Raw genomic sequence first — 43,713 nt, forward strand, 5'->3', positions numbered from 1 at the left:
TTGGCATTGGCAATCGCGCTATTGGGCGGCACATAGCCAGGTCGGAAAAAATTGAAAACGGAGGGTGAACGTAGCGGACTTTGCCCCAGTTTAGTGCCTGCATCCGAAGTGTCGCCGACGCGCCAGGTGTCGCTGGCGGAGGTGGCGTTGAAAGCGCGAGCCCAGTTCAGAAATCGAACTATTGGTTCACGTACTTTGCCGAAAGTGGGATTCGTTATATTGATAGTATTACGCGCTTCGTCATCGAGAAAAATCGCTTTGATGACTGCTTTTAAATCGCCCTTAACCCCAATATTATTACTACTAAACACCGAACTGACGCGCGCCACGTAAGCGGGGCTCGGATTGCTGGTGACCAGCCGTTGTATCAGTTGGCGCGAGATAAATGGCGCGACATTGGGATGCTTAAAGATGATGTCCAGACTCATGCTTAAAGCCGCTTCACCACTCAGACCCGCTGGGACGGTTTCGCCTAAAAAGCTGGATGCACCTGTTTCATGTTTGCTGGGAACTTGCTTGAGTGGGCGACGATGGTAATCGGGTGTACTCAGATTGCTGCTACTTAAATCAAAATCCCAACCGGTGAAGACGCGGGCAAGACCCGTGATGTCGTCGAGCGTGTAAGTTTCTTGCTCGACACCATCTCGCAACACGGCCGTTCCGTCGGGATGTAGTTGCAGTAAACCGATGCTGAATAACTGCATGAGTTCACGCGCATAATTTTCATCGGGAAGTGCGCCGGTACTGGGATTGTATTTTGTATTGCCACGGAAAGTTAGATACAAACTCATCGCGCTTGAGGTACTGACTTTTTGCAGTAAGTCGCGGTAGTTGCCAAAGCAGTTTGCTTCCAGCATATCTAGGTAACTGGCGGCGGCAAAAGCCTTCCAACCGCCACCGTTGACCAAACCATTGATGCTGATGACCAAAATTTCTGATAAGGCCAGCGTTACTCTTTGGCGCAAAGTATCTGGGGAATTGAGTAATTTACGCCAGGCACAAGAATCAAAACCCGCTTGTGAATTGCGCAGGCTGATATCGTTCATGCCTTTTGACACTAGCCAATCCCAACGGCTCATACTGAGTGGCATGGCCATCTGTTCATCAAGCCAGCCGCTGTAGCCTAAGCTTTGTACTTTTTGTATCAGCGCTCGAGTGACGCCTAACCCCGCTTGCGCTAAAAATCGTGCGGCCTCTGCATCGCTAATAGGGGCAAGCGTTGCCATACTAGGCGCACCCGCCATGCCAGGATTGCTAGTGGCAATGGCGTTATTGGCATTCTCGTTCATTGAGTTATTTCCACCGCATGCGCTCAGCAGGCTCACAACGCCCAAGCTAGCAATTGTGGTGGTGGACGATGCGGTCGAGTTTTTGGCGGCCGCGTTATTAGTGGGCGTAGGCCGGTTGGGAGATATTGTCGTTGTCATCATGTTCCCTGTCTGCAGTGAGTGGTCGGTGCGTTGATAAGAATTCGCATTCGCGGTAGGACTGCGTCCAGATTAATGAAGCTTACGAAGAACAACAAGCAGGCTTTGTAAGCAAATGTGAGCGTTGAAACAGGCGGACCAAAGCGGATTTAAGCAGCAGAAAGAGCGACATTGCCATGTTTTGCTTCGAAGCTTTGTTACATCTCTTGCGGAAACATACAATTCGTTTGGTATGGGCAGATGAAAAGAATGTAATAAATTGAGCTTCTGCAATGCTTTGATACAAGCTTTGGCTCAGATTGAGGTATCCTTGCCAACTTCCATGAAAAGCAAAGCAATTTGAATTAGAACCGCATGAAGTTGTACACAGAATCACGAGAGCGCGAGCTAGAAGAGCAGGGAACTATTCAGATCCACATTCGTATCCGACCTAGACGTCTGGCGGCGATAGTGTTGGTACTGTTATTGCATGGCTTGTTGCTATTTTTCTTGTTAAAAATTCGTGCTGATATTCAAAATGGCAAACCAGTGGGTGGTCCCATGATTTTTGTCATGGACAAAATCGCTCAACTCAAAAAGGGTGAGCCTGCGCCTAAGAAGTCGGCAGCTAAGGCACCGCCAAAGTCTTCTAATAAAGCGATTTCGCGTCCGGTGAACCCAGATGCAATTGTTGTTCGCACGCAAGAGCCAGTAAAACCAGTCAAGGCTGAGGAGCCAATGCCAGATATGGCCAGCATGCTCAACGCCATCCGTGAACGCCGACAACAATCAGAAGCCGCAGCGGCCGCAGAAAATCAGGCGGCACAACAAGGTCAGCGTGGACAAAGTCCACAAGAGATTGCGGAAGCGAATGTAAAACGTAGTATGCAGCGCGCCTCCGGACAAGATGGCACCAGTGGTGTATTCCAGATCATCAGTAAGAGTGTGCGCATGGGGACTTTCTCTTTCCGTGGCTGGAAGGTGAATAGCAATGGCTGGAAGCAAACCATTGAGGTTGATGCTGGTGTGAATGGCAATATCGATTTGGCGATGGTGCGTAAGATGATAGAAATTATTCGTACCCATTACAAGGGCGATTTTCGATGGGAATCGAATCGCTTGGGACGTGTAGTGAATTTATCGGCGCGGGTGGAAGATAGTGCGGAGTTAGAAGCATTTATGTTGGAAGAGTTTCCAGAGTTCGCCAAGCCTAAGCGTTGATTTTATGTTTGCTTAGGCTAGGACTTGATAAGCTGTCTAAACGCAGCTCAGATTTACACCGCTAAATTCAACGTAGATTGTTCGGATTTTAATAAACGTAAAACCACCAACGCACGCACCAAGAAAGCACCATTCAAAACGCCAAATATTGCACTGAAACTAAGTGTGAAAGCGGCTTGTTGCGCCAATGCTGGTAGTATCGCCAGACCTGCGGAGACTGAATATTTGGCCACAAACATGGTCAAAATTAATAATAGTGGTAACCAACTTCCAGGTACGCGGAACAATTTGCTTTCCTTCTCATAACGGATGCCGCGACCTACACCGATTCCCAATAAGCCAATTGCGCTGATGACCAACGCGCTTCCCCAAACAAATAAAACGGCAGAAGACAATCCCAAGCTCGATGCCATGCCTGACAGTGAGAGACCCAGCATCACCAATGGCAAAATACACAGGCGTTGCAGCGATAGCTGGCGACTGCGTGTTTGGCTAAAGCCGAGCACACACAGACCCGTTAATAACAGCCAAACCCAGCCTGGCGTATGTGATACTAAGCTAGATACGAAGGCTGGAATCATTGATGTTGTCATGTCGTTCTCCGGTAAGTGATGGAATGGCGTCACTGTGCCTATCCGGAGGGATGGCGGCTAGCTAAATGCGACTAAGAGCCGCTTTTTAAATCTTAAAGGTCTATTTTCGACGTGAATGGTGAGAAATATGGACGAAAATTGTTGTCGCCTGTCAATGTTAAAATACTGTTCATGTTCAATTGCAGGAGAAATATCGTGCTCAATCTACATCTGGGAAACATCGGGCAAATCATTCAACTGGCAATTGCCCCAGTATTTTTGCTGACCGGTGTCGGCACCAATCTGACTGTCCTGACGAATCGACTAGCGCGCATTATTGATCGTTCACGAGTATTAGAAGATATCGTTACCTCGCAACCAAATATAGGCTTAACACCGATTATGCGAATAGAGTTGGACGAGCTCTATCAACGTTCGCACTTAATTAACCGCGCGATTACTCTGAGCTCGACTTGTGCTTTATTGGTATGCCTGGTGATTGCTGCCTTGTTTCTCGGCGACGCTCTGGGCCTTAGACTCGATAAAATTATTGCTTCCTTATTTGTCCTTGCCGTATTGGCATTAGTCGGCAGCTTTATCTTCTTTTTGCGCGAGATTTTTGTCGCTACTAAAACTTTAAGACGCCAGCGCGAACATGGTGCGAAGTTTTTGCCTTAATCGCGGTCAATGCTACAAGAGCGTGAACGAAAAACCACGCTCTTGACCATTCCCCCTTCAAACCAGCGTCTAAGGCTTGTGTTGTCCTTCATTTGAGGCACAATGGAATTTCATTACTTAATTGCCTCATTGAAGACCGCGCTTGCAAGCAAATTGGTTGTCGGCTTCTGAATTTAACGAAATAAGTGATTCCCTACAGGAGTTGACGATGATGACTGTGCCCATCATTATAGATTTCGAAGCATCCGGTTTTGGACAGGGTAGTTATCCAATTGAAGTCGGCTTCTCTGGCCGTCATGGCGAAGGTTGGTGTTCATTAATTCGCCCCGAGGAAGATTGGGATCATTGGGATGCCGGGGCAGCCAAGATCCATGGTATTCCGCGCGAAGTATTGGTTGAGCGTGGCAATACACCGCAATTTGTTGCCGAACAATTAAATTTTTTTCTTGGTGGTCGTACCGTGTACACCGATGGCTGGGGACAAGACTACGTTTGGATGGCGCGTTTGTTTGATGCGGCGCAGATCACTCCTAGATTTAAGCTCAATGATCTCTTTGAAATTATCGAAGAAGAGCAAATGCCAAACTGGCATGTCACCAAAGAACAAATTGCCAAAGAACTATGCGTCGCGCGGCATCGTGCCAGCAGCGATGCTAGGGTGCTGCAATTGACCTGGCTGCGCACCTATGATGAAGCAAAGAAGCTGACTGTATAAAAAACCAGTCTTTTTCGCCGATCTGCCGAAACACACCCTTACACTCCCGTATAATATCGGGATGCAAAATCTCCTACACAATCTCAATCCTGAGCAGCTCGCTGCCGTCACTTTGCCAGCACAATCGGCCTTAATTTTGGCGGGTGCTGGTTCTGGTAAAACGCGTGTCTTAACTACCCGAATAGCCTGGTTAATTCAAACCGGTCAGATCTCGCCGAATGGTGTGCTGGCAGTAACTTTTACCAATAAATCGGCAAAAGAAATGTTAACGCGCTTGTCGGCGATGCTGCCAATCAATACGCGCGGAATGTGGATAGGGACCTTTCACGGATTGTGTAATCGCTTACTGCGCGCCCATCATCGTGATGCGGGTTTACCGCAGACGTTTCAAATTCTGGATTCGGGTGATCAGCTTTCTTTCATCAAACGCTTATTGAAAGCGAATAACATTGATGACGAAAAGTACCCGCCTAAAACTTTGATGTATTTCATCAATAGTGCCAAAGACCAAGGTTTGCGTGCGCCGCAGGTGGACGCTTATGATGACTTCAATCGTAAGATGGTGGCGCTGTACGACCTATATGATTTGCAATGCCAACGCGAAGGCGTGGTTGATTTTGCTGAACTCTTATTGCGTACTTACGAATTACTGAGTCGCAATCAACCTTTGCGCGAACATTATCAGGCCCGCTTCAAACATATCTTAGTCGATGAGTTTCAAGACACCAATGACTTGCAATATAAGTGGCTCAAGCTGATGGCGGGCACGCAAGGTGCGGTGTTTGCGGTGGGCGATGATGATCAAAGTATTTATGCTTTCCGCGGTGCGAATGTCGGCAACATGGCCGCGTTTGAAAAAGAATTTCGCGTTGAAAATCTGATCAAGCTGGAACAAAATTATCGCTCGCACGGACATATTCTGGATACTGCCAATGCGCTAATCGAACACAATAGTAAGCGCCTCGGTAAAAATTTACGCACCGATGCCGGGCATGGCGAGCTAGTCCGAATTTTTGAAGCCAGTAGTGATATTCAAGAAGCACAATGGATTACGGAAGAGGCGAAGAATTTGATTCGGGATGGATACGAGCGCAGTCAGATCGCGATCTTGTATCGCTCAAATGCCCAATCACGGGTGATTGAACATGCCCTATTCTCGGCGAATGTACCATATCGCGTATACGGCGGCCAGCGCTATTTTGACCGCGCCGAAGTCAAACATGCAATTGCCTATTTGCAGTTGATGGACAATCCGCATAATGATTCTGCATTTATGCGTGTAGTGAATTTCCCAACGCGTGGCATAGGTGCGCGTTCGATAGAGCAGCTGCAAGATGCCGCCAAACAATACAATATTTCGCTGTATGCAGCGGTGCCTTATGTCAGTGGCAAAGCTGGTTCTTCGCTAGGTGGTTTTGTAAAACTAATAGAAGGCGCGCGCTTTGAAACACAAAACTTACCTTTACCAGAAATGGTGCAAGTGGTGCTCGATCTGAGCACTCTGCTGACCCATTATCAGAACGAAAAAGAAGGCGCGGATCGCATAGAAAACTTAGAGCAATTGGTAAATGCAGCAACTTTGTTTGTGTCCGAAGAAGGCTTCGGGCATGACGCACCAGCCTTGGCGGGGCCAGCGTCACGACCTGCGAGCAGTTTGATCGCAAATACAGATGGCATCGAAATCATTGATGCTGATGCTGCCTTGCCAACCGTGATGTCGCCGTTGTCTGCGTTCTTGTCGCATGCGTCGTTGGAAGCTGGAGATAATCAGGCACAAGTGGGGCAAGATGCTCTGCAATTGATGACCGTGCATGCGGCCAAAGGCTTGGAGTTTGATGCGGTGTTCATCGGCGGTTTGGAAGAAGGTTTGTTCCCGCACGAAAATAGTAGCCAGGAAGAGTCGGGTGTAGAGGAAGAACGCCGTCTGATGTATGTGGCGATCACACGTGCTCGGCAACGTTTGTATATGACCTTTTCACAGACGCGTATGCTGCATGGACAGACGCGTTACAACCTGCGTTCGCGCTTTTTTGAAGAGATGCCGGAAGAGTCCTTGAAATGGTTGTCGCCTAAGATTCAGCCAAGCTGGTTTGCGCGTCCAAAATCGGCTTGGGACGAGGCTCCAGAATCCGGCGCCAACGCCATTGCACAGAATTTTAACAAAAACCAGGTCAGTAGCGGAAACGCTTGGCGCATAGGTGAAAACGTCGCGCACGCCAAGTTTGGCGAAGGTGTGATCGTGAATATTGAAGGCAGCGGAACTAACGCCCGCGCTCATATTAATTTTGGCAAATTTGGTATGAAATTGCTCGATCTGAGTATCGCCAAATTAGACCGGACTTAATTTTAGAAATTAGACGTTAAATATTAGATATTGAATATTAGACATGATATGCGGTCGTGGTCATCAGCTTGGCCATACCGCGCATCAGCGCCTTGACTGGCGCGGGTAAGTCGCTGGCACCTAAATTTTGAGCAGCGGTACCGTGTTCAATCTCATCGACGCGCATTTGCTCGACGATCGCTCGTGATTTCTCATCTGTCGTTGGTAATGCTTGTAAGTGGCTGGCGAGATGCGCTTCCACTTGCTTTTCCGTTTCCACTACAAAGCCAAGGCTGATCGCATCGCCGCAACGCCCTGCTACCAGACCGCAAGCATAAGCGCCGACGTACCATAACGGATTAAGCACACTGGTATGTGAATTGAGTTGCTGCAGGCGTTCTGCCGTCCATGCCAGATGATCTTCTTCTTCTATGGCAGATCGCGCAAATTGCTGACGCACTTCGTTCGATTTCGAAAACACTGCTTGAGAGTCGTACAGCGCTTGTGCGCACACCTCACCGACGTGATTGACTCGCATTAGTCCTGCACTATGTTTTTGTTCAGATTCTGACAAGCTGTTCTCGGCGCAAGTATTGCCGGGAGTCGTGCGAGAGGCTTTCGCGTGTCCAGAAACAACCCGGAGCGAGCGGTCAAAATTAATCAAAAAATGATCGAAATTTTTACTAAACATAATTTTTCGGAAGCCTGTGAAAAAAGCGTATTGTAAGCGCCCATGAGGCGAAAACCTTGATTGCGCTCAAATTTTGCGTTAACAGAAAAATTGATTTTGTTGCTATTTTTTCGTGCTTTAATTGAGCAATGTTGTTGCAATGCCACATAAATCGGAAATATGTCTTATAATAGCGTGATTCAATTTGCCCAAAAGAGTGTTATTTGTTCCAATGCCACTTAGTATACGAGGCAAAAAGCATCCGCGCGTACTTTTTTGCGTGGCGGCACCAAGAGACAAAATTTATGACAGATAATCAATTTACAACACTGTCTATTAAAGAAATTTATTAACCTTTGGAGAATTTTTCAATGAAAAAATCACTTATCGCTTTCGCAGTATTGGGTGCATTCGCATCTGTTGCATCCGCTCAATCTTCCGTTGTTTTGTACGGTGTAGTTGACGTTAATACGACTTACGTGTCAAACCAAACTACAGCTGGCGGCAAAAAAATGTCTATGGACGTTAGTGGCTTGAGCTCATCTCGCTGGGGCTTTAAAGGTAGTGAAGATCTGGGTAATGGCTTGAAAGCAAACTTCAATTTGGAAAGTTCATTGAACATTGACACTGGCACTGCTGGTAATTTGTTTGACCGTACCGCAATTGTCGGTCTGTCTAGCTCCACAATGGGTGCATTGAACGCAGGTCGTCAAACTAACTTGGCTTACGATACTTTGGTGCAGGTTGATCCTATCGGTGGTTCATATTCAAGCACTAATCCAAATATCTTTTTTGGTGCAATGAATGGTACAAGTTTGTATGGTACGCATGGCGCAAGTAACGGTGCATCTTCTGCAGCTCGTCAAAATAATTCTATCAAATACACAGCACCAAGCGTATTGGGTGGCATCGTATTTAGCGGTATGTATGGTTTCGGCGAAAAAGCTGGCGATACACAAGCAAGCAGCTACATGGGCGCATCAGCAGCGTTCTCTGAAGGTGGTTTGACAGCAGTATTCTCATACTCACAATTGAAAGACGCTGCAAACAATTCTACTTTGCGCGCTTACACAGGTGGTGCTAAGTTCGTTGTGAACGAAGATGTAACATTGAAAGTAACTTACGCAGAAAACGAAGTTAACACAACAACTCGTAATGTTGGTGTTTTTGGCGTAGGTGCTGATTTCGCTGTTGCACCTGCAACGACTTTGACAACTGGCTACTATGGCACACGTCGCTCTGGTGACGTAAAAGGTAAAGTAGATACATTCGTGGTATTGGGCAAATACGCTTTCAGCAAGCGTACTGCTGCTTACACTTCTTTCACATATGCAAAAGCAGGTTCTGCATTGGCTAAAGATACTGACATTGGCATTATCATCGGCGCTAACAACCGTTCTGCAGCTCGTTTCGCATTGGGTGTAAATCACGCATTCTAATTTGCTTAAATTAGCAAACTTAAAAAAAACTGCCTTCGGGCAGTTTTTTTTTTGAACTATATATTAAATATATTACTCTAAGCCCGCAGTTTTGTTGCTCCTCTCTGGCCGTACTATTTCCCTTCCGTAATGCTGACATCACACCATGATGAACAGGGTATCTGTTTTGCTAATATTGAGAATTTCGACAACTACTCATTAACGATCAAAATCTCATTACCTGACATCATGAAGAAATCTCTGTTTGCTTTGTGTGCCCTGTTCTTGTTGGCAATCTCTCCAGCACAAGCGCAATTTAAGGCACTCCGCTTAGACTCCGAAACAAACAACATTAAACTTGATGGCAAACTAGATGAAAAGCAGTGGCAAGGTGCTGAGGTATTTGATCGCTTTTATCAGACACAGCCTTTTGATAAAGCCTTGGCGCATGAGCGTACCGAAGTGCGCGTGCTGTACGATCATCGCTTTTTGTATGTGGGTGTAAAAGGTTTTGATTCCGACCCAAGCCAAATTCGTGACTCATTCTCGCGTAGGGATAAAGTGAGTATTGATCAGGATTTCTTTGGCTTGTTCATTGATCCAAGTGGCGGTCATAAAGCAGCACAAGTTTTCTATGTCAACGCCAGGGGCACGGTGATGGATGGTATCTATAGTGATACCAGTGGTGATGACACAGCGCCAGATTACGAATTCTCAGTCGCCACCGCTCGCTTCGATGGTGGATGGAGTGCGGAATACAAAATTCCGTTTGCCTCGATTGCTTATGACAAACATTCCACGACACCTTGGAGCTTACTGGTGATGCGGAATATGACACGTGATCAGCGATATCGCATGTATAGCGGCGCAGTGACTCGTGCTACCAGTTGCAATTTATGCTTTTCCGATGAGATTGCTGGGATGCAGGAATTGCCATCGGGAGTGAATTGGAATGCTACGCCACAGTTGGTGATGCGCCGCTCGACTGACGAGCAGGCGGGTAAGTCGACGAAAACTGCCCGTTCAAATGATATAAGTTTGGATATGAAGTTTCGGCCGAATTCTTCGACCACGATAGACGCTACGATCAATCCAGATTTTTCTCAAATTGAATTGGATTCACCGCAGTTATCTGGCAACACACGTTTTAGTATTTTCGTGCAGGAAAAGCGCCCATTCTTCTTGGAAGGCGCTGATATTTTTCGCACACCCTTTAATGCAATTAGTACGCGCAGTATTGCCGATCCTGATGCGGGTCTACGATATACCCAACGTGACGCGGATAAAGATTTTAGTATCCTGACAGCGCGTGATGCTCCGGGGGGACTGGTGCTGGTGCCACATACCTATTACACCGCCTATGCAACCAGTCCTGTCGCCTCGATGGCAACCGATGCGCGTGCTAATTTTAGGATGGGATCGCTTTCAGTAGGTGCTGTCGCGACCGACCGGACTTATGCCGATGAGAAGGGCTATAACCGTGTTGCGGGTCCCGACTTTGTCTGGCAAATGGATCATAATCAATTGATGCGTGGGCAGTTATTGATGAGCTCAAGCAATGCGCAAATGGACGTCAACGGGAATTTGATACGTGGCGCTACTACGAATGGGCACGCGGCGTATTTTGACTGGTCGCGTGGTAATGATCAATGGGGTGTGTCGGCTAGCTTGCGTGATTTGAGTAAAGACTTTCGAGCGGACAATGGATTTTTTTCCCAAGTTGGATTTCGTAGTATCAACACGGATCTGACCAAAAAATTTGGTCGCGTCGGTGCCTTGAATGAATTAAATGTGTATGTATCAGGCGAATACAAATTGGACAGCGATGGCAATTTAATGGCTAAGAGTCTCACTCCGGGTGTGCGTATTGCTGGACCCTATGATAGTTCAGCCTATTTAAATATTAGTCCCACTGTGAAGAATCGTGTGAACCAAAACGGTGATTTATTTTCTTTGGCGCGTATAGCAACTGGCTTCGCTGCCAGCCCGGGTAAAGCGATTGCGCGTGTAGCGTTTGATATGTCGTTTGGTGACGTGATCGATATTTTGGCGAATCGTCTTGGTCGTGGCGGTTCTTATTCTATGAGCGCAAAATTGCGCCCGATAGATCGTTTGGAACTCGAACCTAGCTTTGCCAGCAGCTGGATTAATGAAGAAAAAACGCGCAGTGGTGAACGTGCGTACTTGGAAACAGCTATGCAGATTAATAGCATTATTCATCTGAGTTCGAAAGACACTTTGCGAGTCATCATCCAAGATGCCCGTACCACGCGCAATCCTGATTTGTACTCAATTGCGGTAGCATCCGAGAGTAGCCGGAATGTGAATTCCGTGGTGTACACCCATCGAGCGGGTGTCGGCACTGCGACTTATTTAGGCTGGACCATGACCAAATCCGAAACTCCAGGTTTCGTTGCCAAGCGCAAGCAAGCGGAGTTATTTGCTAAATTGTCATGGCAAATCTAGCTCTGAATGTGTAAATCGTAAATCTAGCGGATACAAGCAAAATAGTAGGGCGACGAAGTCGTTGCATACTTTTTGATCAATAAATCGTATTTGACGACAGCCGCAGACTTCGCTATCCTTCACACATTGCGCCGATTTGAAATCAGCTTGCGGGCGCGGTTTGAATGTTTGAAAAAATGTTTAAACAAATAAATACGGCTAAAGCGAGCTTGAATGCCGCAGTACCACTTTCCTCATTCAGCCCCTCTTTTAGCCCCTTTTTAAATTAGAACTTACGCAAAACAGACGCTGACGTCGTTTCGTTTGCCTCGCCGTACAAATGTACTGTCTTCGGCTCCGTGCCTAGTCAGCTCAATTTTGCGTAAGTCCCAAGATTTTTTAAAGTGAGGCCTTTTGGTCTCAAGGGAAAAACCTATGTCATCCGTTGGAATCGTCACGCCACAAGCGTATCGCTTCAGTGATCCTTTGCCCTTGCAAAGCGGCGCCAGCATCGCCGATTACACCTTGATGGTGGAAACTTATGGCACCTTAAATGCCGACAAATCGAATGCAGTTTTGGTGTGTCACGCTTTAAATGCCTCACACCATGTCGCCGGTTATTATGCCGACCAGCCAAAAAATATAGGTTGGTGGGATAACATGGTCGGACCGGGGAAACCTTTAGACACGAATAAATTTTTCGTCATTGGCATCAATAATTTAGGCTCATGTTTCGGCTCTACGGGGCCTATGCATATCAATCCAGCGACGGGAAAACAATACGGCGCGGATTTTCCGGTCGTTACGGTAGAAGACTGGGTACGAGCCCAGGCGCGGGTTGCCGATGAAATGGGTATCGCCCAATTTGCCGCCGTGATGGGAGGCTCGCTCGGTGGCATGCAAGCATTGGCGTGGAGTATTTTGTTTCCTGAGCGCCTGCGTCATTGCGTGGTGATTGCTTCAACACCCAAACTTTCAACTCAGAACATTGCGTTTAATGACGTCGCGCGGCAAGCAATTCTGACTGACCCTGATTTTCATGGCGGCGATTTTTATGCGCACAAAGTCGTGCCCAAAAATGGTCTGCGTGTGGCGCGTATGATAGGTCACATTACCTATTTGTCGAACGACGATATGGCCGAAAAATTTGGACGAGAGCTGAAAACTGCTGACTATCAGTTTGGTTATGGCGTCGAATTTGAAATCGAATCCTATCTGCGTTACCAAGGCGATAAATTCTCTGATTACTTCGATGCGAATACTTATTTGTTGATTACCAAGGCGCTCGATTATTTTGATCCGGCGCGTGAGCATGGCGGCGATTTAAGTAAAGCCTTGGCCGGTACGAAAGCGCAATTCTTGCTCGCTTCGTTTACGACTGACTGGCGTTTCTCACCGGAGCGTAGCCGCGAAATCGTCAAAGCGCTAGTCGATAACAAACGTACGGTGAGTTACGCTGAGATCGACGCGCCGCATGGACACGATGCCTTCCTATTGGATGATGCGCGTTACCTCAATTTTGTGGCGGCTTATTACAATCGTATTGCGCAGGAGCTCGCATGAATGTTCAAGAATTAAAACTGCACCGTCCCGATCTCGCCTTTATTGCTGATTGGATTAAACCTGGTTCGCACGTCCTTGATGTCGGTTGCGGTGATGGCGTGATGCTCGATTACTTGAGGACTGATAAGCGTTGCAGTGGATACGGCATCGAAATTGCGGATGACAAAGTCTTGGAATGTACAAAGCGCGGCATTAATGTGATTCAGCAAGACATGGAAAATGGCTTGAGTATGTTTGGTGAGCATGCCTTTGATACGGTCTTATGTTTATCTTCGCTACAAATGATGAAGCATGTAGAACCGCTATTGCGTGATATCGCTCGCGTCGGCAATGAGGCCATCGTGTCTTTTCCGAACTTCGGTTATTGGCCGCATCGCACGGCTCTCTTGCAAGGGAAAATGCCGGTGTCTAAGTCACTACCGTTTGAATGGTACGACACGCCTAATGTGCGCTGCGCAACGATTTATGATTTCGCCGATCTGGCCGATGACGTCGGTTTGGAAGTGATGGAATGTGTCGCGCTGCATGAAGGTAAACAGATACACTGGCTGCCTAATTTGCGTGGTAGTCTTGCGGTTTTCCGTCTCAAGAAGAGAACTTAAGATATGAGCGATCAAGATCAGAAGCCCAATCAAAAACAGACCGCACTCGCCGTGAATAAGTGGCAGACCTATTTCAATAAGCGTATGTTGATTTTGGTCTTTCTCGGTTTTAGTTCCGGCCTGCCACTTTTTATTCTGATCAATCTAGTGCAAGCCTGGTTAGCGAAGTCGGGTATCGATATCAAAAAGCTGGGCTTGTTTACGCTGGTGATGTTTCCCTATCCGTGGAAATTCGTCTGGTCGCCTTTGATGGACAGATTTAGCTTTGGCTCGCTTGGTCGGCGCCGTGGTTGGATGGCGTTTACCCAGGTCGCCTTGTTCTTGTGTGTCGGCGCGATGGGAATGCTTGATCCTATCGCGCAGTTTTCATGGGTGATTCCGCTGGCAATTGCGGTGGCGTTTTTCTCTGCAAGTCAGGATATTGTTATTGATGCCTTTAGCCGTGAAATTCTCGACGATAACGAACAAGGTTTGGGTGCCGCCGTCAAGGTGAACGCCTATAAGGTAGCGGGCCTTGTGCCGGGCGCCTTGTCCTTGATATTGGCGGACATGATTTCCTGGACCTGGGTATTCTGGATTACCGCCGCGTTCATGTTACCAGGTCTGTTCTGTACTTTGTTAGTGCAAGAACCTAAATCTTATGGTGTGCCGCCGAAAGACTTAAAAGAAGCCGTCGTTTTGCCTTTCCGAGAATTTGTGACACGCGCCGGTTGGTTGCACGCATTTTGGATTTTAGCTTTTATCTTTTTATATCGTATCGGCGATACCATGGCGGCAACGCTCGCGACCAAGTTTTTTCTGGATTTGGGATTTCAGCTTTCTCAGATCGGCACTATTGCAAAGCTCACTTTGTTTTGGGGCAGCATCGCCGGCGGTGTGGTAGGTGGCGTTTGGATGATCAAGCTTGGAATTAATCGCGCACTCTGGATATTTGGTGTGCCGCAAGCCCTGAGTATTTTGGGATTCGCGCTATTAGCGAAACTCGGTCCTGATCCCATCATGTTAGGTGTAGTACTTGCAACTGAAGCTTTTGGCGTTGGCCTGGGAACTGCTGCTTTCGTGGCTTATATAGCTCGTGCCACCGATCCACGCTATACCGCCACGCAATTTGCCTTGTTCACCAGCCTAGCCGCTGTTCCGCGCACGTTTACCACGGCGCTGATCGGGTTTATTGTTGCCAGCACCGGATGGTTTAACTTCTTCCTGATTTGTTTTGCTTTGGCGATTCCTGGTATGTTACTTTTATTTAAAGTCGCGCCTTGGAATGGTGATCAGGTGAAATCTTCTGAAACAACAAGCACGGCTAATTAAATGTTTCCATAAAGTAGCGTTAGCAATCTTTTGCAATTGAAAAATGCAAGTTCTGCTACCATTCTGGGCATGAAAATGGAGAACAATGTCATCATGAAAAAATCTTTGATTGTTTTGTCGATTGCAAGCGCTTTTGTATTCCCCGTCACTGCACTAGCGCAGGACCATGAGCCGCAAGATGGTGTGAAAGTCGGTAAGATGTCGATGATGCGCAAACTTGGCAACCTTGGTGGCGCCTTAGATCAACAGGCGGCTGCGCAATATGTGCAGACCATGAAAGAAGCCGAGCAAAAACGCGCATTAGCGCCAGACAATCACCCACAAGTCATCCGTTTGCGTGCGATTGCAAAAAAATTGATTCCCTTCGCCTTGCCGTGGAATGATCGCGCCGCAGAATGGAAGTGGGAAGTAAATTTGTTAGGCTCAACGCAGATAAATGCCTACTGTATGCCCGGCGGTAAAATCGCTTTTTATACAGGCATACTCGACACCTTAAAACTGACTGACGATGAAGTTGCGATTGTGATGGGCCATGAAATTGCCCACGCACTGCGCGAACATGGCGCTGAGCGTGCTGGTAAATCGATGGCGACCAATTTACTAGTAAAAGGGGCTGCGCTATTCGCCGAATACAAGGGTTATAACGGTCAAACCGTGGCGGGGCTAGGCGGCGCAGGAGCAAACGTGATGATGTTGAAATTCTCTCGCGATGATGAGACCGAAGCCGATATCGTCGGTCTCGATATCGCTGCCCGCGCTGGATACGATCCTCGTGCTGGTGTCGTACTTTGGCAAAAAATGGGTATTGTGAACAAAAAAGCGCCACCCAAATGGCTCTCAACGCATCCGGCCGGTACCGACAGGATTGATGAAATTCGCAAACATTTTCCAGAAGTAATGCCGCTTTACGCCAAGGCGATGAGCACTACGATTGAGGGTTTACCGCCTTATCGTAGCAATGTGAAGTCTATCCCTGATGTGGCGAATTAAGGTCAATTCAGATTTTTGAAGAAATAGAAAAGCCGCTTGATCATCTTCGCATGCGGCTTTTTTTCGTCAAGTAAGGGATTGATAGTAACCAGTGATCAATAGTTGATGATCAGAGGCGAGTGATCACTAAAACGTTCATCCTTATAAATCGCAGCGGCCTTTGCTTTGGCCGCGATACCCGGCGTCGCTACGTGATAGTCGATACGCCAACCTACATTGTTCGCCCACGCCTGACCCCGATTGCTCCACCAAGTATACGCTTCAGCTGTGGTGTCAGGGTGCAGACGGCGATACACGTCGACCCAGCCCATTTCTTCAAACAAATGCGTCATCCAGGCACGTTCTTCCGGCAAGAAGCCGGAATTTTTTTGATTACTCTTCCAATTTTTTAAATCGATTTCTTTATGGGCGATATTCCAGTCGCCGCAGATGACTAACTCTCTGCCCGCATCGATTAAGCTTTTTAAATGCGGCGCAAATTCTGCCATAAAGCGGAATTTCGCTTCCTGCCGTTCCGGTGAAGATGAGCCAGAGGGACAATATACAGAAATGATGGACAGATCGCCAAAGTCACAACGCACGTAACGACCTTCCGCATCAAACTCCGTGCTGCCAAAACCGATATGAACCGCATCCGGTTTTTGTTTACTGTACACGCCAGCACCAGAGTAGCCTTTCTTTTCGGCATAATGAAAATGCCCATGATAGCCATGTGGCCGCAAGAAATCTTCAGTCATATCGTCTTGCTGTGCTTTTAACTCCTGCACGCAGAGAAAATCGGGTGCTTCTTTTTTCATCCAGTCAAAAAAGCCTTTTTTTGACGCGGAGCGTATGCCATTCAGATTGGCGGAGATGATTTTTGTCATTGTTTAATTGAGTAGGTAAAAATTCTTGAAAGCGAATAGAAAACAAGATCTCTAGGATAACAGAAGGGCAGCGACTTGTTCTTGAATTGGGTTTGAGACAGGCATGGTTTATACTTACAGGTATTACAAAAATCCGGTTGATAAACGAAATTGATAAACGAAATGACGGAAGAGCAATTACGCGACCAGCTAGATGCAGTGTATGCCAGCACTTCATGGAAGATTACGGCACCATTGAGGGCGACTAGTGGTCTTTTTCGTAAAATCCAGCAACTCCTTTATAGACCCAACGAACCGGTTGTGTCTGACCATTTGAGTTTGCCCGAGGATGACGCGGTTCCCTTCGTGATTATCGACCCTGATATGAGTCGTGATGCCTTGAATATATTGTCTGAATTGAATTTACTTACAAAACAAGAAAAAAAAGAAGATGCGCATCGTCATTGATTTACAGGCTTGTCAATCGACTGGTAGTCGGCACAGGGGCATTGGGCGCTATTCCTTGTCGCTGGCAAAAGCGATGTTGGAAAATGCTAAGGATCACGACTGTCGTTTGTTATTGAGTGGTTTATTCCCAGAAACGATTGCCGATTTACAACGTACTTTTGCGGCGTATCTTCCCCCTGAAAAAATTCATGTTTGGCAGGCAGCGCAACCCGTTGCCGAGCTACTGCCGGAAAATCATTGGCGATGTCGTACCGCTGAATTAGTTCGTGAGCAAGCGCTCGCGGAGTTGCGGCCAGACATGGTACATGTCACCAGTTTATTTGAAGGCTCTGGCGATAACGCAGTCGGTAGTATTGCTGCCAACGGCAATGCGCTACCTAGCGCAGTGACCTTGTATGACCTCATTCCTCTGGTCTATAAAAAACAATATCTGACAACTGAGGCGCAGCAGGATTGGTACTATCGAAAATTAATTAGTGCAAAGCGCGCTGATTTGTTGCTGGCGATTTCAGAGGCAACGCGCCAAGAGGGCATCGATTATTTGGAGTTGTCCCCAGAGAAGGTCGTCAATATTTCTTCGGCAGTCGACCCGCAATTTACAGTAAGAAGTGCCAGTGATGAAAGTATGCTGGCGTTGCGCCAACGCTATGGTTTATTGAAACCCTATGTGATGTACACCGGCGGCATCGATTTGCGTAAAAATATCGATGGATTGATCGAAGCGTATGCCGCCTTGCCAGGTCACTTGCGGCAACAACATCAACTCGCCATAGTTTGTAGTGTGCAGGCACATGATCGTGAACGTTTACTGGCATTAGCCGCCAGGTATGGTTTAGCTGAGCAGGATTTGGTATTGACGGGTTTTGTGCCAGATCATGATTTGCCTTTGCTCTATCAGGAATGCAAATTATTTGTGTTCCCTTCCTGGCATGAAGGCTTTGGTCTGCCAGCATTAGAAGCGATGTCTTGCGGTGTGCCAGTAATTGCTGCTAACACAAGCAGCTTGCCTGAAGTACTCGGCTGTCAAGATGCCTTGTTTGATCCGCGTAGCATTGAAGCGATTACCGGCAAAATGACGCAGGTCCTAAGCGATACGCAATTCGCTGGATTTTTGCGCGAACATGGTTTGCAACAAGCGCGGCAATTTTCGTGGGATGCATCAGGTAAAAAAGCAATCGCTGCTTTTGAACAAGTTTATGCCCAAACAGACAAGATGAAGCGCACCAGTTTGCTGGATAAGCAGCCGTTTTTATCAGCACCCGTTAGCACTCAAAAGCCACGTTGTGCCTATATTTCACCATTGCCAGCAATCGCCTCTGGCATTGCCGATTACAGCGCTGAGTTAATCCCTGCACTTGCGGAACATTACGAAATGACTTTGATCGCAAGTCAGGACAATGTTGCTGATAATTGGTTGAGAGCAGGTTTCCAAATCAAAGATGCGGATTGGTTTGCACAGAATCGCGCAAAATTTGATCGAGTGCTTTACCACTTTGGAAATTCGCCTGCGCATTTGTACATGTATGCCCTGTTTGATCGATTCCCCGGGACTATCGTATTACACGATTTTTTCTTAGGAGATTCGCTTGCCTATGTCGACCTTAATGATATCGCACCAGGCTTGTGGACTAAGTTGATGTACGAGGCGCATGCCTATCCTGCGATACTAGCGCAGCGCGCTGCTGAGTCACATCTTGATTTGATTCGTCGATATCCATGCAGTCCTGCGTTAACCTTACGCGCCGACGGTGTCATTGTGCATTCTAACTATTCCAAGACATTGGCGACACAATGGATAGGGGCGGAGCCAGCGAGTCAATGGCAAGTCGTGCCGCATCTTAGGCGCTTGCCGCATCGTCAGAATAAGGCTGAAGCACGGACTCTGTTAGGCTTGGATCAGGACGCATTCTTAGTGTGCGCTTTTGGTATGTTGGGCCCGACCAAGTTAAACCAAGAGTTGATGCAAGCTTGGGATGCCAGTACGCTGGCGCATGCTGAAAACTGTCACCTTGTGTTCGTTGGACAAAACGATAGCGGTTCGTATGGCGCGGAGTTGGGCGCTATGCTCAATGATAGCCCTGCGCAAGACCGCATTAAGATTACCGGTTACGCAGATCTAGATTTGTATCGCACCTACTTGCAAGCGGCCGATCTCGCAGTGCAGTTGCGTACGCAATCACGGGGAGAGTCGTCTGGAACGGTGGTTGATTGCATGGCCTACGGACTGCCTCTGATCATTAATCGTAATGGCGCAATGGCTGAGTTGCGCGAGGATGTCGCGTATGGACTTGAGGATCAATTTTCATTGACCGCTTTGCAAACAGCCTTGGAGCAAATGTTTGGTGATCCAGAAATGAGGGAACGCTTAGGTGCTCAAGCGCATGCTTACATTGCACAGTCACGAGATCCAGCGCGTATCGCTTTAGCGTATAGGGATGCGATAGAGCATCAGTCACAAAGTGTGGCAAATGCCTTGATGCATCAAACATTGAGACAGATTGCTGCAATTGAAACGACGTCAGTATCAGAACAAGATTGGCGAATCACAGCACAGGCATTAGCGCACAATAAAACGATCGCTCGAGCCCCGGTGATCCATCTATTAGTGGCTGATACAAATGCTGATTCGATAGAACAGAATTTATCTACAGAAGCACGTTCGCTTGTGGAGTCCGTGTTGTGCCAGCTCGACGCTGGGCGTATTGAATTTGTAAAAACTAGCCCTTTGGGATTGCGCTATGCACGTCGTTGGGCATGGCGTAATTTTGCATTACGAGATGCGCCTGTCAGTGATGATCTAGTACATTTCCAAGCGGGTGACTATTTGTTCGTAGGGCAGCATGAGATTTTCGATGAAACTAAGCTTGCGAGCCTGACAGAACAAGCCGGTGTGCGCGTGGTTTTTGATACGATTTCTGATGCGCATGCTTTGCATTTCACGGGTCGCGATAGCGACCTAATACAGCAATTGATGAATCAAATGATGAATCAATTGCGCACTTAACTATAGACGCTCAGAGTCTGAGCAAGAGGAAGATACTATGTCCGAATTAACCCATGAATTTATTCGCTTTGCGGTCGACGCAGAAGTCATTCGCTTTGGTGAATTTCTCACCAAAGCAGGGCGTAAATCGCCATATTTTTTTAACGCGGGTCTGTTTAATGACGGAAAAAATTTAGGCAAAATTGCAGATTTTTATGCACAGACTTTACTGAAGTCCGGGATTGAATTTGATATGTTGTTTGGCCCTGCTTATAAAGGCATTACGCTAGCATCCGCGACGGCAGTGTCATTGGCAAATAAGGGACACAATGTTCCATTTGCCTATAATCGCAAAGAAGCAAAAGATCATGGCGAAGGTGGTACCATCGTTGGTGCTAAGTTAGCTGGTCGTATCGTGATTGTTGACGACGTCATCTCTGCGGGAACGTCGGTGCGTGAATCTGTTGAGCTGATACGTGCTGCGGGCGCCATGCCGTGTGCGGTATTGATAGCGCTAGATCGTATGGAGCGGGTTGGAAAGGATGATGCACTCTCTGCGCAGTCTGCCGTGCAAGAAGTCAGTTTGGCCTACGGGATTCCGGTGATTGCTATCGCTAATTTAAATGATTTATTCAGTTGTTTAAGCGCTGAAAATGCCGATGCTAGCTTGGCACAATACAAGGACGCTGTTGCTGCTTATCGCGAGCGTTATGGCGCGTTCTGATACCACTTTGAAAAAAATGGGGGGAGGTAAGAGGTTCAAGAGTGCTAACAAATTGTAAATTCGGTCATAAATTGGGGCAAAACTTCTACAATTAGATGACAAGATTTTATGACATTACACTCTGAGGCGCGGTATACTATACGGTTGTGATGTACGTCACAGATTCTATTCCTGTAGCATGAAAGCATGTTACTTTAAGCGAATAAGCACATAGTTAATAAAATAGCGATATTCGCTGATGCGAAAGGTTTTGTTGAATGAATAAGAAAGCATTGGTTACTGGTATTACTGGGCAAGATGGCGCTTACCTAGCGCAGTTGTTGCTTGAAAAAGGCTACACCGTCTACGGCACTTATCGCCGTACCAGTTCCGTGAATTTTTGGCGAATTGAAGAGTTGGGGATTGAGAATCACCCACATTTGCATTTAGTCGAATACGATTTGACGGATTTATCTTCTAGCATCAGATTGATCAAGTCTTCTGAGGTAAGTGAAGTTTATAACCTGGCAGCACAAAGCTTTGTCGGTGTTTCTTTTGAACAGCCAGTGACTACGACTGAAATTACCGGATTAGGTGCTTTAAATTTGTTAGAAGCGATTCGTGTGGTTAATCCTAAGATTCGATTTTATCAAGCCTCCACTTCTGAAATGTTCGGTAAAGTGCAAGCTGTTCCACAGATTGAGTCCACGCCGTTTTATCCACGTAGTCCGTACGGTGTAGCCAAACTTTATGCGCACTGGATGACGATTAATTATCGTGAGTCCTATGGTATTTTTGCTTGCAGTGGCATCTTGTTTAATCATGAATCTCCGTTGCGTGGCCGCGAGTTTGTTACTCGTAAAATCACTGACTCAGTGGCAAAAATCAAGCTAGGTAAATTAGATTGCCTCGAACTGGGCAATATGGATGCGAAGCGTGATTGGGGCTTCGCTAAAGAATATGTAGAAGGTATGTGGCGTATGCTGCAAGCTGACGTGGCTGATACCTTTGTATTGGCAACAAATCGCACTGAGACCGTACGCGATTTCGTGACGATGGCTTTCAAAGCGGCAGATATCGAATTGTTGTGGGAAGGGCAGGCGGAGCAGGAAATCGCACGCTGCAAGGCAACGAATAAAATCGTTGTGAAAGTAAATCCAAAATTTTATCGCCCAGCTGAGGTTGAACTTTTGATTGGTAACCCGCAAAAAGCAAAAGATGTTTTAGGCTGGGAACCAAAGACCACGTTGGAACAATTATGCCAGATGATGGTACAGGCAGACATACAGCGGAATACGCATGGACACTCGTTCTAAACAGCGCCCTCGCGCTCTCATTACTGGACTTCGTGGCTTTACGGGCGAATATTTAGCTCGCGAGTTGGAGGCGAGCGGGTACCAAGTGTTTGGTACAGCTTTTGGCAACGAAGCCTTGGGTGAAAACGTTTTTTACGTTGATCTTTGTGATGCTCAGGCGCTGCAAGAGCTTGTTGACGAGGTAAAGCCGGACATCGTCGCCCATCTGGCGGCGATTTCGTTTGTGGGCCATGGCAATGTCGACGATATTTATCGCATTAATATTATGGGGACTCGCAATTTGCTGGAAGCCTTGGCAAAAACTGCGTATAAGCCACAGTCCATTTTGATCGCCAGTAGCGCGAATGTTTATGGTAATTCACGTTCCGAAGTAATCGCAGAAACAGAGCCTGCATTACCTGCTAATGACTACGCTATCAGTAAGTTGACAGTAGAACATGTGGCTCGCCTGTGGATGGATAAATTGCCGATTTTCATCACCCGGCCTTTTAACTATACCGGTGTTGGGCAGGCGGAGCATTTCTTGCTGCCAAAAATCGTGAGTCATTTTAAGCGTCGTGCTCAGTGCATTGAATTAGGCAATTTAGATGTTGCCCGTGATTTTTCCGATGTGCGCACTATCGCTAGTGCCTATCGCCAGTTATTGCAATTGGCACCCGTTGGTGAGACTTTTAATATTTGTTCTGGCCGACCCTACACGCTGCGTGAAGTGATTGCTATGGCAGAGCAATTGGCGGGCTACCAAATTGAAGTAAAAGTGAATCCCGCATTTGTGCGTGCTAATGAGGTGCGTAAATTGGTCGGCGATCCACGCAAACTGCTAAGGGCAATTGGTGCCCCGGCAGCGATTTCTTTGCAGGAAACTTTAGCCTGGATGCTAGAGGTAAAATTGAAGTCGTCGATATCGCCGATGCAAATGCAAAATCTACCTAGCCACGTGCTAGAGGCACTCGATTGAATCTCATCCTCGCTATTGAAGCAATACAGCCACCGCTGGCAGGAATTGGTCGTTACGCGTGGGAGTTGGCGACGCGCTTGCCGCAGCATGCAGACATCGATTCAGTGCGTTTTATGGCGGACGGATATTGGAAAGCCTTGCCTGATCTGAGCCTGTCGAATCAAAATTCTTCGACTGCCACTCAAGAAGTCGCAGGAACATTGCCTAGCAGACGTCTTCCAAACAGCGTTCAAAGCATACTGAGTAGTGTTCGCCGGCAAGCGGGGCGTCTTTCTTTGGTCGCGAATGCCTACGGCAAAATTATGCCTATGCTTGCAGCAAATCGTTTGAACCGAGTAAGTGATGCTATCTTTCACGGCCCTAATTATTTTGTACCGAAAACGCATTTACCTACCGTGCTAACGGTGCATGATTTGTCGATTTATCGCTACCCACAATGGCATCCAAAAGCCAGAGTAGAGCGGATGCTTGAAGCGATTCCTGCGTCGATACAGCGCGCCAATTTAATATTGACAGATTCGGAAGCCATTCGGCTTGAAGTCTTGCAAGAGTTTAACGTGTCACCTGAACAAGTGCGCACCGTATTGCTGGGCGTTGGCCAAGAGTTTCACCCACGCTCGCATGAGGAATTAAAGCCTGTATTGCAACAGTTTGGTCTGCAAGCTGATACTTATTGTCTCTTCGTGTCCACCATTGAGCCACGCAAGAATTTAACGAATTTATTAGCTGCTTATCGCGAATTGCCGCTGCCACTACGTGCTCGCTATCCTTTGGTTTTGGCAGGAGGTGGTGGTTGGCAAAGTGACGCTATTCACACTGATATTGCACGGGCGCAAAGCGAAGGCTGGTTGCATTATTTAGGTTTTGTCGACCAACATTGGCTACCATTTTTGTACGCAGGGTGTCGCCTGTTTGCCTACCCATCGTGGTATGAAGGTTTTGGCTTACCGATTGCTGAGGCGATGGCGAGTGGGGTGCCTGTCTTAACCTCAAACTGTTCGTCGATGCCAGAAGTGGCGGGCGGCGCAGCACTCTTAGTTGAGCCGGCAGATGTGTCGTCAATACGTGTCAACTTACAGCGGGGTCTGGAGGATGAAGCTTGGCGCCTTATTGCAAAACAAGCAGGCTTGCAAAGAGCTGCCGAGTTGACTTGGGATGCATGTGTGCACAACACAGCAAATGCATATCGTCAGGTTAAGCAAGCGTACCGTCGAGCTTAAGTAGGAATCAAGGTCAAATGAAAATCCTACATTTTTACCGCACTTATTACCCCGATAGTTTTGGTGGTGTCGAACAGGTTATCCGGCAAATGGTGAACGGCAGTGCCAAGCTCGGTATTGATGCCGAAGTATTGACCTTAACCCGTGATATCCAAAACTTGGAAATCGAGTTTGAAGGACATAAGGTCCATCGTGCAGCACTTGATGTAGAAATCGCCTCTACCGGCTTCTCTTGGTCCTCCTTGAGTCGTTTTAAACAGTTAGCAAGCGAAGCTGATATTGTGCATTATCATTTTCCTTGGCCCTTCATGGATCTGGCACATTTTGCCTGCCAGATAAAAAAGCCTAGCGTGGTCACTTATCACTCCGATATTGTGCGTCAGAAGTATTTGCTGAAACTGTATCAGCCTTTGAAGAGTCGTTTTTTAAATAGGGTTGATAGAATCGTCGCGACTTCACCCAATTATTTGGCGACCAGCACCACTTTGGAAAAGTACCAAGATAAGACTGAAATCATTACTTATGGTCTGGATAAAAGTATCTATCCAGAACCATCCGAAACGCAATTGCAAAACTGGCGCACACGCTTCCCTCAGCCGTTTTTTTTGTTTGTTGGGATGCTGCGTTATTACAAGGGTTTGCACGTGCTCTTAGATGCAGTAGCGGGTACCGATATGCCGGTAGTGATTTTGGGTGACGGACCAGTTGAAGCAGAGTTGAAACAACAGGCGCAACAACTGGGTTTGCGCAATTTGCATTTTTTAGGCGCTTTACCAGAGCTGGATAAAGTTGCATTGCTGCAGCTTTGTTACGCCTTGGTCTTCCCATCGCATCTGCGCTCAGAAGCGTTTGGCATAACTTTGTTGGAAGCCGCGATGTTTGGTAAACCGATGATCTCTTGCGAGATTGGTACCGGTACGTCCTATGTGAATCTCGACCAAGAAACTGGCTTAGTGGTTCCTGCCAGCGATCCCGCCGCCTTACGTCAGGCTATGCAGCATTTGTTAGCGCATCCAGAACAAGCGCGTACAATGGGAATCAAGGCCGCGCTTCGCTATGAAAGTATGTTTACTGCGGAGCGTATGGCCAAGAACTATCAGCGCCTGTATCAGGAAATACTTGAGCAGCGCCAATCCTAGTTGGTGGCTTTGTTGTGCTTTACCGCGAATGTGGTATCAAACCAATGACTGCCAATAAACATAGGTTGATCGACATTGATTACATCAAACACCAATAAATTGTCAGACCATTCGAAGTTTTGATCTAGGTGTGATTGACCACGTGTTAGTGCCGTCGTGACTGAATAAGAGCCAGGTCCTAAGTTGCAATCAAATGGCAGCGTGTACGTTAATCGATCACCTTTGCTTAAATGGGTTTGTACCAGCTTGGTATGCCAAGTATTGCTACCCCAAATAATGCTACCTTGTTTGTCACGTAACATCACGCCAAGTACCAGCTCAGGGATCTCGTCGTGGATTTCAACTTCACAGCACAATTGCACTTTTTGACCTACCTGCGCAGCCGCCAATTCTTGTAAGCTAGTTTGGTCTTGCAAAACAAGTTTTTTGACTAGCGCAGCACCCGTACCAGAACGCGTTTTTAACCAGCCTTGGTCATCGCGTTTTTGTTCAATCGCTACTTTCTCATTTTCTTTTTTCGCGATCAGCGCGTTGTAGAAGTCGACGATCTCATCGGGCGCACCTTGTTTCAAAATGCAGCCTTTTTCTATCAGGATGACGTGATCACACAAAGACCGCACATCTGCCATGCCATGCGTGACCAGAATAATAGAAGTACCTTGTTCTTTGAATTGCCTGATACGCTCGAAGCTACGATGTTGGAAATAGCTATCCCCCACTGACAGAATCTCATCCACAATTAAAATATCAGGACGTACCGCAGTGGCGACCGCAAACGCGAGTCTAGCCTGCATGCCGCTAGAGTACACGCGCAGCGCTTGGTCAAAAAAATCACCAATTTCGGCGAATGCTTCGATTTCTGGCATTAGCGTATCTAGTTCAGCATTACTTAAACCCATCAAGCCGCCCGCCATATAGGCGTTTTGCCTGCCAGTAAATTCGGGATTGAAGCCAAGCCCCAACTCCAGCATGGCGCTGACTCTGCCATTCACGGCTATCTGTCCTAGAGTAGGACGTACCGTGCCGGTAATCATTTTCAGCAGCGTACTTTTACCAGCGCCATTCTGACCAATGATCGCGATCGCCTGTCCAGTTGTGACAGAAAAATTGATATCCTTATTCGCCCAATATTCAGAGACGGGTTTGACCTGCAAACCTATCCAACTAAGCAGTCGGGAAAAATTGCCACGAAATTTAGGATAGCATTTTCCGACACCCGCTACCTGCAATACGATGTTCTTACGATCACTCATAATGCATCCACCAAATCGGCACTAGCGCGTCGAAATATCCAGAAAGAAAAGCCAAATAGACCGACAGCAGCGATCAATGGAAACACGAGGTTCTCCCACTGAGGCAAACGACCCAGCAGTAAAGCGTCTTGATAGATTTTGACCAAGCTAGACATAGGATTAATACGGTGAATGAAGGCAAAGCGTTCCGGCAAACTCTCCACGGTATACACCACCGGCGTTAACCAAAACCAGAGCTGCAGAACGATTGTGAATACTTGGCCGACGTCACGCGAAAACACATTCAATAATCCCAAAATAATGCCAAGGCCGAATGCAAACAAAACAATCAGTAGCATACCCAAAGGTAAAACTAACCATGCTACGTTGGGCGGGTGACCGAAGAACAGAAAGACGACCAGAATCGCCAGTAGCAGCAGTAAATGATTTAATAAAGCACTGCCGCCAATAATTAAAGGCAAGCAAAGGCGCGGGAACGCAATCTTCTTGAGTGTATTGGAGTAATCAATAAACACGGTCGTGCATCGATTGACTATTTCCGCAAATAAACCCCAAGCAGCGGTGCCAGCCATCAGGTAAATTGCGTACGCCGATTTACTCTCAACGTGCGGCAACTTCGCCGCTAGCACTTCGGATAAGACAATCGCGAAAATAGTAGCTTGGGCCAGGGGATTGAGAATCATCCATAAAGCACCTAGTTTACTGCGCGCAAAACGACCACGGAATTCCGCCTTGATTGAAGACAGCATAAAGTGCCGGAAACGCCACAGCGACAGGAGGAGTTGCTTCAATTTTTTGCTCTTGAATTCTGTAAATGTTGTATAGATTTTGTCGGAGCTTTACCGATATGGCGACTAACTCACGTTGCCATTCAGTATTGCCGTTTCAATTTAAGAACCTACTTCGATACGACCATAAATATCACCGAAACGCACGATGTCATCTTCACCAAGATACGAGCCGGATTGTACCTCTATCACTTCCAGATCAATTTCACCCGGATTCTCTAAGCGGTGTTTGACGCCTAAAGGAATATAAGTCGACTCGTTTGCAATCAAGGTCATTGTGTCATCGCCACGTGTGACTTTGGCGATGCCAGATACCACAATCCAATGCTCTGCCCGATGATGATGCATTTGCATAGAGAGGCTCGCACCGGGTTTTACCACAATACGTTTTACCTGAAAATTCTTTCCGCTATCGACGGAATCATAGTGTCCCCACGGACGATAGACCTTTCTGTGATTATCCGTCTGCGCATAATTCTCATCTTTTAAACGAGTAATGATGCGTTTGATATTAACGGTATTTTCTTTGTTGGTCACCAATACGGCGTCGGGCGTTTCGATCACGATTACATCATCGAGCCCTAAACAGGCGAGTAAGCGATTATCGGAAATCAATAAACAATTGCGAGAATCTTCGACTAAGACGTCGCCACGTAAAGAATTACCATCTGCATCTTTATCTGACACTTGCCAAACGGCATCCCATGCACCCACATCTGACCAACCTGCATCAAACGGTACGACACATGCAGGAATATTCAAAGACGGCGCGCTGGCCAGCTTTTCCATAACGGCGTAATCAATAGAATCGGAAGGGCAGTGAGCAAAATCCTCTTTGCTCAAACGCACGAAGTCGCAGTCGGTTTTAGCATTCGCAATGGAGTTACGACACGCTTCGGCCATGGCTGGATTGAAATGCTCAATCGCACGTAACCAAACGCTGGCGCGCATCATAAAGATGCCGCTATTCCACACATGTTGCTTATCTGCCAGATACGTCAACGCAACTTCTAAAGACGGCTTTTCGACAAAACTAGATAGCGCCAAAGTACCGCTGCCATCGAGCTCTGCGCCAACCTGAATGTAACCATAGCCCGTTTCTGGACGATCAGGGCGTATGCCAAACGTCACCATCGCTCCTTTGATTGCTTGCGGCAAGCCTAGGCGCACGGCGTCGTGAAATTTTTGATTGTCAGCGATATTGTGATCAGCTGGCATGATTAACAGTACGCAATCATCTTGCGCCTGCGTCGCACTGATCGCCGCCAAGGTGACTGCAGGTGCGGTATTGCGGCCGATAGGTTCTAGCAAGAGCGTGCAATTGTCATAACCCACATTGCGTAATTGCTCGGCGGTGATGAAACGATATTCTTCATTACAAACAACAATTAATTTTTCGCTGACGGTTGTTGCACCTTCGAAGCCCCGCACACGAGAGGCGGTTGCCTGCAACATGGTTTCGTCATTGAACAGTGACAGTAATTGTTTTGGATGCTTTTCCCGTGAAAGTGGCCACAATCGGGTGCCAGAGCCGCCTGAAAGAATTACGGGTTGAAGTAACATTCTTGCCTTTCTTTGCCATATCAAGCATCGTGCCGCTTGCCTTGATAAGTTAAACTAATACGAAGTGCTAACCAATTAGTAATTGGTCAGAAAAGTCGAGTATTGTACATGTAGAATTCGGTTTGGCTTTTATGAAATTTGTCCGAACTTTGTCTTAAGTAGTCATTCAGACAAGATTGCTTAATTCCATGGCTTATCCCCTATACTTTCGCCTTTCACTCCTCTGACGTGGCATTCTTGCTCAATATGTCAACGCAGGTCAGAGCTTGAATTGTCATAGAATACTCAAAAAATGCCTTTTAAAAAATATAAATAATATGATCCCAGTATTCCTGCAAAAATTACGAGGCTGGCTTGCTGCTTTGGTACGTTTGTACAGCACACGAATTCAGGTTTTTGCGCAAAAAGCGCAATTGCATGTCGTGGAACAACAAGCACTTGCTCAGCAAACGCAGATAGTACAACTTGAGACACGGCTTGACGCTAGTATTGAACAGCAGCATCTACTGCTCCAAGAAGTTCGTCAGCAAATGCAAAATTTGAAAATTCAAAACGATAGTCTGGGTCAGGAGCTGCGGCTATTAAAAGCGCAAACAAAGTCAGAGGCGACCGCAATCGCGCCGGATAACTTTGATTTTGACCGCTTTTACACCGCGTTTGAAGACCGTTTTCGTGGCTCCATGGAAGACATTAAAAGTCGTCTGCAGGTTTATCTTCCCTATGTTCAGCGCACGATTGCTGAGACCCAAACCAATCGGGTATTAGACATAGGATGTGGTCGTGGTGAGTGGCTGGAATTATTGCAAGCCCAAAATATCAGCGCGGTCGGTGTCGATATGAATACTGATATGGTTCATAAATGTAATTCGCGCGGATTGGAAGCGCATTGCGCCGATGCCATTGCCTATTTGCGTGCCTTGCCCAAAGCGAGTGTCGCCGTGGTCACAGGATTTCATATTATTGAACATTTGCCTTTTCCCACAATGATCGCGATGATCGATGCAGCGTTTGAAGCTTTGTGCGAAAACGGAATCGTTATTTTTGAAACGCCCAATCCAGAAAATCTGAATGTCGGCGCCTGTACTTTCTATTACGATCCTACGCATCTACATCCTATCGTCCCTGCTTTTGCTGAATTCGCGGTGTTGCAACGCGGCTTCAAAGTGGCCGAGATAGTACGATTGCACCCGCGCCATGCAGAGCAGTTACAAGACAGTTCCGAGGTCGCACAGCGTTTGAATCAAATCGTTTACGGCCCGCAAGATTTCGCGGTGGTCGCAAAAAAATAATAAGTCTTTGAACCGATTGGTGCGCTCAGCCAGTCGTGGGCGTATGGCGAACAATGTCGCTTAGGTTTAACTAAGGTGTGACTTAGGCATAACTCAAGTGCAGCTATAAATTTGTATGGGTAGGTAACTATGTTTGGTGGTTTTCGATTATTGCTGGCAATACTGGTCGCTTTGAGTCACGTCAACATCCGCATCGCTGGATTAAACCCTGGCGTCATCGCGGTGGTCTGCTTTTATTTGATTTCCGGTTATGTGATGACCGGCCTGATTCGAAAACACTATGACAGTGTCGGCACCGTCAAGTTTTTTTATCTGGATCGGGCGATACGCCTTTTTCCTCAATATCTGGTGATCGTGGCGATCACACTCTGCTGGTTTTATGTGAGCGGCACTAAGAATAATTTTCTACAGCATGTCCCAAGTTTGGGTGACCTATTGAATAATTTGGTGGTCGTTCCGCTCAACTATTTCATGTTTAATCAGAGCGATCAATTTACCTTGATACCGCCAGCTTGGTCTTTGGGTGCGGAGATTCAGTTTTACATACTAATTCCGTGGTTATTGATGTTTCGCCTTCGCGTCGCGTCCTTTGTTATTGCCGGTGCGGTGTATTTGGCGGCTGCTTGGGGAGTCTTAAATACCGATACTTTTGGTTATCGATTGTTGCCGGGCATTTTGGTGTATTTTTTATTAGGTTCATTCTTGTTCGATGTTATGCAGCAGAAGAGGCAGCCAGATAGCCTACAAACAAACGGCTCTCTCAAAATTATCGCCTGCGTAGTCCTTGCAGTGATCGCGATCGCGATTGTCTTATCGAGAACACAGCATTTGCATTTACTCTACAACAAGGAAACCTTAATTGGCATGGCGTTTGGTGTTAGTTGCGTCGTGCTATTGGGTAAATTCCGGCAAACAAAGATGGATAATTTCTTAGGCGATTTATCGTATGGCGTTTTTCTGAATCATTTCTTGATTCAGTGGGTCTTAGTTGGCGTCCCTACGGAGTTGAGTACATTGGCTTTATACGTCATCTGTAGTTTGATATTGTCGGCACTCACCCAATTGATTTTTGAAAAACCGGTATTGCATTTGCGCCAAAAATTCCGACATTCCACCTAAGCGGGCTGTCGAAATGTTTACGGTATCGTTGGCAAAATATGCTGAAGTAAAGCAGCGGTGCTTTGTTCCCAACTCAGGTAGGGGATATTTTTTGAGTTTGGTGCTTTGGCGTCCGCGTGTAATAGCAACCAGGCTTTAACTGCCGAGGCGAGCGCGTCTGCATCAGCGCCAGAAAAATAATGCGCGTGATCACCGGCGACTTCGCGAAATACCGGAATGTCTCGCGCAATTATTGCTAATCGATGATGTGCTGCTTCGATTAATGGCAGCCCGAAACCTTCGCCTTCAGATGCTGCAATCAGACATACGCTGGCGGCATATAATTGTTCTAGGAATTCGTCGCTAACGCCTTCTAAAAAAAACAAATGCTTTTGTATCTCAGGATGATTGCGTATTACCTGAACGAATTCCTCCATCATCCAACCCACTTGCCCGACGATGACTAAATTCAAATCGCATCCTTCTTGCCATAACTGAGTGAAGGCACGCAAAGTCTGTTGATGGCCCTTTCTAGGCTCCACCGTACCCACCATTAAAAATGTGGGTGCTCTGTTCAATTGCGTGAGCAAGCCAGATGCGTAGTCGGGCAGGCTATTTGTAGAAAGTGAATTAACCAGATCACTTCCTAAATGAAACCAATTAATCTCAAGATTATTTAGTAATTCAGGTGATGTGTGAGCTATCCATTCCTTGGTTTCTTCAGCGACGGTTTTGGATATGCAAATTAAACCTTTCGCGTTTGAAACGGTTTGTAGCCATTGTGCAAATTGCGGATAGGCGGCAGCAGGGAAATGCTGAGGCATTTGCAAAATCAAAATGTCATACACCACAAAATAAGTGTCGACACCATGTGCTCTTAGGTCATCATAGTAGGTGGCATGTATGGGGATGAGACTCGGCTGCAAATCGAGTCCAAGAAAAATATCACCTTCTTTGCCCACCAATTCGGCATATGGGCGTTCGCTCTGGTCAATACGATCAAAATTCGTTGCCCTGTGTGTCGCTAACCGATAGTCGTGATCAACGAAACAATACACAGGCGTGATGGCGTAATTGGCCGGAGGCTGTTTGCGCAACTCCAGTAATACATTGCGCACGACCCTTTGTATACCGGTTCTGCTGTCGAGTTGTATCAGCTGTGAAATGTCGACAAAAATTTGTTTTTCCAACGGCGGACGAGACAAATTTTCATTATGTATCGTCGCCACTAAATTACTGATAGTCGCGCTCTTGATATTGCTAACAGTAACTTGATCTAAACAAACACTCCCCGAATTGATATAGCAAATAAACTCAACATCATCTAACGGTTGTTCAGTGGTAAATTCAATGCTCGCTAAAGGGCGATCCTGCGTTCCCGCGGAAAACGTTATGATCCCTTGCCACAATATGAGCTTGCGCTTTTTGGCAACTAGGTTGATTAAAAATTCGCCTTTGCTTATTTGATCCTGTGTTGCCAATAAATCCAACCGATAATGCCCCGCTGTCAAATGGCATTTTGGCCCTATACAAAACAAGCCCATTTCGGTTTGACTTTGCACTGCACTTCCAATACGCAAGCCGACTTCACTGTAAGTATCGTAGCCCGGATGTATGATGATTTTTTCGGGGAAGCGCGCGCTTACCATGTTGTCGATGAATTGCAGAATACTATCGGCAGTGTTTGACCAAGATTGTGGCGCGTAATGCTGCTTGATTGCCTGCTCATTCGTCGTGACTAACTCAGGGTGCAACAAGAAATTTAAGATCGCGTCAGCCCACGCATTCGCATTCCAAGGCGACAGATAATGGACTAAATTTCCGCCAACTTCTTTCAGTGAGCCTTGATCTGAAGAGAGTACAACTTTGCCCATCGCGAGCGCCTCAGCGATAGGCAGGCCCCATCCTTCATACAGTGACGGATAGACACAAAACTTTGCAGCTGTATAAAGCGCATTGAGTTCGGTATCGCTGACATGATTTAAATGAACAATACAATCTGCCACGAAAGGATCAAATGCAATATCTTTGATTAAGTCGTCGACGCCCCAACCCTGCATGCCAACAAACACGAGTTTGGGGAGTAAATGGCGATGCCCTGCACGTGCTAATAAATGGTAGGCTCGATAGATCACTTCGTGATTTTTTCGGCGCTCCAGTGTTGATACAAATAAAATAAACGGGGCGGCCAATGCGTTTTGCACGGCAGTAGAAAGTGCATCATCCCCACGCGGAATGCGATCTCCCAATTTGACAACACAAGTAGGCCTCTGTGGTGCGCCAGTACGATCACAAAAATCTTGATAGTCGTGCTTGGTCTGATTTGAGATGCACAGCACACCGCTGCTAGCCCAGGTCATGGCTAACAAATATTCTTGAAATTTTTGCGCTACATCGTCGACACAGTATTGCGGAAAAAGGACGGGAATCAGGTCGTAGCAACAAGTGACTATTTGGATATTACGTTGCTTGGACAGAGTGAAAAATTGTTTGAAATAGGGGTAGTCCCAATCCAAACCCATAGAGATCAATATGTCGCCAGACGCGGGTTCTTGATTCGCCATAGACAAGCGAAGCGCTGGCGGCGGTGGTACTACCGGTTCCGGGTTTGCAATCGGTTCGGCTATCGGTAGCTTATCTTCAAACTGAATAAAATGAGCAAGTGCCGCTAACAGTCGTCGTTTTAATCCACGGTACACACGACCAGCAAAGCGTCTAGGATAAACATAGCTTAGGCGTACTAAAATGTGCCTAGGTCTGACTAAAGGCGGCGGCGGTGCGGGTGGTGGTGGCGGTGCCGGAATCTCTTCATAGATTGGCGGCCAGGCGATAAATCGATTCTCCAGCCAAACACATTGCCGGAATTGTGCGTCACCTAGTTTCTTGCTCAATTCTTCGCAAATAATTTGTTCCATGCGAATGATGCCCACTGGCGGGCGCGACCAGTTTTTGCTGGATGTCATATTCATCCAGATGACAGGGCGTCGGGAATTCTCGGTCATGCTTTTTGCGCCAAGGTAGTGGCCGCGCTTGTCAGATCGCGGAGTGTATGACTCCACAAAACGGACGCACGTGATTGTTGTTCATCGTCGGAAATGCGATTCGGCATTTGTGCCATGCGAACTTGTATTGCGCGCAGAAATTCTCTAGGCGAGTTGGCCACAGTAAGCCCTTGCGCGGAACTAAACTGTTCGAAGCCACGCATCGCGGTTTGCGTTGCAACGATATGCTTGCCAGCCCATAAGGCCTCTGCAGTTTTTAGATTAGTGCCGCCGCCATCGGTAATCGGCAGGATGATCAGATGGGCAGTACACAACAGACCTTGCAGACATTCTTCAGAGACCAAATTCGCGATGATGCATTGATCACGGACATTGGGCGCACGTAAAAAGCGCGCATCATTTTGAATATCAATCCCGGCGCTGCCGGCAATAATCAGGCGTTCATCAGGTGCCAGGCAACCCATGCCTTGTCCGAACATATCGAAAAAACCTTTGATATTGGGCGGGTGCGCACTGCCACAATAGAGTGCAAATTTTTTACCCTGTGAAATCTCATTGGCGGCTTTGATACCCGCTTCAGTTTCCTGGCGAGGTCGTACGCCATTCGGCGCTAAGATACATGTTGATCCACGTTGCGCGGTTAGCCATTTTTGGTCCTCTTGAGAGACACAACAAATGGCGTCTGCTTGCATTACGGCGAGTAGCTCGCAGGCTAAAACTTTATCTCTGACTCGCTGTGCGTCGGTCGAGCTGAGCAATGATTTTGCCGACTCAAATTTCATCGTATGCTCAATATTTTGCGAGCCGTATAGCACGCTAATATTCTTCGAGGGATGGAGCGACGCGAATTTTTTTGCGAATGCAAACAGCCAAGGTTGTTCGACGTGAATGAGGTCAGGGATTGGTTGTATCTTCGCTTCTAGTTGCGCAAAATAGTCTGGATTTTCAGCGAATAATTCACCTAGCAGGCACTCGTCTACAAGATAAGATTTATCAATGTCAAATTGAAGCTTGTCGCTACCCGGAAACGCTACAAAATTTTCAGAAGCCGTGTACACCGGGCTACTCGCAACGCCCGCCAATTGAACCTGAAACCCTGCGTCTCGATAGGCTTGAACAATATTTGCCAAACGATGTTGACCACCATGCATGAGCTGTTCGATAGGATAGGTACTGAGTATCAATAAATTCATTCAAATTTTCTCATCTCTTATTCGACGTCACTGCAGATCATGACAAGTGATTGCAAAAAACTTGTTCGGCTCTGTTGCTGTTTAATTCGATTTTAGCGTGGTAGTTCTTGACTGACTGATTTGAATTTGTGTCTCATCTATTCCACTGATCGCCGCATTTTTTAATTGATCAGGGTGAGTCACAATATACACGGGCCCTTTTTTTTCTAAAATGTTTAGTTTTAGTAGGGTCTGCAGTGCGCGCGATACCGTTTCGCGACTGGTGTTGACCATGATGGCGATTTCATGTTGCTTCGGTAAGCCTTCGATCACCTGACCTTCACCAGTTTCACGAACAAAAGTATGCAATTGCGCGAATACGCGTTGGAATGCGTTTGGAATGCTTAACAAGGTGCGTTGGCTTGAGGATAAACGCAGAACTTTTGCAAAGTGGCCAAGCACACGTTGCGCCACGATAGGTCGGTTAAAGATCAAAGCGCGTGCCTGTGGTGCGGGCAAAAACGCCACCTCCGAAGCCTTGACCGATATCACAGACGCTGATCGAGGCAAGCCGTCGATGACTGATAGTTCGCCAAAATACGCACCAGGCAAAACAAAATGAATACCTGTTTCACGACCATCTTCGCTTAAATCAACTACCTGCAATTTTCCTTGCAGTAAAAAAGCCATATGTTCTGCACTGTCACCTTTACGCAGCACAATATCGTGACTTAAGTAATTGCGGCTGGTCATCAGACCGGCAACGGTTTTAAGGGTTTCCTCATCTAGCCCCTGGAATAAAGGAATACTCGCAGTGGTTTCAAGTGAAATTGGCATAAATGCTGTTTAAGAAATGTGCAAAAAAAATGAAATAGCAAAATTAATGTTTAATTTAATATAAAAAATTAAAGCTTGTGCAATTAAAGTTGAGTTCGCGCTGGGAGCTCAGCTTGGTATTTTTCGCAAGCCTTAAAAAGTAATGTTGAATTGATATTGAATTAACGATGCTAGCGGGCGGTAAATATAAACAATCTGGACTACGTGTGTCCAAAATGCAGAGTTTTAGCCATTATTCCTGACTAATTTCTAGTATAACCGATTGTAGTTTGATTGAAGCTGCTATACTACGAACGTAATTTTTGTGATAGTAAGTCGGTATTGCGCCTGAAAATAGCGGGGCGATACCCAGTTCACATACTTTAGGGTGACGGTTATGCGTAGTAAATATATTCAATCGGTTGAGCTTTGTTCGGTAATTCTGCTGGCGTGGCTATTCGCGTTTAATGCTTATGCAGCAGATATCGCGGGCACTGTCAGTTTCGTGATTGGCGATGCGCAAGTCATGCAAGATGGACAAATTCAAAAAGTGGCTCGCGGCCAAAATATTTTGGTCGGTCAAACTCTTCAGACAGGCGATAACGGACATATCCATCTGCGCATGATTGATGGTGCATTCGTGAGTTTGCGTCCATCTTCCCGGATGAAGATTGACGATTATAAATACGATCAAGCATCCCCATCTAACAACAGCATTAAGTTTAATGTTGAGCAAGGTGTAGTGCGCAGTATCACAGGTAAAGCGGGTGAAGCTGCTAAAGACAAATATCGGATGAATACGCCATTGGCAGCGATCGGTATTCGTGGTACCGATTTTGTTGTGCGCGTGAGTCAAGAGCTGACACGTGTGACGGTGCAAAGTGGTGCGATTGTCATGTCGCCACTGTCTAAAGATTGTGCCGCAGCTGGGTTTGGTCCATGTAACTCCGAGAATTCCCGCGTACTTTCCGCGATCATGAAAAACACCGACTTAGAGTTGCGCGGCATTTCTAAAGTGCCTCGTCCAGTGCCACAAGATAAGTCTACCGAGACACCAAATGTAGTTGCGCCACCGCGTCCAGAAGAGCCCAAAGTATCTGCTGATAGTCAGCCAAAGGCAGTAGTGTTGCCGGCTACTCCTTTGACGGTAATTTCTGTGGCAGAAGTTAACAAGACTGAAAACAAAATTGGCTCGAAAGATCCAGTTACGCCTGTTACTCCAGTAGTCTCTGCGCCAGAGTTTTGGTGGGGACGTTGGAGTACATTTTTGACGGAAGAGCAAAAAAATGGCAAAGGCAGTATTGCAAGCGTTGCATTGCCAGGGCGTGACGTGGTGAGTAGTAACGATGTTTTTGGTTTGTTTAAAGAAACGGCGAACATTACTATGCCGTCGAGTGGACGCGTTGGTTTTAAATTGGCAGAATCCGAAGCCTACGTGATGGATGCTCAACGAGCGATTAGCCCTGCAAAGATTACTTCGCCTAGCTTAACTGTCGACTTTGAGCAGCGTCGTTACGAAACTTCTTTGATCGTTAGTGGTAAAGACGCTTCTCAAGTATCTATTGGGTCTGCCGGACAAATTAACTTTCAAGGTGCTTTTATAAGTCAATCGGGTACCCCAAATACAACGATAGAAGGAGCTTTGTCGAAGAATGCTGATCAGGCAGGCTACTTATTTCAACGTAACCTCTCCAACGGAGTTTCTGTTCTCGGAGCGACTCGCTGGGTAAAATAAGCCAGACAAATGAAAGTCAAGAACTTCGCCTTGGTCGGAGTTCTTGGCTTTTTTCGTTAACGGCCATGTATAGCGCACCCGCGATTTACGGCTTACTTAAGTGCTTGTTTTGCTTTGGAAAGCATATCCATGCCGAATAGAAGTGCGACTTTTTTTAAGATACGTGAGCGGTGTCGTGCAGCGTTGAATTTTGCTTTGAGAGGCGGCTCGGCTTTCTTTATTTTTGCCGCGTTGGCCTTATCTTTCTTCATACCCCAAGTTTTTCCCACGCTATTTAAGCCAGTTGATTATTTGCTCAATGATTTTCGTACTAATCAAGTAAACAAAGGTACCCCCGTCAAAAGCATTGTGATTGTGGATATTGACGAGCGTAGCTTGCGTGAGCAAGGCGCATGGCCGTGGTCTCGAGAGAAGATGGCAAAACTCATTAGTTCCCTGCTGGATGAGTATGGTGCTGCTTCGGTTGTGATGGATATGACATTTCCTGAGCAGCGAGTTAACGAAGCCGCATTTATGCGTCAGGTGGCACGTCCGCAGGTCGTTGGGGGTGCTGTTTTTGCTTTTAAGAAGCATGATGATATCCACTTAACATTGCCTTCGAACGCGCCAGCGTTTCAATTTGAGAAAAACCAGCCAGTCACAAGAGCTGTTTTAAGCGTCATTAATCACCCAGATATTCCCTTTGCGAATGTAGGTCATATCAACCGACTGACGGATGCCGATGGTTCGATTCGATCCGTCACCCCAGTGATTTGCGATTTGAGTAAGCAGGCGCGCTGCCTTAGCACCTTGAGTCTGGCAGCTTATGCTAGTCAATTGCAAAGTCCTACGTTTGCCATGCAGGCGGGGCAGGGATGGCTTGCGCCATACTGGACGCTCGATATTTACGACAAAATGGATGGTGTGACACCACTTAAGATTAATAGTATTCCTTTGGGTAAGTCAGGTGAGCTAATCGTACCTTACCGGCACAAAAGGAAGGATCATTGGATTACAAATGTCTCGGCGACCGATATCCTTGATGGGCATACCAACAAGCTCTTATTAGATGGGAGTATGGTCTTTATAGGTGGTACGGCACTGAGTCTGGCCGATTTGGTTGTGACGCCATTTGGCACTGAGTCGCCTGGATTTTTACCGCATATAGAAATTCTTTCAGCCTTATTGGATGGCGAATTTTCGGTGCAGCCTCGGTTAGGTAATTGGATGGTGTTTTTACTCCTGCTTCCTTTCGCATTACTTTGCATTTGGGCGCAAAGGAATTTTCAGCAGCCTCTGCAGCGATTCGCCTTGCTACCTGCTTGGGCCGCATTTACATTTAGCGTTAGCATTTTCTTTGCTTTATGGGTATTTCAGAAATGCCATCTGCTATTACCTTTATTGCCGATCTTCCTTTTTCCGATATTGGCACTGTTATTAAGTTTTTCTTATCAGCTTTATCGTATTGGTAGTGATAAAATTAACATTGTGAAACTTTTCTCTGCTTATTTGCCAAAACAAGAAGCGAGTAGGTTGACCCAAAACAGTCAGATTAGAAGCGCAATCGATGCCGATGTTGATGCGACCCGGCGTGAGATCACGGTATTGTTTGCAGACGTCAATGGCTTTGCAAAAATTTGTGAGGAGTGCTCGCCTGAGGTGATCGCAAGGCTCATGCACAAAGTATTTACGGTGATGTCTGCCGTTGTTGTTCAGCATAACGGTACGATAGACAAATTTATTGGCGATGCCATCATGGCGTTCTGGAATGCGCCGCAAGATGATCCCCAGCATGCGCAACATGCATTAGATGCGGCACTCGCGATGCAACAAGAGATAGCTGCGCTCGATGCATTTTGTGTCGAACATGGGATAGCGCCTATTGGCATAGGCATAGGTATAGAAACAGGGGTAGCGCTAGTCGGTAATTTTGGCTCAGAGCACAGAAGAACCTATACCGCGATGGGTGAGCCAGTGGTTTTGGCCAGTCGTTTAGAGGGTATTACTCGTACTCTGCAACAAAGTATTTTAATTGGTGAACGTTGTGCCCAGACTTTAGGTTTGGATCAACTGCAATCCTTAGGCGGTACGCAGGTGCGTGGACGTACTCGTCCTATTCACATCTACGCGCCGCGATAGACAGTAAAAACGCATGCACATATCAAAAAATCGTCATCCGAAAAAAGTTTTACCTAGATTTTTGTTGCTTGCCACATTGGGTGGCTTGCAAATAATCAGCACTCAATGTGCTTTTGCAGCTAGTTCGCCGCCACAAATGGTATCTGCTCAGACTTCATCTGCGCAGGCGCCAGCAATCCCCGCCGATGTATTAAATAATCAAATCAAGAGCCTAGTTGCCTCGGGCCAATTGCGAACTGCCTTAGAGCTCATGCAAGGCCAAGAATCACACTATGAGAATGATGCAGAGTTTTTTTACAATATGGGGCGTTTAGCGTCGCAGTTAGAGCAGCACCAATTGGCCGCTAATATCTACGAAAGAGCGGTACTGATACGCCCAGAATATGTTGGCGCTTGGTTGGAGCTGGCGATCGCCAATTTTGCGCTAGGCAATCGTGATATCGCGGTTTCTTACTTTGCATATATACAAGCGAACTTCTACCCGCCAAAAGAAGTCTTGCAAGCCATAGAAAAAGAATTAGAAAAATATTTGCTTGAAAAAAGCAAGAACAAAGCCTGGAGTTATTCGTTAGATCTGTCCAGCGGGGTTGATACCAATGCCAATAGTGGGCTGCGTGTCGATAAGCTGAGTCTGACAGATGGCGAGCTACGAGAATTTTATACGTTGGACGACAAGTTTAAAGCGCGCACAGATCGTTTTAATCAGCTCGGCGTAGGTATGCAGTATGCCAATTACACGCCAGAACAAAAGGTTTCGTTTTTCTCCAGCTTAAAACAAAAAAGCTTTGTTCAAGAAACGGAGTTCTCTACCTTGGACGCACAAGCCAGTCTAGCCTATCAAAAGAATAGCGTTTGGGGTGAGCTCAGCTACTGGTTGCAAGTGCAACATATTTCATTAGGCAACCTGCCCACACTATTTAATAGCAAGGTACAAGCTCAGTTGGAGCGACCGTGGGGGGCTTGTGCTTACAGTGTCGGCGCTGAATTGGAGCGGCGGTTCTTTTTGCAAAGCCCTAACATGGATGGTCGCTTGCTTTGGGCGCAGGGTGGGCTATCCTGTAGCATGGCAATATCCAATGTCCCTCTCTATTTCAACCTAACAAGTCGGATTGGGCAAGATTTTGCTACGCGTCAGCGGGCTGGCGGAAACAGTCAGAATAAGGAAACGGCTTTGCAAATCTCAGCAGCCTTTAGTAAAAATTTCAAAGCGAGCCTTAGTCAGACCTATTCCAGCTCGCATGATGTGGAAGGATATAGTCCCAAACTTGAAAATAATGCAAAGCGCAGAATTGGTCGTTACATTTCTCGATTGCAATTCAATTGGTCACTCTCACCGTCATTCGATGTTTTGTTCAATTTTGAGAACTATCACGTCAACACTAATATCGCGCTATTTAAACAAGGTGGAAAAGTTTTCAGTGTTAATTTAAGGCAAGCTTTCTAATGCTGTAGGGTGTCCCATGCGCATCGGTCGCCGGCCAAGCGATAGGCGCGAAGAAGAAAACTTCATGACGTATCCAGTCTAATCTTCCGCCTGCGCTGGGACGTTGGTAAACGTCGTTCAGTTGATTAGATTCAAAGACTTAGCGAATTGTAATGGCGGGTATACCAAAAGAAACGATAGTCGGCTAGAATTGACGGTTGCTGTAGAAACGTTAAATTTGTTAAATTTGTTAAAGTGATTTTTCAGCAAGAAGTAAGGCAAGTGCAGTAAAGAGTAGTAAATGTTGTAAAGAAAACCCAAAATAAAGCGTTGTTTTTGATGATAATCTTAAAAAACGTGACGTAGGTCACACTAATTAAGTTCTGACTTGAATAATATACGCTCGACAAGAGGCGCATAGCGTCATCTTGGCTTTGGTATTTAAATTAATCCTACTAGGAGTTCTAAATGGCTATAACAGCAGCAATGCGTACACAAGTAACTGAATTGTACGTTTCCTTATTCGGCCGCGCACCAGAGCGTGACGGTCTGGCATTTTGGGTTGGTAAATTAGATGCAGGCGCAACTTACGCGCAAATCGCTCAACAAATGTTTGATGTAGAGCCAGCACGTGCATACTATCCAAAATCATCCACTAACAAAGAATTGGTAGAAAAATTCTACTCCAACGTATTGGGTCGTGCTGCTGATGCTGACGGCGTTACTTTCTGGACTGGCAAATTTGATGCAGCTGGTAAAGTCACTGTTGGTGACGTGTTCGCACAAATCATCTCAGCGGTAAAGAACTACTCAGGTACAGACGCAGCAGCGTTGGATTCTAAAGCCCTGTTCTTGAACAAAGTTGCAGTTGGTGAATACTACGGTTTCACATTGAACAGCAATGATGTTGCTGGTGCAACGACGATCATGGCTAACGTGACTAAAGACCCAGCGTCTGTGGATGTTGCTAAGCAAACTAACGGTAACAACCCAGTGTTGACAAGTGGCACAGACAAAGTATCTGGCGTGAATTTCACATCAGAATTAGTCTACACACCAGGTGGCAACAACCGTATCAACTCCCTGCAAGATGAAGACGTCTTGACAGGTACAGGTACCGTCAACAAATTGACAGCAACTTTGGGTAACGCGAACGACAACGGCGGTACAGCGATTACACCAAAATTGAACAACATCAACTTGTTGGATTTGACATTCTCTGGTTCTTCATCTGCTGGCAACATGTCCAACAATGCGGTAACAGATTTGGATTTGCAAGATGCGACTAACGTTAAAGAAGTAGCGATCAGCCGCGTATCTAGCGTATCAAACGTTGCACGTATCGAAAACATTCAAGCTCGTTTGGACAAAATGTCCATTTCTAACTCGAATGCAAACAATACAGGCGCGATCGAGTTCTCATTCGGTACAGACGTATTGAAAGGCGACACAGCGGGCGCGTTGGCATTGTCTAACGTTCAAGTTGGCTCAGTCAACATCGGTGCAAACACAAGTGGCACAGGCGCAACTGGCGTAGCAAACACTGGTTACGAAACACTGGCATTGAGCAGTGATGGTGCTTCTGCAAACTCTGTAACTTCATTGAATTTGCCAATGGACACAGGTACTGCTGGTAAAGTGACGATCACAGGCAAAGCAAACCTGTCATTGGGCGGTACAAGCAATGTGGTGAATGCTGCGAACGGCACTATCGAATCCGTGAACTACAACGGCGGTATTTTGCAAGCAGCTGGCCGTTTGTCTGCAGTTGATGCAAGCGCATTCGAAGGCAACCTGACGATCAACTTGGGTAACGGCATCTTCACAACTAGCAAAGCTGACACATCAGGTCAAGTACAAAACGTGACAGTCACTGGCGGTAAAGGTAACGACACGTTCATCTTGGCTGA

General features: G+C 46.7%; 33 protein-coding genes (1 of these 33 cut by a window edge). 23 read left to right on the forward strand and 10 right to left on the reverse strand.

Translation table 11 applies throughout. The features are described 5' to 3' along the window. On the reverse strand, nucleotides 1–1,430 hold the 5' portion of the coding sequence (locus ACO0KZ_RS06200) for a DUF1800 domain-containing protein (RefSeq protein ID WP_422993819.1). 328 nt of this gene lie to the left of the window's left edge; the window shows 1,430 of its 1,758 coding nt (coding positions 1–1,430); its start codon is at nucleotides 1,428–1,430; its stop codon lies beyond the left edge, outside the window. Nucleotides 1,431–1,781: 351 nt separating this feature from the next. On the opposite strand from ACO0KZ_RS06200, the gene ACO0KZ_RS06205 reads away from it, so the two are divergent. Next, complete coding sequence (locus ACO0KZ_RS06205) at nucleotides 1,782–2,627, forward strand: hypothetical protein (RefSeq protein ID WP_422993821.1); 846 nt, start codon at nucleotides 1,782–1,784, stop codon at nucleotides 2,625–2,627. 53 nt (nucleotides 2,628–2,680) lie between these two features. Here the strand turns inward: ACO0KZ_RS06205 and ACO0KZ_RS06210 are convergent, their stop codons facing one another. Then, the gene (locus ACO0KZ_RS06210; RefSeq protein ID WP_422993823.1) at nucleotides 2,681–3,220 is read right to left on the reverse strand and encodes a DUF6622 family protein; all 540 of its coding nucleotides are present in this window, start codon (nucleotides 3,218–3,220) and stop codon (nucleotides 2,681–2,683) included. A gap of 195 nt (nucleotides 3,221–3,415) precedes the next feature. On the opposite strand from ACO0KZ_RS06210, the gene ACO0KZ_RS06215 reads away from it, so the two are divergent. From ACO0KZ_RS06215 to ACO0KZ_RS06225, 3 genes are all read left to right on the forward strand, one after another. Further along, on the forward strand, nucleotides 3,416–3,877 hold the full coding sequence (locus ACO0KZ_RS06215; protein WP_422993825.1) for a DUF2721 domain-containing protein: 462 nt from the start codon (nucleotides 3,416–3,418) through the stop codon (nucleotides 3,875–3,877). A 208-nt stretch (nucleotides 3,878–4,085) separates the two neighbouring features. Continuing rightward, on the forward strand, nucleotides 4,086–4,592 hold the full coding sequence (locus ACO0KZ_RS06220; protein WP_422993827.1) for a hypothetical protein: 507 nt from the start codon (nucleotides 4,086–4,088) through the stop codon (nucleotides 4,590–4,592). 61 nt (nucleotides 4,593–4,653) lie between these two features. Next, nucleotides 4,654–6,936 carry a UvrD-helicase domain-containing protein gene (locus ACO0KZ_RS06225; protein WP_422993829.1) on the forward strand — a complete coding sequence of 761 codons (2,283 nt, stop codon included), beginning with the start codon at nucleotides 4,654–4,656 and terminating at the stop codon, nucleotides 6,934–6,936. Between the two features lie 37 nt (nucleotides 6,937–6,973). On the opposite strand, the gene coq7 is transcribed toward ACO0KZ_RS06225, so the two are convergent. Next, on the reverse strand, nucleotides 6,974–7,606 hold the full coding sequence (gene coq7, locus ACO0KZ_RS06230; protein ID WP_422993831.1) for a 2-polyprenyl-3-methyl-6-methoxy-1,4-benzoquinone monooxygenase: 633 nt from the start codon (nucleotides 7,604–7,606) through the stop codon (nucleotides 6,974–6,976). 350 nt (nucleotides 7,607–7,956) lie between these two features. Between coq7 and ACO0KZ_RS06235 the strand changes: the two genes are divergently transcribed. The 6 genes from ACO0KZ_RS06235 to ACO0KZ_RS06260 all read left to right on the forward strand — a co-directional run bounded on the left by ACO0KZ_RS06235 (nucleotide 7,957) and on the right by ACO0KZ_RS06260 (nucleotide 15,914). Beyond that, nucleotides 7,957–9,024 (forward strand): porin, encoded by a 1,068-nt coding sequence (locus ACO0KZ_RS06235; protein WP_422993833.1) that lies wholly within the window; start codon nucleotides 7,957–7,959, stop codon nucleotides 9,022–9,024. Between the two features lie 228 nt (nucleotides 9,025–9,252). Continuing rightward, a complete protein-coding gene (locus tag ACO0KZ_RS06240; RefSeq protein WP_422993835.1) occupies nucleotides 9,253–11,469 on the forward strand; it encodes a DUF5916 domain-containing protein in 2,217 nt (738 codons plus the stop codon). Nucleotides 11,470–11,883: 414 nt separating this feature from the next. Beyond that, the gene (gene metX / locus ACO0KZ_RS06245) at nucleotides 11,884–13,011 is read left to right on the forward strand and encodes a homoserine O-succinyltransferase MetX (protein WP_422993837.1); all 1,128 of its coding nucleotides are present in this window, start codon (nucleotides 11,884–11,886) and stop codon (nucleotides 13,009–13,011) included. Then, the gene (gene metW, locus ACO0KZ_RS06250; protein ID WP_422993839.1) at nucleotides 13,008–13,613 is read left to right on the forward strand and encodes a methionine biosynthesis protein MetW; all 606 of its coding nucleotides are present in this window, start codon (nucleotides 13,008–13,010) and stop codon (nucleotides 13,611–13,613) included. The genes metX and metW overlap by 4 nt, the downstream gene beginning before the upstream one ends. 3 nt (nucleotides 13,614–13,616) lie before the next feature. Continuing rightward, entirely contained in the window at nucleotides 13,617–14,924 is a 1,308-nt protein-coding gene (locus ACO0KZ_RS06255) for an AmpG family muropeptide MFS transporter (RefSeq protein WP_422993841.1), read from the forward strand. 93 nt (nucleotides 14,925–15,017) lie between these two features. Continuing rightward, nucleotides 15,018–15,914, forward strand: coding sequence for a M48 family metallopeptidase (locus ACO0KZ_RS06260; RefSeq protein ID WP_422993843.1), 897 nt, complete (start codon nucleotides 15,018–15,020; stop codon nucleotides 15,912–15,914). 95 nt (nucleotides 15,915–16,009) lie between these two features. Here ACO0KZ_RS06260 and ACO0KZ_RS06265 read toward each other — a convergent pair whose 3' ends face one another. Next, nucleotides 16,010–16,780, reverse strand: a complete 771-nt coding sequence (locus ACO0KZ_RS06265; RefSeq protein ID WP_422993845.1) for an exodeoxyribonuclease III — start codon at nucleotides 16,778–16,780, stop codon at nucleotides 16,010–16,012. A 162-nt stretch (nucleotides 16,781–16,942) separates the two neighbouring features. On the opposite strand from ACO0KZ_RS06265, the gene ACO0KZ_RS06270 reads away from it, so the two are divergent. The 7 genes from ACO0KZ_RS06270 to ACO0KZ_RS06300 all read left to right on the forward strand — a co-directional run bounded on the left by ACO0KZ_RS06270 (nucleotide 16,943) and on the right by ACO0KZ_RS06300 (nucleotide 25,546). Next, nucleotides 16,943–17,227 (forward strand): hypothetical protein, encoded by a 285-nt coding sequence (locus ACO0KZ_RS06270; RefSeq protein ID WP_422993847.1) that lies wholly within the window; start codon nucleotides 16,943–16,945, stop codon nucleotides 17,225–17,227. Then, nucleotides 17,211–20,231 (forward strand): glycosyltransferase, encoded by a 3,021-nt coding sequence (locus ACO0KZ_RS06275; RefSeq protein ID WP_422993849.1) that lies wholly within the window; start codon nucleotides 17,211–17,213, stop codon nucleotides 20,229–20,231. Before ACO0KZ_RS06270 ends, ACO0KZ_RS06275 begins: the two co-directional genes overlap by 17 nt. 37 nt (nucleotides 20,232–20,268) lie before the next feature. Further along, nucleotides 20,269–20,934: an orotate phosphoribosyltransferase gene (pyrE, locus tag ACO0KZ_RS06280; protein WP_422993851.1), complete on the forward strand. Its 666-nt coding sequence runs from the start codon at nucleotides 20,269–20,271 to the stop codon at nucleotides 20,932–20,934. 257 nt (nucleotides 20,935–21,191) lie between these two features. Next, on the forward strand, nucleotides 21,192–22,229 hold the full coding sequence (gene gmd / locus ACO0KZ_RS06285) for a GDP-mannose 4,6-dehydratase (RefSeq protein ID WP_422993853.1): 1,038 nt from the start codon (nucleotides 21,192–21,194) through the stop codon (nucleotides 22,227–22,229). Beyond that, the gene (locus ACO0KZ_RS06290; RefSeq protein ID WP_422993855.1) at nucleotides 22,213–23,187 is read left to right on the forward strand and encodes a GDP-mannose 4,6-dehydratase; all 975 of its coding nucleotides are present in this window, start codon (nucleotides 22,213–22,215) and stop codon (nucleotides 23,185–23,187) included. The genes gmd and ACO0KZ_RS06290 overlap by 17 nt, the downstream gene beginning before the upstream one ends. Then, nucleotides 23,184–24,407, forward strand: a complete 1,224-nt coding sequence (locus ACO0KZ_RS06295; RefSeq protein WP_422993857.1) for a glycosyltransferase family 4 protein — start codon at nucleotides 23,184–23,186, stop codon at nucleotides 24,405–24,407. Before ACO0KZ_RS06290 ends, ACO0KZ_RS06295 begins: the two co-directional genes overlap by 4 nt. A 17-nt stretch (nucleotides 24,408–24,424) precedes the next feature. Beyond that, on the forward strand, nucleotides 24,425–25,546 hold the full coding sequence (locus ACO0KZ_RS06300) for a glycosyltransferase family 4 protein (protein ID WP_422993859.1): 1,122 nt from the start codon (nucleotides 24,425–24,427) through the stop codon (nucleotides 25,544–25,546). Here the strand turns inward: ACO0KZ_RS06300 and ACO0KZ_RS06305 are convergent. The 3 genes from ACO0KZ_RS06305 to ACO0KZ_RS06315 form a co-directional block, all read right to left on the reverse strand. Continuing rightward, nucleotides 25,543–26,799 carry an ABC transporter ATP-binding protein gene (locus ACO0KZ_RS06305; protein WP_422993861.1) on the reverse strand — a complete coding sequence of 419 codons (1,257 nt, stop codon included), beginning with the start codon at nucleotides 26,797–26,799 and terminating at the stop codon, nucleotides 25,543–25,545. The two genes, ACO0KZ_RS06300 and ACO0KZ_RS06305, sit on opposite strands and share 4 nt — an antisense overlap. After that, nucleotides 26,796–27,590: an ABC transporter permease gene (locus tag ACO0KZ_RS06310; protein WP_422993863.1), complete on the reverse strand. Its 795-nt coding sequence runs from the start codon at nucleotides 27,588–27,590 to the stop codon at nucleotides 26,796–26,798. The genes ACO0KZ_RS06305 and ACO0KZ_RS06310 overlap by 4 nt, the downstream gene beginning before the upstream one ends. A gap of 99 nt (nucleotides 27,591–27,689) precedes the next feature. Beyond that, a complete protein-coding gene (locus ACO0KZ_RS06315; RefSeq protein ID WP_422993865.1) occupies nucleotides 27,690–29,150 on the reverse strand; it encodes a mannose-1-phosphate guanylyltransferase/mannose-6-phosphate isomerase in 1,461 nt (486 codons plus the stop codon). Between the two features lie 317 nt (nucleotides 29,151–29,467). Between ACO0KZ_RS06315 and ACO0KZ_RS06320 the strand changes: the two genes are divergently transcribed. Further along, nucleotides 29,468–30,439: a class I SAM-dependent methyltransferase gene (locus ACO0KZ_RS06320; RefSeq protein WP_422993867.1), complete on the forward strand. Its 972-nt coding sequence runs from the start codon at nucleotides 29,468–29,470 to the stop codon at nucleotides 30,437–30,439. 129 nt (nucleotides 30,440–30,568) lie between these two features. Continuing rightward, a complete protein-coding gene (locus ACO0KZ_RS06325; RefSeq protein ID WP_422993869.1) occupies nucleotides 30,569–31,558 on the forward strand; it encodes an acyltransferase family protein in 990 nt (329 codons plus the stop codon). 17 nt (nucleotides 31,559–31,575) lie between these two features. Here the strand turns inward: ACO0KZ_RS06325 and ACO0KZ_RS06330 are convergent, their stop codons facing one another. From ACO0KZ_RS06330 to ACO0KZ_RS06340, 3 genes are all read right to left on the reverse strand, one after another. Continuing rightward, entirely contained in the window at nucleotides 31,576–34,539 is a 2,964-nt protein-coding gene (locus ACO0KZ_RS06330; RefSeq protein ID WP_422993871.1) for a glycosyltransferase family 4 protein, read from the reverse strand. Further along, nucleotides 34,536–35,732 carry a glycosyltransferase gene (locus ACO0KZ_RS06335; RefSeq protein WP_422993873.1) on the reverse strand — a complete coding sequence of 399 codons (1,197 nt, stop codon included), beginning with the start codon at nucleotides 35,730–35,732 and terminating at the stop codon, nucleotides 34,536–34,538. Before ACO0KZ_RS06335 ends, ACO0KZ_RS06330 begins: the two co-directional genes overlap by 4 nt. 81 nt (nucleotides 35,733–35,813) lie before the next feature. Then, complete coding sequence (locus ACO0KZ_RS06340; protein WP_422993875.1) at nucleotides 35,814–36,548, reverse strand: Crp/Fnr family transcriptional regulator; 735 nt, start codon at nucleotides 36,546–36,548, stop codon at nucleotides 35,814–35,816. A gap of 376 nt (nucleotides 36,549–36,924) precedes the next feature. On the opposite strand from ACO0KZ_RS06340, the gene ACO0KZ_RS06345 reads away from it, so the two are divergent. The 4 genes from ACO0KZ_RS06345 to ACO0KZ_RS06360 all read left to right on the forward strand — a co-directional run. Further along, the gene (locus ACO0KZ_RS06345) at nucleotides 36,925–38,262 is read left to right on the forward strand and encodes a FecR family protein (protein WP_422993877.1); all 1,338 of its coding nucleotides are present in this window, start codon (nucleotides 36,925–36,927) and stop codon (nucleotides 38,260–38,262) included. Nucleotides 38,263–38,391: 129 nt separating this feature from the next. Next, a complete protein-coding gene (locus tag ACO0KZ_RS06350; RefSeq protein ID WP_422993879.1) occupies nucleotides 38,392–40,380 on the forward strand; it encodes a CHASE2 domain-containing protein in 1,989 nt (662 codons plus the stop codon). Nucleotides 40,381–40,393: 13 nt separating this feature from the next. Continuing rightward, a complete protein-coding gene (locus ACO0KZ_RS06355) occupies nucleotides 40,394–41,824 on the forward strand; it encodes a hypothetical protein (RefSeq protein ID WP_422993881.1) in 1,431 nt (476 codons plus the stop codon). Nucleotides 41,825–42,271: 447 nt separating this feature from the next. After that, nucleotides 42,272–43,713, forward strand: a 1,442-nt coding sequence (locus ACO0KZ_RS06360) for a DUF4214 domain-containing protein (protein WP_422993883.1), incomplete at its 3' end; no start/stop codon positions are given.

The organism is Undibacterium sp. Di24W (assembly GCF_049340325.1).
GTDB lineage: Bacteria > Pseudomonadota > Gammaproteobacteria > Burkholderiales > Burkholderiaceae_D > Undibacterium.

Excerpts from the sequence above, each read along its gene's own strand:
- ACO0KZ_RS06340 (WP_422993875.1), bottom strand. The coding sequence starts at position 36,548 with ATGCCAATTTCACTTGAAACCACTGCGAGTATTCCTTTATTCCAGGGG.
- ACO0KZ_RS06335 (WP_422993873.1), bottom strand. The coding sequence starts at position 35,732 with ATGAATTTATTGATACTCAGTACCTATCCTATCGAACAGCTCATGCAT.
- ACO0KZ_RS06275 (WP_422993849.1), top strand. The coding sequence starts at position 17,211 with ATGCGCATCGTCATTGATTTACAGGCTTGTCAATCGACTGGTAGTCGG.
- ACO0KZ_RS06260 (WP_422993843.1), top strand. The coding sequence starts at position 15,018 with ATGAAAAAATCTTTGATTGTTTTGTCGATTGCAAGCGCTTTTGTATTC.
- ACO0KZ_RS06225 (WP_422993829.1), top strand. The coding sequence starts at position 4,654 with ATGCAAAATCTCCTACACAATCTCAATCCTGAGCAGCTCGCTGCCGTC.
- ACO0KZ_RS06305 (WP_422993861.1), bottom strand. The coding sequence starts at position 26,799 with ATGAGTGATCGTAAGAACATCGTATTGCAGGTAGCGGGTGTCGGAAAA.
- ACO0KZ_RS06240 (WP_422993835.1), top strand. The coding sequence starts at position 9,253 with ATGAAGAAATCTCTGTTTGCTTTGTGTGCCCTGTTCTTGTTGGCAATC.
- ACO0KZ_RS06325 (WP_422993869.1), top strand. The coding sequence starts at position 30,569 with ATGTTTGGTGGTTTTCGATTATTGCTGGCAATACTGGTCGCTTTGAGT.
- ACO0KZ_RS06205 (WP_422993821.1), top strand. The coding sequence starts at position 1,782 with ATGAAGTTGTACACAGAATCACGAGAGCGCGAGCTAGAAGAGCAGGGA.
- ACO0KZ_RS06210 (WP_422993823.1), bottom strand. The coding sequence starts at position 3,220 with ATGACAACATCAATGATTCCAGCCTTCGTATCTAGCTTAGTATCACAT.
- ACO0KZ_RS06265 (WP_422993845.1), bottom strand. The coding sequence starts at position 16,780 with ATGACAAAAATCATCTCCGCCAATCTGAATGGCATACGCTCCGCGTCA.
- ACO0KZ_RS06320 (WP_422993867.1), top strand. The coding sequence starts at position 29,468 with ATGATCCCAGTATTCCTGCAAAAATTACGAGGCTGGCTTGCTGCTTTG.
- ACO0KZ_RS06345 (WP_422993877.1), top strand. The coding sequence starts at position 36,925 with ATGCGTAGTAAATATATTCAATCGGTTGAGCTTTGTTCGGTAATTCTG.
- ACO0KZ_RS06330 (WP_422993871.1), bottom strand. The coding sequence starts at position 34,539 with ATGACCGAGAATTCCCGACGCCCTGTCATCTGGATGAATATGACATCC.
- ACO0KZ_RS06255 (WP_422993841.1), top strand. The coding sequence starts at position 13,617 with ATGAGCGATCAAGATCAGAAGCCCAATCAAAAACAGACCGCACTCGCC.
- ACO0KZ_RS06350 (WP_422993879.1), top strand. The coding sequence starts at position 38,392 with ATGCCGAATAGAAGTGCGACTTTTTTTAAGATACGTGAGCGGTGTCGT.
- metX (WP_422993837.1), top strand. The coding sequence starts at position 11,884 with ATGTCATCCGTTGGAATCGTCACGCCACAAGCGTATCGCTTCAGTGAT.
- ACO0KZ_RS06270 (WP_422993847.1), top strand. The coding sequence starts at position 16,943 with ATGACGGAAGAGCAATTACGCGACCAGCTAGATGCAGTGTATGCCAGC.
- ACO0KZ_RS06355 (WP_422993881.1), top strand. The coding sequence starts at position 40,394 with ATGCACATATCAAAAAATCGTCATCCGAAAAAAGTTTTACCTAGATTT.
- ACO0KZ_RS06290 (WP_422993855.1), top strand. The coding sequence starts at position 22,213 with ATGGACACTCGTTCTAAACAGCGCCCTCGCGCTCTCATTACTGGACTT.
- pyrE (WP_422993851.1), top strand. The coding sequence starts at position 20,269 with ATGTCCGAATTAACCCATGAATTTATTCGCTTTGCGGTCGACGCAGAA.
- ACO0KZ_RS06235 (WP_422993833.1), top strand. The coding sequence starts at position 7,957 with ATGAAAAAATCACTTATCGCTTTCGCAGTATTGGGTGCATTCGCATCT.
- coq7 (WP_422993831.1), bottom strand. The coding sequence starts at position 7,606 with ATGTTTAGTAAAAATTTCGATCATTTTTTGATTAATTTTGACCGCTCG.
- metW (WP_422993839.1), top strand. The coding sequence starts at position 13,008 with ATGAATGTTCAAGAATTAAAACTGCACCGTCCCGATCTCGCCTTTATT.
- gmd (WP_422993853.1), top strand. The coding sequence starts at position 21,192 with ATGAATAAGAAAGCATTGGTTACTGGTATTACTGGGCAAGATGGCGCT.
- ACO0KZ_RS06315 (WP_422993865.1), bottom strand. The coding sequence starts at position 29,150 with ATGTTACTTCAACCCGTAATTCTTTCAGGCGGCTCTGGCACCCGATTG.
- ACO0KZ_RS06300 (WP_422993859.1), top strand. The coding sequence starts at position 24,425 with ATGAAAATCCTACATTTTTACCGCACTTATTACCCCGATAGTTTTGGT.
- ACO0KZ_RS06220 (WP_422993827.1), top strand. The coding sequence starts at position 4,086 with ATGATGACTGTGCCCATCATTATAGATTTCGAAGCATCCGGTTTTGGA.